Consider the following 57,671-nt stretch of genomic DNA (forward strand, 5'->3'; position numbering starts at 1 on the left):
GCCGACGGGCAGGTCATGTACGACTGGCTCAGCCCGCCGGTGGCCGGGTGCCTGGTGCTCGGTGTGGTGCTGATCGGGGTCTTCGTACTGGTCGAGCGGCGCACGCGGGTTCCCCTCCTGCCGCTTGAGCTCTTCCACAACCGGACGTTCTCGGCCGTGCTCGGGGCCAGCGGCTTCTTCTCCATGGCGATGTTCCCCGCCGTGCTGTTCATGCCGCTCTACTTCCAGCAGGTGCGGAACATCTCGGCGACCGTGTCGGCGCTGCTGCTGTTCCCCCTGCTTCTGGGAATGGTGCTGAGCAACCGGTACAGCGTCCCGATGATGTGGCGTCCCACCTGGGCGAAGCCGGTTCTCATCGCGGCGGCCGCGTTGCTCGGCGTCGGCTCGGCGCTGTCGTTCACGGTCGGCGCGGAAACGCCGCTCGTCCTGGTCGTGCTCTACCTGACGTTCATCGGGGTGGGCATCGGGCCGTCCATGGCCGGCGTCGGCCTGCTCGCGCAGAACTCGGTGCCGCCGACTGACATCGGCACCGCCACCTCCACCCTGATGCTCACCAAGACCGTCGGCCACACGCTCGGCCTGGCGATCGGGCAGACCATGTTCTCGGCACTGCTCCAGTCGACCACGGCCGGCCCACTGGCCGGGATGAGCGACGCACTCACCATGACCGTGGCCACGGTCGGGTTCGCCGGCGCCGTCCTCGCCGGTCTGTCCGCCCTGTTCATGCGTCCGGTGACGATTCGCCGTCCCGGCGGTCCTCCCAAGCCGGACCTCGCGTCTCAGCCAGCGGAAGGAACCCAGCAATGACCACCACGGAAACCCTGTCGGCACCCGGCCTCACCGCCGGCCTCTGGACGATCGACGTCGCCCACTCGGAGGTGTCGTTCTCGGTGCGGCACATGATGATCGCCACGGTCCGCGGCTCGTTCGGCGCGGTCAGCGGCACGATCGACGTCGCGCCGGAACTGACGGCCTCGTCGATCGAGGTCGAGGTCGACACCGCGTCGGTCTACACCCGCAACCCCAAGCGCGACGAGCACATCCGGTCGGCGACCTTCCTCGACGTGGAGAAATACCCGACCGCCACGTTCCGCTCGACGAGGCTGGAACCGGCCGGCCCCTCCACCGCGGTGCTGACCGGCGAGCTGACCATGCATGGCACGACTCGGGAGGTCCGCTTCGACCTGCGGTTCAACGGGGTCCGGGTGGATCCGTGGGGCAGCACGAAAGCGGGATTCAGCGCGGAGACGGTCATCGACCGGCACGACTTCGGGATGGTCACCGACATGCCCCTCGACAGCGGCGAGCTGTTCGTCGGACGCGAGGTGACCCTGACCATCGAGCTGGAAGCCACGGCACAGTAAGAGAGCACAGGTGGAACAGGCCCTTGTGGACAACTCCACAAGGGCTTGTTCTCGTTACTTCGCGCTACGGGGCCGCGACGCCCACCGAGGTCAGCGCGGCGGAGAGCCGGCCGGCAGTCAGCTCCGCACCGGCCGCGCACACGTAACCGTCGGGACGGACCAGCACCCAGCCGCCCGCGGCGATGCCGAGATGACGGCCGAGCCTGCTGTCAGGCCGCAGGACGCGAACCGTCAGCCATTCCCCCGCCTTCGCCGACAGCTCGTCGGCGAGATCGGCGGAGCCCGGCCCGGCGAGCAGCAGCCAGCGGGCAGCGGCGAGGTCCGCCTGCATCTGCGGCCACTCCGGGCCGGACGTGACATGCGCGGGCAGCTTGGTGATCCGTTCACCGGGCCGGGGGCCGCCGTCCCTGTCCGGGCCGGCGACGGTGAGCGGGCTGTCGGCGTAGGTCAGGTTGAGCCCGGAGATCCCGCCAAGGATCTCCCGTTGCAGCTTCTTGCGCACCGGCGGCACCGTACGGACCACGGTGAACACGATCGGCAGCAGCCAGCCCGCGACGGAGTTCTTCAGCTGCACCAGGAATGTGGCCTTCCTGGTCGACTTGAGCAATGCCGCACCGACCGGAACGCGCTCGGCGGCGTACGTGTCGAGCAGCCTGTCCTCGGCATGCCCGCGCAGCGCCATCGCCAGTTTCCAGGCGAGGTTGTACGCCTCCTGGATGCCCGTGTTCATTCCTTGGCCCGAGGCGGGACTGTGCACGTGCGCGGCATCGCCGGCGACGAAACAGCGGCCGACCCGCATTCTCGGGACCATCCGCTGCTGGAACGTGAACACCGAGGTCCAGGTCGGCTCGTCCACACGCACCCGTCGCCCCAGCCCCGCGCTCAGCTCGCGGCTGAAGCGCTCGGCGACGGTCGCCGGGTCGGTGCCGTGCTCGACGTTCACCGTGTCCAGCAGCCGCCACCGGCGCTCGCCGCTCATCGGCGCCATCATCATGGTGAGGCCACGGTTGCGGACCCAGTAGATGCTGTTTCTCGGCACGTCCACGTCGATCGTCGCGTCCGCGATCAACCAGGTCTCCGCGGACTCCCCGAGCAGCTCCAGCCCGAGCTTCTTGCGGACCGTGCTGTGCCCGCCGTCGCAACCGACGAGGTAGTCCACGGCGACGGCCTCGGACGCACCGGAGTCGTGCCGCAGCGCCGCGCGCACCCGGTGCTCGTCCTGCTCGAAGTCCTCCAGCCTGACACCCCACTCGATCTCGACGCCCTGAGCGCGCACCGCGTCCCTGAGCACCTCCTCGGTGAGCACCTGGTCGATGCAGAGGGTGAACGGGAACCGGGTCGGCATCTCGTCATAGTCGGCTTCCAGCCGAGTCAGCCTGCGCCCGTTCTGGAACAAGGTGAACGCCTGGACGCGTTCTCCCCGCCCGACCATCCGGCCGGCGACTCCCATCTGCTCGTAGATCTCCAAGGTGCGCGGATGGGTCGCGATCGCCCGGCTCGTCTCCGCCGGGCCCTGTTTGGCGTCCACCACCCGGACCCGTACGCCGCGGCGAGCCAGCTCATGCGCCAACGTCAGACCGGCGGGGCCCGCGCCGACGACGAGAACCTCGGTCATGGGCGCTTCACCACAGACCATGGAGGCAGGCGGTCAGGGTGCGTGCCTGCACGTTGAGATAGCGGCTGTGCTGCAACAGGTCGGTCAGCTGGCTGACGGTGAGCCAGCGGTGATCCTCGGACGCGGCCAGCGGGAAGTCACCGTCGACCTCGACGACCATGTAGCGGTTTCGCGCTCGGTAGAAGCGGCCGCCTTCCTCGGATTGAACGGCGTCGTAACGGACCCTCTCCGGCGGCGCCGTCAGCACCTCGTCCAGGAACGCCGGCCGGCTGCCGGCCGGCAGCCCCTCGTAGTTCGACGGGGTGCACTGCACGGTGGGCGCCAGCTCGACCATGTCGAGATAACCGGGCTCGATCCGGGCGTGCACGAGCACGTGCAGCACGCCCTCGATGCGCTTGGTGAGGAAGGCGATCACACCCTGATCGCGTGGCGCGAACAACGGCTGCGTCCAGTTCGCGACCTCACGCGTGTTCCCCTCGACCGACACCGCGATCGTCTCGAAGTGTTTTCCTTCGGTGTGCGCGATCGTGTCGTCGCCGCGCCGCCACCCGGTGACGTCGTTCAGCGGGATGCGCCGTACGGCCAGCCGGTAGCGGGTCTTGGTCTCGGTGACCCAGCTGAGGATCTCTCCCATCGAGTGGAGCGTTCCCTCATCCCGCGCCAGCGACCGCACCAACGCCGACCGGAACCCGGAGTCGGTGCCGGCGCCGCCGGGCGTGCCGAAGGGGATGCACGACAGGACCGTCCGCGCGTCCATGTTGACCACGTTGTCCAGCTGCAGCAGCTCCTGCAGCTGGCCCAGGGTGAGCCAGCAGAAATCCGGGTGCAGCGGAACGTCCTGGGTGGTCTCCACGACGATGTTGCGGTTGCGCTTGTGGTGGAACCAGGCGCCCTGCTCGGATTGCAACACGTCCACCAGCACACGGCCGCGCCGGTCGCCGACGAAATGCTCCAGGTAGGGCACGCTGCCGCCCCTGTGGACCCTGGTGTAGTTGCTGTGGGTGGCCTGGACGGTCGGCGACAACTGCAGCAGCGGAAGATTGCCCGGCTCCATCTTCGCCTGCATGAGGCAGTGCAGCACGCCGTCGATCTGCTTGACCAGGATCCCGAGAATTCCGATCTCGGGCTGGTTGATGATCGGCTGCGTCCACCGGGGAACCGGACCGTAGTCGGTCTGCACCTCCAGGCCCTCGACGGTGAAGAACCGCCCACTGACATGCCGCAGGTTGCCCGTGTCCGGATCGAAGTCCCATCCGTCCAACTCGGCGAACGGCACGCGGCGCACCTCCAGCACACCGGCGCGGGCTCGCTCGGCGAACCACTCGTGGAACTGGTCCGTCGGCATCAGCCGGTTGTCGCTCGTGGACCCTGACTCGGTGAAGCGGTAGTCGTGCTCCCGGTTCTCGCGCCGGAGCAAGGCGTTGGCCGGCACTTGCACCACGTGCACCTCCTGACTAGGTCTGTCCGCTGGACAGGTCGGCTCGCGCGTCAGGCGCAGCCCGCGACGAACTCACGGATGGTTGAGGTCATGTAATCGATCATTTCGGCGGTGATCACCGGATGGACGCCGATCCAGAAGGTACGTTCGGTGACGATGTCGCTGTTGGTCAGGTCGCCGGCGACCCGGTAGGTCTCCTTGCGGTAGGCCGGATGGCGGGTCAGATTGCCGGCGAACAGCTGGCGGGTGCCGATCCCGGCCCGTTCGAGTACGGCCACGATGTCCCTGCGTTCGAACGGCGCGCCCTCCTCGACGGTCAGCACGAAGCCGAACCAGCTCGGATCGCTGCCCGGAGTGGGCTCGGGCAGCCGCAGGCCCTCGACGCCGAGCAGGCCGTCACGCATTCGCCGCCAGTTGCGACGCCGGGCGGCCCCGAACTCCGGCAGCCGGCGCAGCTGGGTCTCGCCGAGCGCGGCCTGCAGGTCGGTCGCCTTCATGTTGTAGCCGACGTGGGAGAAGATGTACTTGTGGTCGTAGCCGGGCGGCAGCGTGCCGAGCGTCCACTTGAAGCGGCGAGCGCACTTGTCGTCCTCACCCGGCTCGCACCAGCAGTCGCGCCCCCAGTCCCTGACCGACTCCACGATCCTGGCCAGCTGCAGGTTGTCGGTCAGGACACTGCCGCCCTCGCCGGTGGTGATGTGGTGCGCCGGATAGAAGCTCTGCGTCGCGAGGTCGCCGAACGTCCCGGTCAACCGGCCGCCGTAGGTCGAGCCGAGCGCGTCACAGTTGTCCTCGACGAGCCACAGCCCCTTCTCCTTGGCCAGTTCCGCGATCTCGGCCACCGGGAACGGATTGCCCAGCGCGTGCGCGATCATGATCGCCTTGGTCTTCGGGCCGATGGCCTCGGCGACCCGCTCGAGGGTCGTGTTGTACGTGCTGAGCTCGATGTCGACGAACACCGGGATGAGCCGGTTCTGCACGATCGGGTTGACCGTGGTCGGGAAACCCGCCGCGACAGTGATCACCTCGTCGCCCGGCAGCAGCCGCCGGCGGCCCAGCAACGGCGACGTCAACGCGGTCAGCGCGACCAGGTTGGCCGACGAACCGGAGTTGACGAAGTGGGCCTTGCGCAGGCCGACCGTCTTGGCCAGCGCCAGCTCGAACCGCCGTGAGTAGGCGCCTGCCGCGATCCGCATGTCCAGCGCCGCCTTCACCAGCGCGACCCGGTCGTCCTCGTCGAGGTCCGCTCCGGTCGGGGTGATCGGTGTCTCTCCTGGCACGAACGGCTTGGTGCCGATCTGCTGATGGTATTTGCGGACCTGCTCGAGGATCAGCGTCCTGGTGTCGCTCGCCATCGGGCTCGTCATCGTGACTGTCTCCCACTCCCACTTTCGTGGCGCGGGTCCGGCGTACGCGGAAGATGACACACCTCCCTGCCGTCCCTGCCGTACCGGACTTCAGTGTTGCGGCAACGGTTGGAAGGCCCCTCGATGCCCGCTCGAAGGCCGCGTTCCCGCGGTCCGCCAGAGATCTCCCAGCGTCTCGTCGACCGGCCACCGCGGCGTCCAGCCGAGGATGTCCCGCGCGGCCGTGACATCCGTCTGCTCCCATGCGATCCCGGCGGACCGGGTGGCACGCGAGTGTTCGAGTTCGTGGACAGTGGCCGGCACGCCCGCGATGGCGATCAACCGCTCGACCAGATCCCGGACGCTGAGCGCCGTTCCCCGGCCGATGTTGACCACCCGGCGCGGGGCCGGCGCCATCTCGGCCGCGGCGAGGACCGCGCCGGCCACATCTCGAACGTCCACGACATCCCGCTCGTCGCGGAGCGAACCCAGGGTCAGCTCCACACCGCGGCCGTCGCGTGTGGCCAGCGCGTCGGCCACCTGGCCGAGCAGGCTCTGCGCGGGCTGCCCCGGGCCGATCACCTGGCACAGGCGCAGGACCGAACCACCGAGGCCGCTCTCCTCGAACGCGCGGAGCACGACCTCCGTGGCCTTCAGCTTGCCGCGGGCGTACTGGCTGACCGGCCGGGCCGGAGTGTCCTCCCGCAGCGGAACGCCGCGCGGTTGCGGGCCATACTCGGTGGACGATCCCAGGTGGACCAGGCTGATCGGCCGTGGATGCGCGGCCAGCGCGGCGACCAGTCGCTGGACCAGGGTCACGTTCGAGAACAGGACCTTGCGTTCGTCGTGATCCCACACCGCGCCCGCCGCGTTCACCACGAGGTCGGGACGCTCGACGCGTAACAGGCCGGTGACCGCCGCGCCGTCGGCGGCGTCGAGCGTGGCGAACCGGACGCCGGGCGCGACGCCGGCCGCGGCTCGACGCGCGACGGCGAGCACGTCGTGCCCCGCTTCGGCGAAGGCGGCGCAGACGTACGTCCCGATGAAACCGGTGCCGCCCAGGACCAGCACGCGCCGCTGGTCGGATGCTCTCACCTCGGTCTTGTCGTGCACCCTCACGACGCTAGGGAGCGGTGGTCGAGCCATGTTGGAAGCCAACTCGAACGACCGCCGACGGCCAGGCGGCACGCCGGCCGGCGCATCGGGCGCGTGGTTCACGTGCGGCCGATGAACGACGGGTCAGGCATCGGTCTTCCTCGCCTCGGGCAGCAGCACGACCTGACCCGCGTAGTTCAAGCCGGCGCCGAACCCGATCAGCAGGGCGGGGCCACCCGGCGGCGCCTTCTCCTCACGCAGCAACCTGTCCATGGCCGACGGGATGGAAGCCGCCGACGTGTTCCCCGCGGTCACCACGTCGGTGGCCACCGCCACGTGCGCGGGCAGACCGAGCAGGTCGGCCATGACTTCGATCATCCGCAGGTTCGCCTGGTGGGGGATGAACGCCGTCAGGTCGCCGACGCCGATCCCGGCCCGGTCCAGCGCGTGCCGCGCGGCGGGTACGGCGTACTCCACGACCCATCGGAACACCCTGCGCCCGTCCATCTTCATGGCGGGCCATTCCAGAGAGGGATCGTCCCTGAACTCGCCCCAGGTCGTGTTCATCCGCAACGCGCGGCGGGCCGAGCCGTCGGCCCACCGCACGACAGGGCCGATGCCGGGCTCGCCGGACGGCCCGACCACGACGGCGCCGGCGCCGTCGGCGAACATGAACGCGATGGTGCGGTCGGTGGGGTCGACGATGTCGGTCATCCGTTCCGCGGCGATCACCAGCACGTGCTTCGCACTGCCGGCCCTCACCAGGTCGCTTCCCACCGCGAGGGCGTGGCAGAAACCCGCGCAGGCGGCCGAGATGTCGAAGCCCGCGGCATTGGCCGCGCCCAGCTCGTGCGCGACGACGACGGCGGCGGGCGGGGTCTGCACCAGATTGGACATGCTCGCCAGGACGACGCAATCGATCTCGTCGGCGGTGATGCCGGCGTGCTTGAGCGCCTCCTGCCCCGCCAGCACGGCCATGTCGCACAGGGTTTCGTCGGCGGCGGCGAACCGGCGGGTGCGGATGCCGGAGCGTGTCTCGATCCACTCCTCGGTCGAGTCGATCCGGCCGCACACCTCCTCATTGGACACAACGCGGCGGGGCCGGTACGTACCGACGCCGAGGATCCGGCTGTGCGTAGGCGTTGTCGTGCGCAGGTCGGCCACGGCATCTCCTTCCTCACTGGATGTCCCGCTCACGGTCTCCGGCACGACTCGAAACCGGCCGGAGCCGGGCTCGAACCACCGGGGCTCCGAGTTGGCTTCGACCACCGTTCGAGGGCGGCTGACGAGAGTGCGTGCAGCAGCGAAGGAAGGGAACCCGCCGAATGAAGCAACTCACCGTCGCCAAGCTCAGGACCATCGTCGACGCCTGTGTGGGCACCGACGGCAGCACCACCAGGGTCGACGACTCCGTTCTCGACACCAGGTGGGACGAGCTCGGCCTGGACTCCCTCGCGGTGTACGAGGTCGTGACCCGTCTGCAGGACGAGCTCGGAGTGAAGATCTCCGACGACGACATCGACACCTTCAGCACGCCCAGGTTGATGCTCGACTCGATCAACGGCCGGCTGGTCGAGCTCGCCGGTCCCTGACCCTGCCCTTCGAGCCTGCGAGGACGGAGAAGCGCGATGCGCGTGCTGGTCAATTCGATGGCACCGAGCCATTTCCTGCCGATGGTGCCGTTCACCTGGGCCCTGCGGGCCGCCGGCCACGAGGTGCTGTTCCTGGGATACGAGGAAACCGCGCACAGCGCCCACGAGGCCGGGATCCTCACCAGGCGGCTGTCCGGTGACGCCGGTTCGGTCGGGCGCTGGCGGCCGCCGGTGAAGAAGAAGGATCCTTTCTGGGCGCCGGGGTCCAAACAGGCACCGCCGCCTCCCCAGGACGCCCGGACGACCGCGATCGCGGGCCGCTGGAAGGCCAGGATCGAAATCTTCATCGACGAGTACCTGGAGTTCGCCCAGGCGTGGTCGCCCGACGTGATCATGACGGATCCGATGGAGTTCAGCGGCCTGGTGGCCGCGGCCGCGCTCGACGTGCCGGGTGTCGTGCACAGGTGGGGCTTCGACGCGTTCACGTCGACCCTGCTGGAGCCGGCCAAGCACGCGCTGCGTGAAACGTGTGCGCGGCTCGGCGCGGAGAACGGCATGGCCGACCCCGCGCTGATCCTCGACCCGTGCCCGCCGAGCATGATGTCGTCGAACCTCGTCCCCGGCACGCCGGTCCGGTGGGTGCCGTACAACGGAACGGCCGGTGTCCCGGAGTGGGCCGTCAAGCGCGGCGCGGGCACCAGGATCTGCATGTCGTTCGGCCTGTGGTCGGGCGAGGCACTGGCCCAGGGCGGTGACCTGCACGCGGTCATCGACGGGGTCCACGAGGCCGCCCGCGGGATGGACGACGTCGAGGTTCTGCTGCTGGCCCCGGAGCAGTACCACGCCGATCTGGGGACCGTGCCGGACACGATCCGGGTCGTCGGCCAGTTGCCGGTGAGCGCCGTCATGCGGGACACCGACCTCCTGGTCCACCACGGCGGCGGTGGCGGGTCGCTGACCGCCTACGCCTACGGAGTTCCGCAGGTCGTGGTCGCGCAGGAAGGGCCGATGCTGGTCCAGGTCGGCGAAACGGTGGCGGAAAGCGGCGCGGGCCTGGGACTGGTCGAAGAGGCCGCCCGGGTCGACGTGGGCGCGATCAGAGACGCGGTCACCGAAGTGCTGACCGAGCCCCGCTACCGCAAGGCGGCCGAGCGGGTCCGCGCCGAGATCGCCGCGACGCCGTCGCCGGCGGAGATCGTCCCCGTTCTCGAATCCCTTGTGGCTTCGAGAACTGTGGACTCGAAAACCACGTAGCCGGAAGGAGGAACGCGTGGAATCCGGTAAGCGGTTGCTGCGCGAGATGGTCCGGATCCGCTGCGTCGAAGAGGTACTGGCCGACCTCTACCGCGACGAGCAGGAGATGCGGACCCCGACCCATTTCTCCATCGGGCAGGAGGCCGTGGCGGTCGGGGTGTGCGCGGCCGCCGGGCCCGATGACGTGGCCTATTGCGGCCACCGCAGCCACGGACCGTACCTGGCCAAGGGCGGCGACCTGCGGGCCATGGTCGCCGAGCTGTACGGCAAGGCCACCGGCTGCGCGGGCGGCCGGGGCGGGTCGGTGCACCTGACCTCTCCGGATACCGGGTTCATCGGCGCCACGGCGATCCTGGCCGAGTCGATCTCCCTTGCCGTCGGCGCGGGGTGGGCGTTCGCACTCGAAGGGGCGCCCCGGGTCGCCATCACGTTCTTCGGCGACGGCGCCGCCGAGGAGGGCGCCTTCCACGAGGCGCTGAACTTCGCCGCGACGCAGCGGGCTCCGGTGCTGTTCGTCTGCGAGAACAACGGATACTCCATCTCGTCGCCGCTGCGGGCGCGTCAGCCGTACGGGACGACCATCTGGGAGCGGGCCCGCGGGTACGGCATGGCGTCCCGTCAGCTCGACGGCAACGACGTCTTCGCCGTGCACGCCGCGGCGCGGGAAGCCGTCGAATGGTGCCGGGACGGCAGGGGGCCGTACTTCCTGGAGCTGCGGACCTATCGCTGGCGCGAGCACGTCGGCCCGAACTGGGACTACGACGAGGGCTATCGGACCAAGGCCGAGCTGGACTCCTGGATGGAGCGCTGCCCCATCAAGGTGGCCGCGGCCGGCCTCAGCGCGGCGCACCCGGACATCGACGAGGAAGTCGCCGGCTGGCGGCGGGAGTTCCGCCAGGAGGTGCTCGACGCGGTGACCGCGGCCAAGGCCGACCCGTTCCCCGCGGTGGCGGACCTGCTGCAGGGCGCCTACGAGAGCTGACAAGGAGAGTCTCGAGGATGCGCAAGCTCAAGTACCGGGAGGCCATCGGGGAGGCCACCGTCCAGTGCATGAAGGCCGATCCCCGGATCGTCCTGGCGGGCCAGAACGTCGACGACCACAAGGGCGGGCACGGAACCACCACCGACGCGTTCCGCGTATTCGGCCCGTCGCGGGTGCTGGACATCCCCAACTCCGAGAACGCCGTCGCCGGCATCGCGGTCGGCGCCGCGTCCATGGGGATGCGGCCGCTGGTGGTGCACGCGCGCGCCGACTTCATGTTCCTGGCCATGGACGGCCTGATCAACCTCGCGGCCAAATGGCGCTACATGTACGGCGACAAGGGCGGAGTGCCGGTCGTGATGCGCGGCATCGTCGGGCGGGGCTGGGGCCAGGGCGCGACCCACTCGCAGAACCTCCATTCCGTCTTCGGCCACTTCCCCGGCCTGTACGTCGCGACGCCCGCCAGTCCCGCGGACGCCAAGGGCCTGCTCGTGTCCGCGCTCCGCAACGAGACGCCTGTCGTGCTGCTGGAGAACCGAGGTCTGTACGAGATCGAGGGTGAGGTGCCGGAGAACCCGGAGCCGGTGCCCTTCGGCAAGGGCCGGATCGTCCGTACGGGCAGCGACGTGACCATCGTGGCGGCCTCGCTGATGGTCCAGGAGGCGGAACGCGCCGCCGGGCTGCTCGCCGAGCAGGCGATCAGCGCCGAAGTGGTGGACGTGCGCAGCATCAGGCCGCTGGACGAGGCCATCATCTGCACGTCCGTGGCCAAGACCGGGCGGCTGGTCGTCGCGGACACGAGCTGGGCGCGCTACGGCCTCGCCGCGGAGGTCGCCGCCGTGGTCGCGGAGAACGTCCACGGCGCCTTGCTGGGCCCCGTCCGGCGCGTGACGTTGCCGGACAGCCCGGCCCCCGTCTCATGGCCGCTGGAAGAGGCGTTCCACCCGAATGCCCGGACGATCGCGGCCGCCTGCCTGGACGTGCTGGGCGGCGACCCGACCCTCCCGATGCGCGAGATGACCGACATCACCGCCGGTTTCGTCGGGCCGTACTGATTCAGGACGGGAGCTTCGATGAAAGGCATCATCCTGGCCGGCGGGTCCGGCACCCGGCTGCACCCGATCACGCTCGCGGTGTCCAAACAGCTGCTGCCCGTCGGCGACAAGCCCATGGTCTACTACCCGCTCTCCGTGCTCATGCTCGCGGGAATCCGCGACATCCTTCTCATCTCCACTCCGATGGACCTGCCGCACTTCCGGCGGCTGCTGGGCGACGGCGCACACCTGGGGTTGCGGATCGACTATGCCGAGCAGGCCGAGCCCAACGGCCTGGCCGAGGCGTTCGTGATCGGCGCGGACCATGTCGGCGACGACAGCGTGACGCTGGTGCTGGGCGACAACATCTTCCACGGCCCGGCGTTCTCCGAGGTCCTGGCCAGGAACACCCGGGACGTGCGGGGCTGCGTGCTGTTCGGCTATCCGGTGCACGATCCCGAGCGATACGGGGTGGGGGAGAAGGACGCGCACGGCAACCTGGTCTCCATCGAGGAGAAGCCCGCTCGCCCCCGATCCAACATCGCGATCACCGGGCTCTACATCTACGACAACGCCGTGGTGGACATCGCGAAGAATCTCCGGCCCTCGGCGCGGGGCGAGCTGGAGATCACCGACATCAATCAGCGATACCTCGAGCACGGCCGAGCCAAGCTCGTCGACCTCGGGCGGGGCTTCGCCTGGCTGGACACCGGCACGCCGGAGTCGCTGTTGCTGGCCGGTCAGTATGTGCAGACGCTCGAGAACCGCCAAGGCGTGCGGATCGCCTGCGTCGAAGAAGTGGCGCTGCGCATGGGGTTCATCACCGCACACGAGTGCTACGCGCTGGGCGAGCGGCTCGCGAATTCCAATTACGGCCAGTACATCATGACCATCGCCAAAGAACTCGCGGCCGTGTAGGACCCTTTCGTTCCGTTCGTACGCGGAGAGGACGTCATGCGAATCCTGGTCACCGGCGCCGCCGGTTTCATCGGCTCGCACTATGTTCGAAACATTCTGGGCGGCGCGTTTCCCGGGCTGGAATCGGCCCGGGTGACCGCTGTGGACAAGCTGACGTACGCGGGCAACCGGGCCAACCTGCCGGACGAACATCCGCGGCTCACGTTCGTTCACGGCGACGTCTGTGATGCGGAACTGTTGCGCGAGTTGCTGCCCGGTCACGACGCGGTGGTCCACTTCGCCGCCGAATCCCACGTCGACCGTTCAATCGACTCCGCGTCCGCGTTCTTCCACACCAACGTCCTCGGCACGCAGACATTGCTGGAAGCCGTGCTCACCTGCGGTGTCGCGCGCGTGGTGCATGTCTCCACCGACGAGGTGTACGGGTCTATCAGCGACGGCGCCTGGACCGAGGAGGCGCCGCTGTTGCCCAACTCGCCTTACGCCGCCTCGAAGGCGAGTTCCGACCTCGTGGCCCGCGCGTATTGGCGCACTCACGGCGTGGACGTCTCCATTACCAGGTGCTCCAACAATTACGGCCCCCGGCAGCACCCCGAGAAACTCATTCCGCTGTTCGTCACGAACCTCCTGCGAGGCAGGAAGGTGCCCTTGTACGGCGACGGCGCCAACAGACGCGAGTGGATTCACGTCGAGGACCACTGCCGAGCCGTTCATCTGGTGCTGACGAAAGGCAGCGCCGGCGAGATCTACAACGTCGGCGGCGGCGCGGAGCACACCAATCTGGAAATCACCGAACGACTGCTGGACCTGTGCGGCGGCGACGCTTCCATGATCAAGCGGGTGGCGGACCGCAAGGGGCACGACAGCCGCTACGCACTGGACGACAGCAAGATCCGCCAAGCGCTCGGATATGAGCCGGCCGTCGACTTCGGCCGAGGCCTGGCCGAAACCGTCACCTGGTATCGCGCCAACCCCCACTGGTGGACGCCGCCGGCGTGACCTGGCCGCGTCTCGGGCCTGCCTCTCGACGCCGGCGTCCGACCGGGTGAACCCCCAGGTCGGACGCCGTTTTGGCGGGCCGGGCGGAGAGCGTGGGCGTCGGACCCACGAAACCGGCCACCCGTGCCGCCGCGACGTTGCGGCGATCCCGCCGGCAGGCCGCCTCTCGTGATCGTCTTCCTCCGATCGCCGAAAAGTTTCGGAAGAGCTGCCGGTTGATTTAGGGCAGCAGGGAAGCCGACTCTCACGTGCCACGCGACCGACACCGCGCTGCCCGTGACCTTACGAGCGGTTTTGACCCCTTGACGTACCACAAGCGCGTTCCTATGGTCTGCATTACTTTCGTAATGTCACAGAAACTTTCGGGCATCCTCGTCGCCTGAAGATGGAGTCATCGTGGTCAACCGAAGCCGGCGCCCACGCGGGCCACGTCTTCTCGCAGTTCCACTGGCCGCGATAGGTCTGCTGCTGGGCATGGCGCGTCCGGCCCTGGCGGACGACCCGACCCCCACGGTCGTCGACTCGACCCGCGGCGGCGGGCTGTCGGTCGGCCTCACCTTCGACGACGGCCCGAATCCGCCCGACACGCTGCGCCTGCTCGGCGTGCTGCGCGAGCACCACGTGAAGGCGGTCTTCTGCCTCTGGGGTGACCATGTACGGCAGCACCCGGAGGTCGTCCGGCGGATCGTCGCCGACGGGCACACACTGTGCAATCACGGCATGCGCCACGACGACATGGCGGCCTGGCCGGCGGAGCAGATCCGCGCCGACCTGCTGGAGACGAGCGCCGCCATCCGCGCAGCGGTGCCGGGGGCGCGCATTCCGTACTTCCGAGCCCCGTACGGCAGTTGGGGGCGGACGCCGGCCGTCGCGGCCGATCTCGGCATGCAGGCGCTGGGCTGGCGTCTGGCCATCGGCGACTGGGAGCCGCCGGGCACCGCCGAGCTGATCCGCCGCCTGCGCGAAGGGATCACGCCGGGCGCGGTGGTCCTGATGCACGACGGCGGCGGAGACCGGAGCCAGACCGTCGACGCCGTCGACGCCGTCATCCCCGCGCTTCGGTCGGAGGGATGGCACCTGTCGCTGCCCGCCCGCCGGGGCTGACCTGATCGCACCACCCATCTCCCCCCGTTTCCCCCCAACCCGAGGAGTTCCCTTGCTTCGTCCCGCACTGTCCATCGGCCTCGTGAGCGCCACGGTCCTGCTGGGCGGGGTGACTCTCGCCGGCTCTGCCTCGGCCGAGCCCGGCCCCGCCCCCGCGCAGTCCCAGGCCGTCAAGTACCCCGCGGACTCGCTGCGCGCCCTCGGCGACCGGATCGGCCTGCGCATCGGCACCGCCGTGAACACGGACGAACTCGGCAGCAACGCCGACTACACCCGGATCACGGCCGAGCAGTTCTCCACCGTCACTCCCGAGAACGTGATGAAGTGGCAGTTGGTGGAGCCCAACCGCGGCACGTACGACTGGGCCGCCGCCGACCGGCTGGTCGCCTTCGCGAAGAAGAACAAGCAGCTGGTCCGCGGCCACACCCTGGTGTGGCACAGCCAGCTGCCCACCTGGCTCTCCTCCGACGGCTACACCACCACCCTGTCGAATGACGAGCTGAAGGCCCTGCTCAAGAAGCACATCCAGGACCAGGTGAAGCACTTCAGGGGCGACATCTGGCAGTGGGACGTGGTCAACGAGGCGTTCGACGACGACGGGCAGCCCCGCCAGGACATCTGGTACAAGGCGTGGGGCGGCCTGGGCTACATCGCCGACGCCTTCCGCTGGGCGCACGAGGCCGACCCCAAGGCCCTGCTGTTCTACAACGACTACAACCTCGAGTTCACCGGGCCGAAGAGCAACGCGGTGTACGACCTCGTCAAGACCCTGAAGGCGCAGCGCGTGCCCATCGACGGCGTCGGCTTCCAGGGCCACCTGGACACCCAGTACGGCTTCCCCGACCTGCAGAACAACCTGCAGCGCTTCGCGGATCTCGGTCTGAAGGTGGCCGAGACCGAGGTGGACGTCCGCACGTTCACGCAGGCCCCGCCGAACGAGAACACCCCCACCAGTCCGCTGGCCGCGTACGCCCAGGAGAGCTACTGGTCCCGCGCCCTGCAGGCCTGCCTGGCGGTGCGCGAGTGCATCTCGTTCACCCCGTGGGGATTCGCCGACACGTACTCCTGGATTCCCGGCTGGTTCGACGACCCGCAGGAGGGTGCCGCCCTGTTCTACGACGGGAACCTGCAGCCCAAGTCTCAGTACTACGTGCTCCAGCAGGACCTGGCACTCGCCGCGGGCGCGCCGCACCGGTCCGGCCCGGGCGCGGGTCGCCACTGACCGGTACCGGCAGGCACGGGGCCGCACCCCACGAGGCGGCCCCGTTCGCCGCACTCCGCCGTATGACGCGTGGCGGCGTCCTCTCCACAGGGATGTGCCGCCGGGCGTGACGCTTGTCGGGATGACCAGACCCGCCCGCGGAACGGGCGGGTCTTCCGCGTCAGCGGCCGGAGGCGCGGAGCGAGGCGGCCTCGTACAGCTCGCCGGTCAGGTTGCTCAGCGGGCGGTGCCGCAGCAGTTCGCCCACCCGCACGTGCACGCCTAGGTCCGCCTGGATCTGGGCGCTCAGCTTGGCGGCGAGCACGGAGTCGAGACCGTGCACGGTTATCGGGGAGTCCAGGTCGAGCTCGTCGGGCGACATGCCGAGGATGCGGGCGGAGCGCATCACGACGTATCTGGTGATCGCCGCGGCGGCCACCGACCTGTCCGTGAGCGGCGGGTCCGCCATGCCGTCCCCGTCCGGACCGGCTGCGGCCGCCTCGGCGACGGGGACGGCAGGCAGGGCCGCGACGGGACCGGGCCCGACGAGGGCGGCCGGGCCGGCGATGACGTCCCCCACGGACACGGACGGCACAGAGGACACGGACGACACAGAGGCCACGGATGACAGGGACGACACGGAGGCGGAGGACACGAGCACGGGAGACACGGTCACGTCGTCCCGGCCAGGCGCGGGCTCCACGCCCGGGACCGCCTCCACGCCCGTCACGGTGTACGGCCCGGTCACGGCGGGCAGGGCAGCGGCGGCGAACGCCGGCGCGGCGGAGTCCCGCGGATCGACCCAGAACCGCCGGCGCTGCCATGGATACCCGGGAAGGGGGGTGAACCGTCCCCCCGGATACAACCGGCTCCAGTCGGGATCGCAGCCCTGCACGTACGCGACGCCCAGGGACCGCAGCATGCACTCGAGCCCGGGCTCGTCCCGGCACAGCGAGGGGATCACGGTCCCGGCGCCGGCCGCCGCCGCGATCTCGTCCTCGATCGCCGAGGCGAGCAGCGGATGCGGGCTGATCTCGATGAACAGGACCGGGCCCTCGTCCGGCAGCGCGGCGCGCACGGCGGAGGCGAAGCACACGGGCCGGCGCAGGTTCTCCATCCAGTAGCCGGCGTCGAGCTGGGAGCCGTCGACCATCTCGTCGAGCATCGTCGAGTGCATCGGCACGGCCCCGGGCCGGGGGCGCAGCTCCGCCAACGCCTCGATCAGGTCGTCCCGGATGGGATCCATCTGGGGGGCGTGCGAAGCGTAGGCGACCTGCACCTGCTTGCAGAACGCGCCGTCGCGCCGCAGCCGCTCGACCACCTCGCCGAGCGCGTCGGCGTCGCCCGCGAGCACGCAGGAGTGCACGCTGTTGACGACCGCCACGCAGACCCTGTCGGCGTTCTCGCCGATGGCCTCGCGCGCCTGGAGCTCGCCGACCTGCACCGCCCACATCTCACCGGATCCGCCGAGCCGCGTCAGCAGGCGGCTCCTGCGGCACACCACGGCGGCGCCCTGCCGTACGGTGAGGGCGCCCGAGGCGGTCGCGGCGGCGATCTCGCCCATGCTGTGGCCGATCACGAGGTCGGGGCGGATCCCCCAGGCGGCCCAGACGGAGGCGAGCGCGACCTGGATCGCCCACAGGGCTGGCTGGATCTCGTCGGTCCCGGACAGCGGGCGGCCCTCCCGCAGCAGGTCGATCAGCGACCAGCCGAGCTCGTCGTGGATCGCCCTGTCGCACTCCCGCAGCCGCCGGGCGAAGACGAGGTTGTCGTCCAGCAGGTCCCTCGCCATGCCGGGCCACTGCGCGCCCTGCCCGGGGAAGACGTAGACGACCTTGGGCGTCACGCCGGCCCTCGCCTGCCCGGTGACGACCGACTGGGGGGCCGCCCCGGCGGCGTACGACCGCAGCGCGGCCGCGATCCCCCGGCCGTTCGTGCCCACGACCGCGACCCGGTGCCCGTGGTGACTGCGGCGGTCGCCGGCGCTGAAGCACAGGTCGTGCGGGGAGGAGTTGCTCGGCTGCAGGGCGTCGGCGTACCGGAGGGCCAGGTCGGGCAGCGCGCGCTCGTCCCTGGCCGAGAGCGGCAGCAGGTATGTTCCCGACCGGCGACGGCGGGCCGCCACGACGGGCGGCGCCTCGGCGAGCACGACGTGGGCGTTGGTGGCCGACAGGCCGAAGGAGCTGACGCCGGCCATCGCCGGCCAGGACCGCTCGGGCCATTCGCGGGTGCGGCGGACGAGTTCCAGAGGCATGCCCGGCTGCTCGAACAGCGGGTGGGGCCTGCGCACGTTCAGGGTCGCGGGGACCGTCCGGTGCCGGAGCGCCAGGGCGGCCTTGAGCAGCCCGACCAGGCCCGCCGCGCCCTCCCCGTGGCCGATGTTGGACTTCGCCGAGCCGACCAGGCACCGCTGCCCGGGCTCGCGTCCCTCCCCCATGACCCGGGCGAGCGCGGTCAGCTCGGTGAGGTCGCCCGAGGGGGTGCCGGGGCCGTGCGCCTCGACGTAGTCGATCTGCCCTGGCCGCACGCCCGCGTCGCGGTAGGCCTCGCGCAGCATGGCCTCCTGGCCGCTCACTCCGGCGGCGATGAGGGTGCCGGCGCCCCTTCCGTTGCTGTTGACCGCGGTGCCGACGATGGAGGCGTAGACGCGGTCGCCGTCCGCGAGCGCGCGCCTGAGCGGCTTCAGCAGCAGGGAGACGACGGCCTCGCTGCGCACGTAGCCGTCCGCGTCGGCGTCGCCGAACCTGCAGCGGCCCTCCGGCGACAGGATGCCGGCGTCGGACAGGCCGAGGTAGATGTCGGGGGCCATCAGGAGGTTCACGCCGCCGACGACGGCCATGTCGGTCTGGCCCGCCCACAACTCCCTGCAGGCGAGGTGGACGGCCACCAGGGAGGTCGAGCAGGTGGCCTCGACGCTCATGCTCGGGCCCCGCAGGTCGAACAGGTAGGAGATGCGGCCGGGGAGGTTGCCCCAGTTGCCCCCGCCGATTGCCGCGTGCATGTCGTACATGCCGGCTCCGCGCAGCCGGTCCCAGTAGTCGGACCACAGGCAACTCGTGTAGACCGCCGTACGGCTGCCGGCGAGCTTGTGCAGAGGGATGCCGGCGTCCTCGATGGCCTCCCACGTGACCTCGATGAGCAGGCGGTGCTGGGGGTCGATGCGCAGCGCCTCGTGCGGGGAGATCGAGAAGAACGAGGCGTCGAAGCTGTCGATGTCGTCCAGGAAGCCGCCGGCTCGTGTGCCGATGCCGCCGGCGCCGGGGAACCGTCCCGGCGGAATCTCTCCGACCGCGTCGCGCTCGCCTGCGAGCACGTCCCAGAAGGCGGACGGACCGGAGGCGCCGGGTAATCGGCACCCCGCGCCGATTATCGCGATCGGGTCGCGCGGGGGGACGGACGCCATGCTCATGCGACCGTCTCCTCTGTTCGGACCACTCCGCGCCGGCGTGCCTGCGCGGCTGCGCGGGCACGTGCCGACGGGTACGTCGAGTCCGGGTACGTCAATTCCGGGTACGTGAAGTCATGGTGCACGGGGTCCCCCATTCGGTGGCGAGGTGTGCGGTGACCGGCCCTGTGGTCGGCTGTGGTCGGCTGCGGGAAAAGCCGGGGCATGGACATCCCCGCCCGGCTCCGACGTCACGCAGTGCTTCCACCATCCCGCCGGTGACGTGAGTACGTCCATGGTGAGATAACGAAATAAGCGATAAAAGCGGCTAACTGGGATTCAGGAGGAGCCGGTTCCCGTTTCCTCGGCCAGCGGCAGGTGAATCACCAGCGAGTGCCCCGGGCTGTCCAGGACGCTCGCGACGACGAGACGGAAGGTGCGTCTGCCCAATCCGGGGACGTCGAGTGTCCGCGGCCGCTGGTGCTGCCCCCGCACATGCTGCTCGCGCCACCAGCCGCGGAAGTCGGCGCTGGCGCTCTCCAGGTCGCTCACCAGCTCCTGCATCCTCTGGTCCGCCGTCCTCGTGGCGTATGCCAGCCGCAGCCTCGCGATGACGTCGAGCGTGTCGTCGGCCCAGTTCACCAGTCGCTTCTTGGCCTCCGGATCGGTGAGCATCCACCACAGGATGTTCCTGCGCGGCCGGGGCAGCCCGCCGAAGTCGGTGTACCAGTCGGCGGCGGCGCGGTTCCAGGCCACCACGTCGCCGTACCGGTTGCCGGCGTACAGCGGGAAAGGGCCGTGACCCGCCACCTCCACCACCTGGAAGACCAGCTTCTCGTCCGACTCGTCGAGCCGGTACGCGGCCTCGGCCGGCCCCTGGCCGAACGCGAGGCGGTGGACGTAGGCGCGCTCGTCCTCGCTCAGGCCGAGGACGCGGGCCAGGCTGTCGAGGACCTGCGGGGAGGGATGGATGTCGCGGGCCTGCTCCAGGTACGTGTACCAGGTGGGGCTGAGCCCCGCGAGAACGGCCACCTCCTCCCGGCGCAGGCCCTTCGTACGCCGGTGGACTCCGGTGGGAAGCCCGGCCTCCTGGGGGCTGATGCGCGCGCGACGGCTACGCAGAAACTGAGCGAGCTCCTGTCTGTTCTCGCTCCTGTCGGACAAGGCATCCCCCAACGACTGCCGCAACAAGGTCCGGGTCGTTCAGCGCAAATCGGCTTAACCCATCATTATCGTGGAGCTGTATCGCCGGGTGAAGATGCCGCACCCGCCCCCCCGGGCGAAATATCTGCAATCTTCTCACGCCTTTTTCCCGCCTGTCCCGGAAGTGTCAGGCCGAGCGGTCGGCCTCACTGCGGACCGACCCGAGCAAGTGAAACGCGTGCGCCACCGAGACCAGCGTCACGTGGTGATGCCAGCCCCGATACGACCTGCCTTCGAAGTGACGCAGCCCGCACTCCTCGCCCACGCGGGTCAGGTCGCCGCGCGCCCGCTCCCGCAGCCCGATCAGGCCGATGAGGTCGGGCAGCCGGGCCTGCGTGATGTTGGTCAGCCACAGCCGGGCGGGCGCCTGGCGGCCCGGACCCCACTCCGCCAGCACCCGGGCGCGCGGCCGGCCGATCTCGTACGGCATGCCCGGCCCATGAGGCAGGGACCCGTGCGGCGACACGGGCGTCGAACGGAAGGTGACCCGGCCGTGGCCGTGCCACCAGTTCAGGGTCTGCGCCGACGGCCCGGTGACGGCCGCCGCGATCTCGCCCGCCGTGCGGGACGGGCCCGGGCCGAGCGGAGTGTGCTCGTCAACCTGGACGAGGTAGCGCAGGCCGCGCTCCTCCAGCCCGCGGACCAGCTGTTCCACCCGCCGGTTCTGCCGGGCGTCCACGAGCACGGGCGCGGCGGCGAGCTCCCACCCGGCCATCTCGTCGAGCGCGTCCAGCAGATGCTGCCAGCGCGAGCGGGCGCGCTCGTGCGCCGGCACATGGGTCACCGCGCGCCGCCTGGCGTCGTCGTCCCACGAGCGGGGCAGCAGGAGCCTCCAGTTGACCGGGCAGGCGCCCTCCTGCCCGGCCATCAGTACGGCGAGCCCGAGCTGGCAGTTGAGGACCCGGCCGGCCGAGTGGGCGTACTGCTTGGCGACGCCGACGGAGTGCGAGCCGTTCTTGGGGAAGACGACCTCCTCGACGGTCCAGGCGCGGGGCCGCAGCACGGCGGCCATGTCGTGCGCGAGGAGCCGCCGCACCGGTTCCCAGCGCCAGGGGCTCTGGTTGAGGAACTGCTGGAGGCACTGGTCGGCGGGCCAGCCCACCACCTGTTCCGAGATGCGCCGGATCGACTTGCGGCCCGGCACGCAGTCGAGGCCGCGCACGTACACCTCGGCCCATCGGCGCTGGTCGGACCGGGCGAAGGAGGAGAACAGATGCCGGCAGAACTCGGCCAGCTCCGTGAGATCGGAGGACGCGTAGACGTCCGGAACAGACAACATTGGCGCTCCCGTGATGAGAGGGCGGATCCTTCAGCACGCCATCGGCGTGTCGCTCTCCGCTCGACCGACGCCGTTGTCGGGTGGCGGCTCGTAGCTGTCGATCTCGTAGAAGATGCGGGCGGCGATGCCCGTGGAGTACGGCGCGTAGCGCCTGCGCAGGTTCTGGAAGACCGCCTCGGCCCCCCGCTCGTCGCGGTCGGTGGGCAGGCCGGCCTTCACGGCGAGCCGCATCGTGTCGGCGAAGCTCTGCTCCTCCCTGCCCTGCAGGCTGACCAGCGCCGGATGGACCCGGACGCCCAGTTGCGCCGCCACCCGCTGCAGGCACCGGGTGCCGGTGTCGAGGACGGTGCGGGTGTTGGGCGGGGCCCAGTCGGGAGCCACCGCCTCGGTGAGCGCCGCGGCGTCCATCACGATGACGGCGGCCTTGAGCCAGCACAGCTCCCCGGCCGGGCGCTGGAAGGCGAGCGCGGGGTAGGCCACGTGGCTGGCGCCCACGTCGGCGAGCCACGCCGCCCATTCCGCGAACATGTCGTCGAGGTGGTCCCGCGATCCGGAGCGTACGCACTCCGCGAGCACCGCCTCGGCGTCCGGCGGGCGGACCGCCTGCCCGGCCAGCCGGAGGACGAACCGCTCCCGCCGGCTGAACGCGTCGATGATCCGCATCAGGTGCGCGGTGAACGCGACGAGGATCAGCGCTGACGACAACCACGCGAGGGCGGCGAGGGCGGCGCCGGGCGAGCGCATCAGGAACACCTCGGCGATGTCCTCGGGATGAGGACTCACGCCGTACGCGCCGTAGGCGACCAGCCCGAACCCGGCGAAGGACGCGACCAGCCAGGCGGCCCCCACCGCGAACACCGCCGTCGGCCCGCACATCTCCAGCACCCGCTCCCGATACCTTCCGGGCAGGTGCCTGGCCACGAGGTACGCACCGGCCGCGACCACCCGGACCGTCCGCAGGGCCATGCGCGACGACCGGCCCTGGGGGGTCATCACGGTGCGGAGCACGCTGCTCCAGACCGTGAGGACCAGGGCCACACCCAGCACTATGGGAACTGCTTCGCTCACCTCGGACGCACCCTTCGTGCGATCTTCGCGAATTGGGTCAAAAACGAGCCTCGAATACGGGGCCGCCGATGAACAGAGCCCATCGACGCTGGCATTGCGAATGCCACCACTGGGATGCGCGCCCGCCCGCCCCCGGCATTCCGTTAGTTCGGCATTGACCATGGAAGCGCCGACCGGAAATGGTCATTGCTCATATTCACCTCGACATGGGGAGGAGCCATGACGCCCTGGCCTCAAGTCGGCAGGACGGAACAAACTGCGCAACTGACGAGCGCTCTGGACAGGCCCGCGTCGGGGCCCGTCGTCATCAGCGGCGCCCCCGGCACGGGCCGGACCTCGATGCTGCGGCTGGCGGTCACGCTCGCCGAGCGCCACGGTTATCTCGTACTGCGATTACGCCCCCGGGGGACCGGCGCGATGGCCGCGCTGCGCGGCGTGCTCCCGCCGGGACCGGTTCCGGCGCCCGAGGAGGCGGCGCGGACCCTGCGGATGCTCGCCGGCGGCCGGCGGTTCATGGTCGTCCTCGACGACGCCCACCTGGCGGACCACGAGACGCTCCTGACACTCCGCGCGCTCAACCGGTCGCACACCACGGCCCTGGTGGTGAGCAGGACGGCGATCACCCGGGGCGAGGACGACCCCGCCCCCCGGCCCGATCCGACCGACTGCCTCATGTACGAGCGGGGGCTGGTGCATCTGGTGTTGCCACCGCTGGGGCCGCGTGACGTCGCGGAGCTGTTCACGCGTCTTGTGGGAGGTCCCGTACGGCAGGCCACCGCGGCGGCGCTGCACGCGCTGACCGGCGGCGTGCCGCGGCGGCTGCACGAGCTGGCCGACGCCGGACTGGTCCGGTGCCTGGCGGAGCGGCGCGGCCGATGGGAGATGACCGAGCCGGGCCCGCTCGACCCGGCGCTGCCGCGCGAGGCGGCGGACGCGGCGGCGGCCGCGCGCCGGGCCTGGGCCTGCCTCGGCCTGGATCAGGCGGAGGAGCTGTGCCGGGTGGCGCTGTGGCAGCGGGCGGCGTCCGACGTCGCCGACGTCTGGGCGGTCGTCCTCCTGCTGCGCGGCCGCGGGAAGGAGGCCGCCGCGTTCCTGGACTCGCTCCCCCCGTCCGCCGCCGCGGACGGCGACGACGCCGAACCCGCGCGGCTCACGTTCGCTCGCGCCCTGGTCACGGCCTTCGGCCTCGGCAAGCCGTCCGAGGCGGCCGATCTGCTGCTCCTGCGGGCTCTGGCGGCCCGGCCCGACCGGGACAGCCGCCGCGACCGGCACCTGGCGCAGCGGGCCTGGATCCTGGCGGTGACCGGCGCCGCGGAGCCCGAGGCCAACCTCGACCGCGGCGACCGGGAGACGGCGCTGTTCGTGCACGCGGCGCAGGCGGCGCTCGCCGCCGACCTGCCGCAGCAGGCGGTGCTCCACCTCCGCCGGGCGCTCGCCGTGTCGGAGGGGTGCCACGTCGAGTCGGCCTGGCTTCCGGCCTACCTGCGCGGCGAGCTGACGGGTGCGCTCGCCCGCGCGGGGCGTCCGGTGTCCGCGGCGGCCGCCGACCGTGCTCAGGAGCCGGTGGCCGCGGCCGTCGCCGCGATGCTGCGCGGCGCGCGGGCGACGGCCGGCCCGGACCTCCGCGAGGCCGCCGCGGCCGTGCCGAACGGCGCGGAGACGGGACGGAGCAGGACGGCGCGCACCCCCGCCCGCGACGAGGTGCCGGCGCGGTGACCATGGCCGCCGGTGGTGAGCACACCACCGGCGGCCTACGAGGTGCCCGTGCGGCGGGCGAGCACGGAAGACGAGACGAGCGGGGGCCGCGGCGGCCGCCCGCTCGTCTCGTCTCGTTTCGTTTCGTCTCACTCTCCCTCGCGCGGAGTCCTCCGCATGACGAGGATGTTGCGGTTGCGCCCGCCGACGCGGTCGTAGACGAACTCGTCGAGCCGGCCCAGCGCCAGGAGCAGGCCGTACCCGCCCTCCTCGCGGAGGGCGGGATCGGCGGCGAGCCGGGGCGCGGGGTCGTATCTCGTCGGGTCGAACGGCGGCGCGTCGTCCTCGACGCGCACCCACACCCGGTCGGTCTCCACCCCGCCCTCCAGGTCGATCACACCACCGCGGCCGCCGTAGCCGTGCTGCGCGATGTTCGTCGTGATCTCGTCGGCCGCGAGGCGCAGCCAGTACGCCTGCCGGGTGTGGAGGGTTCCGGTGCGGGCCAGCGTCAGGACGAACTCGGCCACCCTTCCGGCGAACGACGCGCCGGCGTCCAGTCGGAGTCGGCACCCGATCATCAAGCCTCCGCGGACTCCCGCTCGACGGACTCCTGCATCACGACGGTACGGTCGAAGCCGGTCATCCGGATGGTCTCCGCGACCTCCTGCCGGGTGCCGACCAGCACGATCTCCGCGCCCCTCGGCAGCTTCTGGTGGGCGAACAGCAGGCAGCGGATGCCCGCCGACGACATGTACGTCACGTCGGAGACCAGCAGCACCAACCGGCGCACCTGGGCGGCGACGGCATCGGAGATCAGCAGGTTGAGCCGGGGCGCGGACCGTCCGTCGAGCTCCCCGGAGAGCCGGATCGTCGCGGTGCCCTCGTCGATGTGCATCTTCGCGTCGAGCGTCATGCTCCTTCACTCCTCTGGTAGTCGTTCCCTCGCGACCAGGACGAGCGTGGCCCGCGGGCCGATCGAGACCCGTACCTGGTCGGCCAGCCGGGGCTCGCGTCCCGGCTCGTGGGCGTCGTGCGGCGGCGCGGCCGCCGTGTCGGCGAACAGGTGCCAGACGGTGCCCTCAGGGGGTGCGGGGAGCTCCAGGACGTGCCCCTCCCAGTAGGAGTTGGCCGCCACGTAGACGCAGTCGTATCCCCCGTCATCCCTCATGGTGGAGAACATGGCCGCGACCAGGCGGCTGTGCGGCGACCAGTCCGGCGTCCACGCGTGCACGCCGTGCCAGCTCACCTCGGGAAGCCGCCCGTCCACCGAATGGCCGAGCGCCCCCTCCCCGCGCCGCAGGGCGGGGTGGGCGCGGCGGAACGCGATCGCGTTGCGGACGAACCGGTGCAGGTCCCGGTGCTCCCGGGCGAGATCCCAGTCGATCCACGACAGCGGCCCGTCGTGGCAGTAGGCGTTGTTGTTGCCCTGCTGAGTGCGGCCCATCTCGTCGCCGGCGAGCAGCATCGGGATCCCGTGGCTGGTCAGCAGGAGCAGCAGGGCGTTGCGCACCTGCCGGGCGCGCAGCGCCAGCACGTCCGGATCGTCCGTCGGGCCTTCGTGCCCGCAGTTCCAGGAATGGTTGGCCGAGTCCCCGTCGCGGTTCTCCTCCCCGTTGAGCTCGTTGTGCTTGCGGTTGTACGACACCAGGTCGCGCAGGGTGAAGCCGTCGTGGGAGGTGACGAAGTTCACCGAGGCGACCGGCCCCCTGGGGCCGTAGATGTCGGTGGAGCCGGTCATGCGGGCGGCCAGCTCGCCCACGGTCCCGAGATCGCCCTTGACGAACCGCCGCACGGCGTCGCGGTAGCGCCCGTTCCACTCCGACCAGCGGCAGTACGACGGGAACGACCCCACCTGGTAGAGGCCGGCCGCGTCCCACGCCTCCGCGATGAGCTTGCAGTCGCGCAGCACCGGGTCGTGGGCGAGCGACTCCAGCAGCGGCGGGTTCGCGAGGACCGTACCGTCGGGGGCGCGCCCGAGCACGGCCGCCAGGTCGAACCTGAACCCGTCGACGTGGAATTCCGCCGCCCAGTGGCGCAGGCAGTCGAGAACGAATTCCCGCACGACCGGGTGATTGCAGTTCACCGTGTTGCCGGTGCCGCTGAAATTGTAGTAATGGCCGTCCGGCGTGAGCATGTAATAGGTGCTGTTGTCGAGGCCGCGGAACGAAATCGACGGCCCCCGCTCGTTTCCCTCCGCCGTGTGGTTGAAAACCACGTCGAGCACGACCTCGATGCCCGCGCGGTGGAACTGCTTCACGAGGTTCTTCATCTCGTCGACCTGCATGCCGTAGGGCCCGGAGGCCGCGTAGGAGGCCTTGGGGGCGAAGAACCCGACCGTGTTGTAGCCCCAGTAGTTGTGCGGCCCGCGCGGGTTGTCCAGCTCGTCGAACTCGAAGACGGGCATCAGCTCGACGCAGTTGACCCCGAGGTCCACGAGGTACGGCAACCGCTCGACCAGGCCGGCGAACGTGCCGGGGGCCCGCACCCCCGACGACGGGTGCCTGGTGAAGCCCCTGACGTGCAGCTCGTACACGATCAGGTCCTCCGGGCGTATCCCGGGCGGCCGGTCGTCCTCCCAGTCGAAGTCGTCCAGCGCGATCCGGCCCCGGTAGGGGTACACGGCGTCGCGGGGGGCGTCCCACACCTCCCGTCCGCCGACGAGCTTGGCGTACGGGTCGAGGAGGATCGTCCCCGGGTCGAACCGGTGGCCGTCCTGGGGGCGGGACGGGCCGTCGGCGCGGTAGCCGTACTCGAGCGTCTCGACGTCCAGCCCCAGGTCGTCGAGCCCGAACACGGTCATGGCGTACACGCCGCCCCGGCGGAACGACGGCGGGAACGGCAGTTCCACGAGGGGCGCCGCCTCCCCCCGCCGGAACAGCACGAGCGTCATGGCGGTCGCGTTGTTGGAGTAGACCGAGAAGTTGACGCCGCCCGGCACCGGGGTGGCCCCGAAGGGAAGGGTCCGCCCCGCCCGGACCGGCACGCCGCCGATCCGGTGCGTCGGGTACGCGTCGACGCGGGTCTCGAGCATCGGGTCCTGCCTAACGGTCGGCCACTGAAGAGTCGGTCACGGAGGAGCCGGCCACGCGAAAGAGGTCGAGGAGACCGGTCGCGGCCATCACGGTCTCGATCTCGGGAGGGACGCCGGTCAGCGCCACCCGCCCGTCGGCCGCGCGGTGCAGCAGGAGCAGCACCCGCAGCCCCGCGCTCGACAGATACGTCACGCCGGACATGTCCAGCAGCACCCGCCCGTCCTCCGGCAGCAGCTCCATGAGCCGCCGCTGCACGCCGGGACCCGAGCGGCCGTCAAGCTCCCCGGTCAGCCCGATGACCGTCGTCCCGTCGCGTACGGATGTGTCGACCAGCACGACCGGCTCGGTCATCGGGACTCCTTCGTCGGCTCGTTCGACGGCTTGTTCATCGGGGCTCACCGGGGGCCTATCAGGGGGCTATCGAGGAGCGAGGTGCGCGCGGACCGTGACCGGCCGTTCTGAGTCCGGCAGCTTGACCGTGAGGCCCTCGGGGTCGAACGCGGAGTAGGGCCTGCCGTCCACCTCGACCCAGTCGAGGCGCACCATGCCGGGCGGCAGGGCGTCCGGCGCGACCCGCAGCACCCGGTCGGGGAACCCGTCCGGGCAAGGCCGGAACCACAGGCTCAGCGGTTCCCGGTCGAGGAGCAGGCGCTGGTAGACCGTCGCCAGGAAGCACAGCTCGGCCGCGTGGCACATGCTCATCGAGTGGCTGCCCTTCAGCCGTTCGGTCCCCACCAGGTAGGGCGTGCCGTCCGCCAGCACGTTGAAGTAGACGCCGCCCTCGTCGTGGTCGAGGAAGAACGCGTTGTAGAACGCGGCCGCCTCGCGCGCCCGTCCCCGGAACTCCTCCTGCCCGGTCAGCGCGGCCAGGATCTGGTAGGCCAGGATCGCCTGCTCCTGCTGCCACCAGGCCTTGCGGTCGTGCCAGACGAAGCGGTGCACCCGCCGCCCCGGCTCCAGGCTCCGCTCGACCACGTCGTACCAGCCGCCGCGGCGCAGGTCGGCGCCGAGCTCCGGCATCCGGTGGCCGATCCGCTCGGCGAGCTCGCGGTAGCGGTCCTTCGGACGGATCGACATCATCCGCATGAGGTTCCACGAGATCTTGAGGTTGTGCCCGACCACCGCCCTGTCCTGCTGCCAGTCCCACGTGCGGTCCGGGGACCAGTCGCCGTGGAACCGCTCCTGCACGAACGGGCTGTCCTCGCGCGGCATGTGCCGCACGATCAGGTCGAACGTCTCCTCCAGCATGTCGGCGTGCCGCTCGTCGCCCGTCCCGAGGAACAGGTTGATCAGATACGCCGGCGCGTGGTCGCCGACGGAGTTCCAGTTCTTGCGCGACCGGTTGGGCCCGAGCGACTCGTGGTGCGGGCTGAGCAGGATCGGGTCGATGTGGGAGTAGTAGCCGCCGCGGTCGGGATCGCGGAAGAACTTGCGGAACAGCCGCAGGGTGCCGTCGATGTCGGCGGCCACCTCCGGGTCGCCGGTCACCCGGAAGAACTGCGTGGGCCCGGCGAGGGCGTAGATCTGCTCGTACATCGGGATGGCGTCGTAGTCGTCGCCGAACTCCGAGGTGAAGAGCTTGTGCTCGACCCCGTCCCGCACGTCGACGCCGTGGTACCAGTAGACGACGTCCTCGTCGGGGTCGACGAACCGCATGTGCTCGCGCAGGTAGGCGGTGCCGCGCTCGGCCACCTCGAGGAAGTCCTCGTCGCCGGTGAGCATGTACGCCGACGACATCCCGTAGACCAGCCGCGAGATGGTGTCGGTCTCCTGCACGTGGTGGTCGGCCTTGTCGCCGCCCAGCCGCAGCACCGTGCGGTAGTCGGCGAAGTCCACCGGCCCCTCGTCCCCGAACTGGGCCCGCCGGTAGAAGCGGCCCAGCTCGCGGATCTGCCGCACCCACCAGTCGGGCTGCTCGAAGACGTGCTCGTCGGGTCTGCGGCCGACGAAGACCAGCCGCTTGGCGTCGAAGGAGGCCGGCCCGCCGTCGGGGTAGAAGATCCCGTGGGCGAACAGCCGCCGCCCCGGCGTGAGCAGCTCCCGCAGGTGACCGGACGCGTCGAGGTAGGGATCGCCGAGGTTGCGCAGGAACTCGGCCGATGTGGTCGAGGTGAGCCGCGCGGTGACCGTGCGGCCCTCCGCGGTGCGCAGGTCGACGAGCCCCTGCTCGGCGTCGTACCCGGTGATCACGCCGGCCACCAGGTCGGAGTAGGTGTAGCCGCCGCGCAAGGCCGGCTCCGTGTCCCCCGACGCGGCCCGGGGGGAGGGGACGGCGGGCCGCCGGTCGCCCTCCCCCCTGTTCTCCGTCCCGCTCTCCTTCCCGACCGGCTCGTGGCGGACCGGTAGGTGGCGGGGCGCGGCGCGCCGGGGCACGACGCGCCGGGGAGCGCCGGCCGTCCTGCGCCCGCGCCGCGCCGCGATCAGCTCGATCATCATGCGGGCGAAGGCGTGGCAGTGGTCGGCCGTGCGCGCGGTCACCAGGTCTCCGTCGACCACCACGTCCTGGTCGGTGTAGACCGCGCCCATGTTGCGCACGTCGGAGACGAGGTTGTTGTGGCAGGTCACCCGGCGTCCCCGGACGACCTCCGCGATGGGCGACACCAGCCACATGCCGTGGCAGACGATCCCCTTCAGCACGTCCGGCAGCGCGAACGCGTCCCGCAGCAGGCGCACCGCGGGGGAGAGCTCCCCCGCGTTCTCGCTGTAGCGCAGCCGGTCCGACACCATGCCGGACGGGACGATGAGCGCGTCGAGCTCCCGCAGGCCCTCGGCGTCGAGAGCCTCCAGGTCGCCGTCCACGGTCAGGGGCTCGCGGAACTCGTGCCCGTGGAAGGTGAGCGACGGCTGCCCCCACAGGCGGGTGACGAACCGGGTCCGCGCCCCTTCCTCCGCGAACCTGCGCTGGTAGTAGTGCACCTCGGGCTCGACGAAGTCGCTCTCGATGAGGATGGCGACGGTGGCCCCGTCCAGCCTGTTCACCGGGTCCCTCCCGTGTCGAGGTCGACGAGGAACGGGCCGGGCGCGGACAGCATCCGCTCGACGGCGCGCTCCACCTGTGCGGGTTTGTCCACCCGGACGGCCTCGACGCCCATGCTCCGGGCGAGGGCCGGGAAGTCGATCTCCGGCCGGGCGAGGTCGAAGCCGGACGGGTGCGCGTGCGGGGGGACGTCCCGCTCGCGCCAGTACTGCTCGATGTTGTCGTCGAGCAGCTGATAACGGCGGTTGTTGCAGATGACGAACCGCGCGGCCACGTTGTGCCGGGCCGCCGTCCACAGGGCCTGGATCGTGTACATGCTGCCGCCGTCCCCGGTGAAACCGACGACCTCGGCGTCCGGCCGGGCCAGCTTCGCCCCGATCGCACCCGGGATGCCGACGCCGAGCGAGCCGCCCCTGGTGAGGAAGTACGACCCGGGGACGCGGGCGGGCAGGCGGCGGGTGAGCGCGGGCGAGGCGGTGAGCGCCTCGTCGAAGACGACCAGGCCGGCCGGCACCCGGCGGGCGATCTCGGCCGCGAAGGCGTCCATCAGCGTGTCGCCCTCCGGGGGCGGCCCCGCGAGCGCCGGGCGGACCGGCGCGGGAGGCAGGCGGTCGGCGAGGGCGGCCAGTGTGAGCTTGGGGTCGGCGCACAGCGCGACGTCCACGGGGAAGTTCTTGGCGATCTCGTAGTCGTCGAGGTCGACGTGGACGATCCGTGCGTCCTCCCTGAACGGGCTGACCAGGTGGGGGAAGACCTCGGGGAACACGTACGTCCCCACGATCAGCACGGCGTCGGCGTCGCGGACCGCCGCGGCGCTGACGTGGCCGAACATGTGCCCGAGCTGCCCCCGGTAGAGCGGATGCGCGGTGTCGATGTTGACCTCGGACGAGTCGACCCCCCAGACCGGGGCGCCGAGCCGCTCGGCCACGAGCGCCAGCTCCTCCTGGGCGCCGGAGACCGCGACGCCGTCGCCCATGAGGATCACCGGTGACCGCGCGTCCCGCAGCACCCGGGCCGCCCGGTCGAGGTCGTACGCGGCCGGCGTCACCGCGCGGCTCGGCACGGTGCTCGGCACCGCCGGCTCGGCGGTCTGCGCGTCGAGGACGTCCATCGGCAGCGCCACGAAGACGGGGCCCCGCGGCGGCGTCATCGCCGTCTTGACGGCCCGGCGCAGCACCCGCAGCACCGAACCGGGGTGCGTGACCCGGGTGGCGTACTTCGTCACCGGCCGCGCCATCGCCACGAGGTCGGCGGCCATCTGGGCGTCCATGCTCTCGTACTGGACGCCCGCCTCGCCCGCGACGACGACGAGGGGCGAGTGGCCGCGCATGGCCTGGTACAGCATGCCGACCGCGTTGCCCAGCCCCACGCCGGCGTGGAGTTGGACGAGCGCGGGCCCCGCCGTGGCGCGGGCGTAGCCGTCCGCGATGGCCACCGCGACGGTCTCCTGCAGGGCCAGGACGTACTCCATGTCCGCGCGCTGTTCGAGGACATCGAGGAAGCCCTGCTCAACGGTGCCGGGATTGCCGAAGACGAGCCTGATCCCGTCCGCCGCGAACTGCTCGAACATCGCGACCTTGCCCGGTCTCGAAGCCACGTCGGATCACCAGCCGTACCGGCGCAGCCCGGTCTCGAGGACGTCCACCAGCTTCTCCCCCGACAGGAACGAGTCGGGCGTGGACCTGGCGGTGATGAACGGGTAGTCGACGATGACGGAGGTCTCCCTGCCGACGTTGCCGTGGTAGCGGCCGTCGGGGCCGGTCGCGTCGCGCAGGATGTACTCCAGCGGGTACGGCGGCGGGCCCATGTTGAAGTCCACGCCGAGGAAGCCGGTGCCGTCCTTGTAGTCGTACTCCTTGCAGTGGCCGGTGACGTGCTTGCCCCAGATGATGCTCTCCCGGGTCTCCCAGTCGCGGGCGAAGGCCAGGCAGGCGATGCCGTAGCACTCGGCCAGGATCGGCTTGTCCGCCCGGAGGAACGCGAGGATCAGGTCGTGCACCCGGCCGCTGTTGGCGAGGTCGACGATCGGGCCGCTGCCGCCCACGATCACCAGCGCGTCGTACTGCTCGATGTCGGCGTCGACCTCGCCCAGGGCGCGGTAGTACGCCTCCAGCTTGCGGAGGTGGTCGGGCTCGCTGTCATACGGCCGCTCGGGAATCCACGCGCTCAGGCTCAGCGGGGCGTCCAGCCGGTTCGACTCGTCGAGGTCCCTGGCCGCGACGGCCACCTCCGGCGTGGTGACCGAGCGGCCGAGCGGCGGGTCGATGTAGCCGGGGTCGAGGCTCGGCGGGAGGGCGCGGGGCCGCTTCCCCGTCGGCGTGGCGAAAACGGTCTCATATCCTTCCCGGTCGAAAGCGGTGACCGGGCCGAGCAATTCCTCCCCCCAGTAGCCGTACTCGGAAAGGAGAACGAGAATTCTTTTCGACATGTTGATTGCTCTCCCATCTACGTGCGGTCGTGATGAATTCCGTCAGCCAGAAGTCAAGGCGACGCGGATGCGACGGACAAGAAAAACGGCGGGGGCCGCGCCTACTTCTTGAAGTCGGCGGCGGCACTCCGTCAGGTGCGCAGCCCGGCCAGCAGATTCGCGACGTCGTGCAGCGCGACCGTGAAAGGGTGCTCGGGAAAGGCGGCCGCGAACAGCCCGGTGTGGTCGCCCCTGGCCAGCTCCGCGGCCCAGGGCAGCGCGCCGGCCATCGGGGATTCGTACCGGCGCAGCGCGATGCCGGTGAGCGCGGTGTTCGTCATCCCGGGCGGGACCATCGTGAACAGCACGAGGGCGAAGGGCACGCTGAGCCGTCTCGAAATGGTGGCCATCAGCGGGCCGCCGGACAGGCCGCGCGTGTCGGGGCGGGCCGCCGTCAGGCAGACGTCCGCGATGGCAAGGGCGTGCACGGCCTCGTGGTTGACCCCGGAATGCGTGTCCACGAGGACGGCGTCGAGGTCGAGCGCCACGGCCATCTGCCGGATGCCCTCGTGCAGCAGTCCCGTGTCGTACTGGCCCGCGAGGGCGGGCCGGGCTATCGCCCCCATGTCCACCACCCCGGGGGCGAGGTGCAGCGCGCCGCGGCCGCCGCCGAGACCGGCGAGCGGGCCGAGGTCGTACAGGATGTCGTCGAGCCCGCACTCGCCCACCAGGTAGCCGGTGATGCCGCGGCGCAGTTGCCCGTCGGGGACGCCGCAGGCGAGATGGAGGCCGGGCGCCTGCAGGCCGGCGTCGACGAGGCCGACCCGCAGGCCCAGCCGGGCGAGCAGATAGCCCAGGTTGGCGACGGCCGTGGTCTTGCCGACCCCGCCACCCCAGGAGTGGACCGTCACGATCATCGGCATGCGCCGTCACCGGCCGGCGAGCCGGCGCAGGGCCAGCATCGTGATGTCGTCGTACTGCTCGCCGTCGCGCAGATGGGCCTGTACGTCGGCCTCCACGCGGTCCAGCAGCCCCAGTGAGGTGCCGGCCAGGCCGCGGACCAGGGCCGACAGGCGGTCCTCCCCGTAGAACTCGCCTTCGGGGTCCCGGCTGTCCGTCACCCCGTCGGTGTAGGCGAGCAGCACGTCGCCGGGGTCGAGCCGCACCTCGGCGAGGCGGAACTCCGAGTCGGGGTGCAGCCCCACGGCCGGTCCGGTCACCTGCAGCCGCTCCAGGCGGCCGCCCACCCGCCTGAGGAGCGGTGGGTTGTGGCCGCCGTTGGCGTACAGCAGGCAGCCGGACTCCGGATCGAGCACCCCGAAGAAGACGGTCGCGAAGTACCCCTGGTGGTTGCTCGTCATGTAGCGGTTGGTCCCCGTCATGGCCTGCAGCAGGGGCGCCGCCCCCGGCACGAGCGCGGGGGACTCCTGCCGGACGTCCCGGGCGAGCGCTTCGAGCGGCGGCAGGCCGTCGAAGAGGTTCCACTGCCCGGCGTGCTCGGCCGTGTGCCGCAGCAGCGTGCGGATCAGGGCCATGAACAGCGCCGCCCCGACCCCCTTGTCGCACACGTCCGCCACCACGATGGACAGGCGGCGTCCCTGCAGCAGGGGGAACGCGTCGTAGAAGTCGCCGGCCACCGCCCGGGCCGGGCGGAAGCGTACGTCGATCTCCCAGCCCGGCGCGCACGGGAGGTCGGAGGGCAGGAACCCCTCCTGGATCTCCTGGGCGATGCGCAGCTCGCGCTCGTACTGGCGGAGGGAGACGGCCAGGGCCGCCTCCTCCGCCACGCGGGCCAGCCGGTGCCGCTCCACGTCGCACATCAGCTGGGTCCTGATGAGCGAGCCGCGGTACGGCGGGACGAGGTAGTGGTAACCGTGCTTGACGCAGGCCTCCAGGTCGGCCAGCTCCCCGTCCAGGTAGACCATCACCGCCGTGTGGCGCCCCTGGTGCCGCCCGGACGGGTCGCCCTCCGGCGCCGGGGGGACGAGGAGGTCCCCGTTCCCCCGGCGCAGGAGCATTCCGTACCGGCCGACGCGGTCCGCGCCCAGTGAGGACGGGAGCAGGAGCAGGTCGGGCGGGTCGGGTCCGGTGAGGTGCTTGACGACCTCGTCCGGCAGGGCGTGGACGACCCGCATCCTCGCGGCCCGCAGCGCCTCGTCGAGGTCGTGCCCGTCCTCCTGGGACGTCTCGAGGGACGTTCTGTCGCGCAGGACGAGCACCGCCGACAGCTCGGCCATCGGACTATCCCTCCGGCGGCGGAAGGGGAAGGGCGGAGGGGGCGGGCCTGGGAGAGACGACCGTGTCCTCGGGCGCCGCCACCGCCTCGGGGGCGACGGCCCCGGCGGGCCGCCGGCGCGGTTTGCTCCAGCGCCGCATCGCCGGCACCTCGACGAAGCGGTAGAGCAGCCAGGACAGCGCGATGGTCACGGCGAGGGCGGCCAGCAGCATGCCGAGCGCGGGCAGGGTGTCCCACTGCCGCTTCGCGCCCACCGCCATGTGTCCGAAGCGGAGCACGAGCCGGTGCCACAGGTAGAAGGCGAACGAGATGTCCCCCAGCCACACCATCGCCGGAAGGCGCAGCAGCGATCTGGTGCCTCTGACGTCGGCCATGGCGGCGGCCGGGATCACCAGGGCCATCGGGATCGCGGTGACGGCCACCATCCGGTAGACGACCGGGACCACGCCGGCGGCCAGGAAGCCCACCACCAGCAGCGCGAACGCCGGGCCGAGCCGGAGCCCTATCCACTTGCCGCTGAGGACGATGCGCGCCATGACCATGCCGAGCACGAAGTCGAGCGCGCGCACCGGCGGGGCGGTGTAGGCCAGCCAGAACTCCCACTGCGACACGTTGTGCCAGGGGATGCTCGGGCCGCCGGTGGGCAGGGGCAGCCGGGCGACGACGGTGGGCACGGCCCACATCAGGGCGAGCAGCCCGCCGGCCAGCCACCACAGCCGTTCCGGCCTGATCCGGTTGATCCGCGTCAGCAGGAACGGGAACAGCAGGTAGAACGCCGCCTCGCAGGACAGCGACCAGGAGACGGAGTTCACGCTGAGCATGACCGACAGGTTCGGGGTCCACGCCTGCAGCAGGAACAGGTTGAGCAGCGCGGGCCCGGCCTGGGGCGGCGTCACGAGCCAGGTCAGCAGCAGCGCCGCGACCAGGAACGTGACGAAGTGGTTCGGGTAGACCTTGAATAACCGGCGGCGCCAGAACCGTCCCGGCGTGTCACCGGCCCTGGCGGACCAGGTGAGGACGAACCCGCTCAGGATGAAGAAGAATCCGACGCCCGTGGGCCCGCCCTGACCGAGGATGGCCGCGTACACGTCCTGCGCGGCGGGGTCGGCGAACACGTGCTCGAACTGGGCGTGAAAGAAGAAGATCATGCCGGCGGCGATGATCCGCATACCGGTCAGCGACGGCAGCCGCGTGGTCGACACGGCCGTGCCGGTGGTTTCCATTGGATCTCCTCAACTCACTCACGGAGAAGAGATGTGGGCGGCGTTGCGACGGACGTAGTCCGTCAGCCCGCGCGCCCCGAGGTTGGGAGGGGCCCACAGCACCAGGCGGTCGACGCCCAGGCGCCGGTAGGCCTCGACGATGTCCTTGTCGATCCCGCCCCTGGGCGGGGACACCGTGATCGACAGAGGACCGAGCCGGGCCGGCCGCTCCACCGTCCGCGCGATGTCGCGCAGGCGCATGAGCAGGGCCTCGAGGTGCGCGGGCGGCAGGCCGAAGGCGAACCACCCGTGGGCGTGCGTGATCGCGAGGCGCAGCGCCTTGTCGCTGTGGCCGCCCGCGACCAGCGGCAGGTCGGCCTGCACCGGCCGGGGGAAGGACTCCACGCCACTGAAGTCGACGTGGGCGCCGTGGTAGGCCACCGGCGGCTCGTCGTACCACAGGGCGCGCATGGCCTCCAGATGCTCGCGGCCGCGGTCGGCGCGGCCCCTGAAGGCCACCCCGACCGCGTCCGCCTGGGCCCTGATGTAGCCCATGCCGAAACCGAGCGTGAACCGCCCGCCCGACAGCCGGTCGAGCGTCGCCACCTGCTTGGCCGTGATCACGGGATTGCGCAGCGGCAGCAGCATGACGCCGGTGCACAGCCGGATCGTGCTGGTCAGCGCCGCCAGATGGGACAGCGTGATCAGCGGGTCGTTGAGGACGTACCCGGGGTGGAACCACCCGCCCGGAGGCGGGGGCACCGGCATCACCGGGTGCTCCCCCATCCACAGCGAGTCGTAGCCGGCGTCCTCGGCGAGCCGGGCGATGTCCCGCATGTCGGCGGGGTCCTCCACGGTCTCGCCGCCGTTGAGGGCGAACAGGCCGATGGCGGGCGGTGCGGTCTCCGCACGTGCGATTTCGGTGGTGAGCGGCATTTTCTAGTCCTGGTCGGCCCGCAGCCAGTCGGCGACACGCTCGCCGATCATGATGCAGGTGAGGTTGGTGTTGACTCGGATGGTGACGGGGATGACGGACGCGTCCGCCACGACGAGGCCCTCGACGCCCCGCACGCGGCAGCGCTCGTCCACCACCGCGCCCGGGTCCCCGTCGGGTCCCATGCGGGCCGTGCCCATCGGGTGGCAGTGGTTGTCGACGGTGGCGCGCATGAACTCGTCCAGCGCCTCGTCGGACTCGATGACCTCCGGCGACGGCACCATGTCGCCCATCGCGAACGGCCGGAAGTACGGGGTCTCGGCGATGCGCCGGGCGAGGCGGATGCCCTCCCGCATGCGGCGCAGGTCCTCGGGGTGGTCGAAGAAGTTGTAGACGATCTTCGGCGCGGCCGCGGGGTCGGTCGACTCGACCGTCACCCGGCCGACCGAGAACGGCCGTTCGACCCCCGTCGAGATCATGAAGACCTTGTCGGTGCCGATCTGCTCGCGCAGGTCGGCGGCGAACCCGTTCAGGTCGACGTGACTGAAGACGTAGATCTGCATGTCGTCGGTCTCGCCGGAGCCGGGGTAGGTCCCCTGCAGCATCATCTGCACGACCGGCAGCGACTCGTCGTACACGCCGGGCCGCGGGCGGAAGGTCACCAGGCAGGTGGGGTGGTCCTTCAGGTTCTCGCCCACGCCCGGCAGGTCGGCGACCACGGGGACGCCGAGCCGTCCGAGGGCCTGGGCGTTCCCGATCCCCGACCGCATGAGGATGGCCGGCGTGCCGATCGCGCCCGCGCTGAGCACGATGCGGTCGCCCCGGACGACCTCCTCGCCCCGCTCGCCGCGGACGACGACGCCGACGGCGCGGCCGTCCTCCACGAGGATCCTGTCGACCAGTGTCTCCGGTCTGATCTCCAGGTTGCCGCGCTCGCGCGCCGGCCCGAGGTAGGCGATGGCCGTGGAGATCCGCAGCCCGTCCACCTGGTTGGTGGCCAGCGGGCCGACCCCGGCGCCGTCCGGCGCGTTGTGGTCCTCGGTCTCCGGGAAGCCGAGCGACTTGCACGCCTCCCGCAGGGCCACCTGCAGCGGGCCGAGCTGCTCGTCCCGCCACCGCCAGACCGGGATGGGCCCGCCCTTCCCGTGGTCGGGCGGGCCGAAGTCGCGGTCGTCCTCCAGCCGGTTGAAGTAGGGCAGGACCTCCTCCCACGTCCAGCCGCCCACGCCGAGGGAGGACCACTCCTCGAAGTCGACGGGTCGCGGCCGTACGGCCAGCGAGGTGTTGATGGCCGAGCAGCCGCCTACGACCTTGCCGCGGGCCAGCGGGATCTCCCGCCCGGGCACCGCCTCGGCCCGGAAGCCCCAGTCGTGGTCGATGAACGACGGGTAGAGGCCGTTGCGGAGGTCCTCCGGCATGGTCTCGACGTCGGGGAAGTCGGGGCCGGCCTCCAGCAGCAGGACACGGCGGTCCGGGTCCTCGGAGAGCCGGGCGGCCACGACCGCCCCGGCCGACCCGGCCCCGATGATGATGTCGGTGTACATGAGGGCAACTCCTGAGTCCGGTCGCGTCACCGGGCGCGGAACCGTCCGGTCCACCACCGGTTCGGTATGGTCACCACGGAGGCCAGCGCCGCGAGCGCGATGAGGTAGACGAGACTCGCCGCGAACGCCCTGCCGTAGGCGGCGGGGGAGACGCTCGCGCCGTTGAGGGTGCCGAAGAAGATGATCCCGATGATCGCGACGCCGAGAGCGCCGGCCATCTGCTGGACCGTGGACAGCACACCCGAGGCCGACCCGGCGTACTCCGGCTCCACGCCGAGCAGCACCTGGGACAGCAGCGGGGCGCCGACCATGCCGATCCCGGCGCCGGCCACGGCCATCAGCACCTCGTACAGCGGCAGGTTCACCCCGGCGCCGGCGTCGCGGGTGATCAGCGCGAGGCAGACCTCCCCGGCGACGATCAGGATCGCGCCGACGGTGAGCGTGCGGCGGCCGAGCCTGCGGATGAACTTCGCCGCGTTCATGGAGGTGGCGAAGAACGCCACGCCCATGGGCAGGAAGACCATCCCCGCCCTGAGCGGGGAGTAGCGGAGGCCGTCCTGCACGTACAGCGCGATCACGAGCATGAACGAGGCCATGCCGCCGTACACGGCGAGCACGGTGGTCAGGCCGGTCACGAACGACCGGGAACGGAACAGGGACGGCTCGACCAGGGGCGTGCCGCCCGCCCGGGACAGGCGCACCTGCTGCCACGTGAACAGCGCGAACACCACGACGCTCGCCGCCAGGGAGACGAACGTCCAGGCGGGCCAGCCCTCCTGCCGGCCCTCCACCAAGGGCACGAGCAGCAGCAGGACGGCGGGAAACACGATGGCCACACCGACCAGGTCGAGACCGCGCGCGCTCTCGGAACGCGACTCGGGGACCAGTCGCGGCAGCAGGAGCAACGTGACCAGGCCGATGGGCAGGTTCACCAGGAAGCAGGCGCGCCAGCCCAGCCCGAGCACGTCAGAGGCGATCAGCAGGCCGCCGATCACCTGCCCGCCGACCGTGGCGAGGCCGAGGGCGGCGCCGTACCCGGCGAACGCCCGCGGCCGGTCGTCACCGGTGTACGTGACGTTGATGATGGACAGGACCTGCGGGAACATGAGCGCGGCCGCCATGCCCTGCAGGGCCCGGGAGACCACCAGCATCTCCGCGCTCACCGCCAGGCCGCACAGGGCCGAGGCGACGGTGAACGCCGTGAGGCCGATGGCGAACACCCTGCGCCTGCCGTACAGGTCGCCGAGGCGTCCGCCGGTGATCAGGCCCGAGGCGTACGCGACGCCGTAGCCGGCGACGACGAACTGGATCTGCGCGTCGCTGGCGCTCAGTTCCGCCTGGGCCGACGGAATGGCGACGTTCACGATGAAGAAATCCAGAATTGTCATGAACGTGCCGACGAGAATGACGGGGAGCGCGAACCACCGAGTGCGGTCGTGCGTTTCTCCGATGCTCGCGGGGACCGATCCGGTGACGCTGCTCATGCCGTCACCTCGCAGCGGTCCTCGGCGTTTGCCGGAGGCACGCTTTCGATCGCCTTGCGAAACGCGCAGCGCCCGGTCATTCGCTCGCTTCGCTTGCTCATCTTCCTCTCCTAGGGCGTTGCGAACGGGGGGATTCCGATAAAGCTTTTCCGGCGGCGGCCGCGAGCTCCAGAATCGACCTGTGCTGGTATCGCGAGTACCACCGTCAGGCGCGGTCCCGATATCCCTCGCTCACTTCGACGATCACGCCGTCGGGGTCGCGCAGCCACACGCTGCGCCAGCCGTGGATGTGGGCGGAGAAATCGAGTGGGCCCAGGGTGATCTCGGCCTGCCCCTCGATGCGGCGCAGGAAGCCGTCGAGGTCGTCGGTCTGGAAGGCGATGTGCCTGACCGTGCCGGCGACCGGATGGCCGTCACCTCCGGGGGTCTCCCCCGCGGGCGGGCGGGCCTGCCCGAACAGCTCCAGGTAGGCGTCGCCCAGCCGCAGGAAGACGATGCGCAGGTCGCCGAGGTCGAACTCGTTCACCCTGCGGGCGCCGAACCAGGTCGTGTAGAACTTCTCGGTGGTGTCGAGGTCGCCGCAGTTCAGGGCGGCGTGTGACCAGCGCACGCCGACCTCTCAGACCACGGTGCGGGTGCCGTCGGGGTTCACCGGCGACCACCACATGTTGAACGCCGTGGTGCCGTCGCCGAAGATGGCGCCGCGCCCCTCGACGACCCGGCCGTTCTCCCACTTCAGCAGGTGCAGGCCCTCGATCTCCAGACGGTCGAACGGAGACGTGCTGTCGGAGGAGGCGTGGCCGCGGGTGGCGTAGGTGCGGTTGACGTCGACCGAGTAGCCGTCGACGTCGTTGACCAGCACGGTGACGGGGTCCATGGCGAAGGTGCCGCCGGAGACCTCGTGCACCTTGTTGATGAAGGCGACGAATGCCTCCAGGCCCTCGTGCCAGCCCGCGTACGGGTGGTGGCCGGGGGTCAGGAACCGGACCGCCGGGTCCCAGTACTGCTCGGCCTTGGCCAGGTCGCCCGACATGAGGGCGTCGTAGGCCTCGTACACGCGTGCGGCGGTGAGCTCGCTCATGCTTGCGCTCCTTACTGCTCTGCTTGCTGGGTTGTGGACGGATGTCGCCGGAGGGCTAGAGGGAGGCCGACCCTGGCATCGGGGCGAGGTCCTCGACCACGTAGGTGAGGATCCTGGGAGCGCCGTCCTCGGCCGTGACGGACCACGTCTGCGTGGCGTCGAAGCCGAGCCAGGTGCTCTTGGGCGCGGGCGCGTCCCAGATCGTGGCCTGCCAGTTGACGACGACCCGCACGTCCGCCCGGCCCGGCCCGGTCGGGGTCACGTCGACGGACTTCAGCTCGTGGATCTCGTCGAAGAACCGGTGCGTCACGGTGTCGTACCACTTGCGGAAGTCCTCGATGCCGTTCAGCGTGCCCTCGGGGAATTCCATGACCAGGCCCTCGGTGGCGAGAAAAGGAATCACCTTTTCCACGGGGTCGTGCCGGTCCAGCGCGTCGTACCATTCCTGTACGAGCCGGCGCACTTCTGCCTCGGTCACCGCGCACTCCTTTCTCGGAATCCGTTTCACGCGGTTGTTCCGAGTTAACGAAGGCAGCGCCCGGCGGGGCAAGGAAACGCAGAGAGAAGAGAACTACTCCGCCAACTGCACGCAATGTCAGCCGTTTCACACCGGCCGCGTGCGGGATCGTGACGGGCGGCCCGCGGGCGGTCCCACCGGCACACCGACCGGAGCGGAGCCATGCGCGGGAACAGCGGCGGCGCGCACAGGGAACGGAGCGGACGGGAACAGCGGCGGCGCGCACGGGGAACGGAGCGGCGGCGTGCGCGGGCCGGCGGTCCGGGTGGAGGCAGGACTGCCCGTGCCGATGCCGAAGAGTGGACGAGCAGCGGGGAAGCTCATGACGATCGAGGGCTCGGCATTGCCCCAAACTCTCTGGGGCGATGCCGAGCCCTCGATGCGGCGGAACGGGCAACGCTTGGAGTGGACGTCCCGCTTGAGGTCAACGCCAGGCGTTCCGCTCCACCGGCGTCACGCCGGTTTCATCGGCCGGATTCCTCGACCTCGACGCCGCTGCCGGCTCGGGCCGGCAGGAGCACGGCGGTGACGACCACAGCCAAGGACAGCACCGCGCCGATGACGAAGGCCAGCCGCATGCCGTCGAGGTTGGCGAGCGCCTCTGCGACTCCCGCCGACTTCAGGGCATCGGCTCGCGCGCTCATCACGGTGATCACGAGCGCGGTGCCGAAGGCCGCGGCGACCTGCTGCAGAGTGCTCAGGATCGAGCTGCCGTGGGAGTAGAGCTGCGGGGGAACCGCTCCGAGCCCGAGGGTGAACACCGGGGTGAAGGTCGCGGCCAGACTCACCATCAACAGCGCGTGCAGACCCAGGAGCTGCCAGTACGGCATGGTCATGGTGACCTGGGTGAGGCCGGCGAGCGCGAGCGCGATTCCGATCGCGCCGGGAATGACCAGAACCCGGCCGCCGAACCGGTCGAACAGACGGCCCACGGCCGGACCGAGCAGCCCCATCGCGAGACCGCCCGGCATCACGAGGAGTCCGGTCTCCAGAGGGCTGAGCTCGCGGACGTTCTGCAGGTACAGCGGCAGCAGGATCATCGAACCGAGCATCGCCATGAAGGCGACCGACATCAGGACCAGCGCGACCGTATAGGTGCGGTGGCGCAGGGTGCGCAGGTCCATCAGCGGCACGCCACGCTTCTGCAACGACAGCTGGCGGACGACGAAGACGACGATGGCGGCCAGGCCCACTGCCACGATCGCGGCGGCCACGCGGACGTCACCGCCCTCGAACCGGCTGAGCCCGTAGACCAGGCCGCCGAAGCCGGCGGCGGCGGTCACCACGCTCAACCAGTCGATCGCACCGACCTGGGTCTCTCCGACGTTCTTGAGCTGCTTCAGGCCGCGCCACGTGATCAGCGCGGCGATGGGGAGCACCACGGCGAACAGCAGCCGCCAGGACCCGAATTGAAGGATCAAGCCCGAGACCGTCGGACCCATCGCGGGCGCGACCGAGATGGCCAGGCTGACGTTGCCCATCACGCGGCCCCGTTCCGACTCCGGCACCACCTGCATCAACGTGGTCATCAGCAGCGGCATCATCACGGCCGTCCCTGACGCCTGGATGATGCGGGCGCCCAGCAGCACCTCGAACGACGGCGCGACGGCGGCCAGCGCCGTGCCGAACAGGAACAAACCCATCGCCGTGGCGTACGCGTGACGGGTGGACACCCTCTGCAGGAACCATCCGGTGATCGGGATGACGGCGGCCATGGTCAGCATGAAGGCGGTCGAGAGCCACTGCGCGGTCTGCTCGGTGATGTGCAGAGCGCCCATCAGCCGCGGGATCGCGTTGATCATGATCGTCTCGTTGAGGATGACCACGAACGTGGCGAGCACCAGCAGCCGGATCACGGCCGGGGTGCGCCTTGAGACGGCGGTAGCGGGTTCGGCAGGCGAATCAAGCTGTGCGATGGACACGGCACCTCGATCAGGGGTTGTCGGGTAACGACCTGGTCCTGGCTGGCGTCCCAACCCGGGGTCCCACAAGGATCTGTGGTTCATGGCAAGCCTGACAGGCACCACCGACAAAACTCATCGCCCATGCCGGATTCCGGCAGGCGACGCGGAACGGTCACCCGGTTTTCACCGCCGTCGGACGGCGATCTCCGGCCGCGATCTCCACTGTCCAGGTGGCGACGCCGCCGCTTACAAGTGGTGCTGCTCGAACGGTCTTCGGCAGCCGGGTGGTCTACTCGGGCGAGACGTTCTTCTGGGCCCTGAGCGCGGAAAGGCTTGCCCTGGTGGCCGCGGTGTACGGGTGGGTTTCGCCAAGAACGCGAATGCGGCTGTGCAGGACCGCCTCGTACTCGGTCGCAGCCTCGGCGTACCGCTTCTGATCACGTAGCGTGGCGGCCAGGTTGTCCCGGCTGACCAGGGTGTCGGGGTGATCGAGACCGAGGAGGCGGGTGCGAATCCGCACCACGGATCGGTGCTCCGCCTCGGCCTCCTGCAAGCGCCCGAGCAGGCGCAGGGTGGTAGCCCTGTTGTCCCGGCTGAACAATGTGAACGAATGCTCCGGACCGAGAACGTCGGTGAGTGCTGCCAACGCCTGCCCGTGCTCGGCCTCGGCCTCGGGCAGACGGCCGAGATCACGTATGACGTTGGCGAGGTTGTCGCGGCTGATCAGCGTGTCCGCATGTCGTGGCCCGAGGAGACGAGTGCGCTGAGCGATCACGGCGCGGTGCTCAGCCTCCGCCTCGTGCAGCCGCCCTAGTTTGCGTAGCGCGCGGGCGAGGTTGTTGCGCCTGGTGAGGGTCTCCGCAGCCGTCTCCTGGGGAAGGACGCCTGCGGCTTGCCAACCGGCAACCGCGACCTCGAAGTGGCCGTGGTCGTAGGCAGTGGTGGCGATCGCGTCCGCGTCAGAAGGAGAGCAGTCGGGCAGCGCGGCGAGCAGAACCTTCGCGGCGATCTCGTGGCCCGGACCGGCAGTGCGCTGAGCGACGTCGACCAGGTAGTCGAACACCTCGACCCGCTCATGGTCCACAGGTTGGAGAAGCGCGGTGGTGGCACGCCGCGGCTTGGTCGCCCACTCCCAAGCCGCCGGCAGGGGCTCCGGTCGTAACCTCGATCCGCCGTGGGCCGAGAGATAGTGCTCGTGAAGCTGCTCAAGCAGGGTGCGAGGAATGGCGGCGGAATGCCCCGCACGCCGCAGTTCGACCGCCACGCTGATCAGCGCTGCCGCCCGTGGGTGGGTGGGCGCGCCGTGTTCTGTGTTCGGGCTCCAGGCGTTTTGCCAGTCGCGAAGGAGCTCGGGTCCCGCTGCTATGTATTCCGCGATCCCATAGTCATCGGCGTGATCGAGTGCTTGAGCGATACGCGGATCCCAGTCCCTCGCACGGGCGCGCTCCCGTTCTGAGGCACTGAACATCCTGGGCAGGTAGATGCGGTGGGCCTGCGACAGGGTCTCCTCCACGTCCTTGCCGGCCTGCCGTCCTTCCTCCGTCGAATGCGCTGTCAGCCGTTCCTCCTCGGCCGCTCGCAGCGTGGCCACAATGACGCGGTGATGGTCCTTGCCGCTGATGAGGCGCTGCACGTCGTTGCGGCGCAGTCCGCCCTTGCCCAGGTAACCTTCTACGTCGTCGAGCCACAGGACGCAGCGACGCCGCTCGGCGACGACGGAGAGTGCGGCGCGAACCGCGTCTCGGTCCACAGGCGCGATGATCGTGTGCTCCGGGAGAGTCGCGCGCACTGCCTCCCAGGAAGCACGGGTCTTTCCGGCGGTTGAGTCTCCGACGACGAGAACGAATCCTCCTCGTGCCAGCAGCTCCCGCAGGCCGTCGTCGACGTCTCGTGGGATGTAGACGGGCACTGTTCGCGGCTGCTCCCGAGCGTCGCCGCGAGTCACGTTCGACCTGGTGCTCTGTTCACGATGCCCGGCTGGATGAACACCCAGGGTTACGGGGTCTTCCATGGAACTCGCCCGGGGGAGCGATCCGTCCGCCAGAACAAGGCAGCCGTCCTGAACTTTCAGAACCTGCTCATCGCTGTACTGAGCGAGCCTCTTGGCCCGTTCCCACCACAGGGCCGAGCCAGAAACGATCATCGCTGAGCCGATCGCCGCGAGCGCGACCGCCCAGGGCTGGGTGAGATCGAACGCCAGCAGTACGGCTGGAGCCGCAGCCAGGCCGCTCAATGCCGTCAACGCCAGGGCCAGCCGCCGCCACCGGGAACCTCTGCCGAAGCCCATAGAACCCGCTACCCGCCGTCGAAGTCGTCCTGCGCCGCCGCTTCAGTCATAACCTTCGGCTACGTAGAACGCCACAGCCACGTCCTTCTTGGGCGATCACGCTGTTACCAGCGGCAGCGCCGGGGCTTGTCCAGCTTGTCCGGTCCCCATCGAAACGATCTCCACGTCCGGGTGGTCGCCGCCACCGGAGAACTCATCCGCGAGCTGATCACCGATCCCACCCGCGACAACCAACCCCCGTACACAAGGAAACCCCCGAACCCGTAGGTTCGAGGGTTTCCGATGTCTTGAGCGGAGAGCGTGGGATTCGAACCCACGAGACCGGTCACCCGGCCTAGCGGTTTTCAAGAGCACTACGATTCGTGCGCCTGCACCGCCTCCGACCTGCTACTGGTCCTCTGAGTCGGCTAGGTTCGGCGGAGATCATCCCGCGCATATCCCGCGCACTCAGGCGTCAGGCCAGGTGCCTGTTTCGCCCCTCTGCGATGGGGGTCTCTTGGCTGGCGCACGACTTGCTCTGGTAGGTCGCTTCTCCTCTGGAGCATGATGACGGTCATGGACCTGGCGCCAGACCAACAAGCCGTACTGGAGTGTGTGCCGCAAGACGGGTCGGCGATTAGCAATCTGGCCGTCCGAAAGCGACTCGGGTGGGATCCGGATCGATACTGGGGGGCGCGTGATGCTCTGGTGGATGCCGGCGTGGTCATCCGCGGACGGGGCAGAGGGGGCACGATCCGACGGTATGTGGAAACCGGGCCACTGGCCGATGTGGTTTCGGTGGCGGTTGATGCGACGGACCCAGCTCGCGAGGTCGAGGCGGTCATCCAGAGTGAACTCGCGCTGTATGAACCGATGCGCAGTGTGATTGCGGGTGATTGGGCCAAGGATCACCGAGCGGATCCGCTAGCGGTGGAAGTCACTGCCCTACAGGGGCGCCGAGTCACGGGAGGTACCTGGTCCCGACCGGACGTCGTGAGCGTGGAGATCCGTACCTTCGCCTACGTGCCGGGCAAACACTTGGAGCTAATTACCTTTGAGATCAAGCTCGCTGCCGCCTTGAACGTGCAGGCGGTATTCGAGGCGCTGGCCCATCGTCGATCTGCCACACGTTCTTACGTTCTGGCGCATGTGCCCACGACTGAAGCGGTCGCCATGGAGGACATCGTCAGCGACATCGCAGAGGTAGCCCGCTCCCACGGCATCGGCCTGGTCACCGCTGGAGATCCGGCGGACTATGAGACTTGGGAGGAACGAGTGGAGGCCCGGCGGGTCGAACCAGATCCCGAACGGCTGGACACGTTCATCGCTACGCAACTGTCCGAGCGAACCAAAAACCTGATCTCGCGGCGACTACGATAGGTTAGCTAATCCGAAAGATCGTCCTACGCGTACCCCCACAACTCAGGAGGCGTAGCACTATCGCAGGAGCAATAGCTGGGAGGGGCGACTAGATGCGCCCGCTTGCGAGTGCCTCTCAACGCCCTTTCAGACGGATTGAGATGTGCGGTCCAACGCGGTCACGAAACCGCGGCAGGTCTCAACGCAGCCAGCGAGAGCTTCGGAGGTAACCACAACCGCGCCGTCGCGCACTGGCACGTCGATGAGGCGCACCTTACGGGGCTTTTCCTGTTTCAACTGATTTGGCGTGAAGCGTCCAAGCCCGTGAGCGACCGCGTTACGTACGATGATGCACGACTCCAACTTTGCCCAACCTTCGGCATCGCTGGCGTCGATAGCATGGCGTGTTTTCAAGGCTTTTACGACGTCATCCCAACCGCGAGGTGCCTTGCCTGCTTCTTTCCCATCCAGACGCCGAAGGAGAGTCTCTACATAGATCTCCACGATACTGACTAGGCGCAGCCAGCACGCGGCCCGGTCAGCCGCTGCGGTGTCGCCGACGGTGTCGTCTCGGAAACGACGCAGGGGCCGGCCTGGCCTGCGGCCGGCCGTCGTGGTGATGTGCCTGGCGTACGTTGCGATCAGCTCTTCCAGAGCATTTTCTGTGATGTCGAGCATCACGGGTTCCAGGGTCATAGGCCGACCAGGATCGTCGCATGTAGGCCGCCCTCTTCGCGGACCGCGTCGTAGGTCTCCTGAGAGATGGTTCCGCGGTCGTGCAGTCGCCGTAGGGCCGCCAGGTACCAGGAGAGCAATGCCGACGGTTCCTCGTCGAGGGCGCGAGTGACTTCATGCACGTCAATGCGACCGACGGCCGCAAGGGTGAATGCGGCCTCGGCGCGCACTGCGGGCTCAAAACGTTGTGCGCGATGACTCTCGACCCACTGGGATAAGGACTCAGTGTCGACCAACTCCAAGTTGCCGATGGCGCGAAGCAAGCAGAGCCGTTGCCAGTCGCTGAGGCTGACGTTCGTGGTGATGACCGCAATCGTACGGGTCACTGCAGGCCGGTCGAACGCGGCCATGGCCCGCAGGTATTGCAGCACGTATGGGGTCACAGATGGGACAAAACCGATGATGCTCTCTACCTTGGCCAGCACTGAGAGCGCACGTGATTCCGTTGGATCAGCCAGTCTGATCAATGCACGCCGGATAGACCGTATGTCGGAGCGGTCCGCGTCACGCAGGTTCGTCTTCTCGGAGGCCTGAGCGCCGGTTTCCTCATCTCGGGGTGTGATGGTCGATTCGAGGAAGCTGATGGCCCACTCGGGGTCGCTGTCACGAGCCCCCTCGGTGTAATCGGCAACGAAGTCGGCCGGATCGTGCTGGGCACCTGTGCGTGGTAGATGTACATCAACCTGGCTGATCACGGTCTCGTACCAGTAGCTGGTGATCGACGGCGTACGGGTTTTGGACTCGTTCAGCACTAGGCCGTTGTCACGAGCGGCCGTCGTCAGATCGTCCAATGCACGCTTGGCCTCCTCGAACGTCTCGACCGCGATCCGGAAGTCATCGTTGAAGCGCCAGGCTGGCCACTGCTTGCGGCGCACGGCACGCAACACTCGACTCCCATAGACGTCGGAGAGTCGATCTGAAGGCTCTAGCAGTTGGGGAAGCCCATAACGCCGACCCTGCACCTCGCCGAGAAGATCCATAAGGCATTCGATAGCGGCGTGGTCAGCGGTACGGATCAGAAGTTCCCGGCCGAGGATGTCGTGGTCAATGTAGTCGTAAAACGAGGCAAGGTCGGCCTTCACGACATACCGAACGATCGCTTCGTAGGGCCAGGGGGCAACGAACGGAGAGCCATCGTTTTCATCACCTGGTGGGGTGCCGCGCTCCTCGGCGTATCTCATAGGCGCGTCTATGAACTCCCGGTACCGCTCGGGCGAGCGGTCCACCTCGTGTTCTGCCGCGGTCATGAGCAGGTCAGTCAGCGCCCTATAGGTGACCCGCTCGGGGAATCCCCAGATCGCGACCGGCCGACTGCCGGTCACTGGCTTGGCTACGGAGATGACCAGGCCGCGGCCGGTCGGCAGCCCCGCCCGGAGTTGCCCGCCCAGCCAAGCGGCAAAAAGAGCGCTGTCCTCCTTCAGCTCCGCCGTACCCGGCGACGATGGGATCAGCGGCTCGACGGTATCGGCCTCCCGGCGCACGGCCCCTTCAAGATCCAGACGAGAGAGGACACCGAGTGGGACAGATTGCATACCTGGCATGAAAGCATCTGCCGCATCAACAGCCAACCGCCTCGGTGGTCGAACAGAAGCGGCCGTTTTCGGGTTGCCCCCCGAGGAGCAGCTTGGTTGAGCTGGACCTGCGACAGCTCATGCCCGCACCTCAACAGGGATAGGCCCGCAGCTCATCGGTCAGGCCGGTCTCCTACTGTGGCGTAGATCGGTGCCGAGCCGCCGGCCCGCGCCAATAGCAGGTGCGCCGACAAGAGGTCTTCAAGGGCGATCCGGGAGGGACCTCTAAGCCAGTGCTGACCCGCAAAAAGGCCGTCGCGAACCTTGCCTGGTGCTACAAGGGATGGTCTACTAAGTCCGGGTTGTCTTTTAAGTATCGAGTTCGTGGAACGGTCCAATAGCTGAGGTATCGACTGTATGTTCGACTTTCATGTCCATTCAGGGGAGTGAATGACTGCATCGCCAGCAGATGGAGGTCGTAGGAGTCGTCGCGGATTCGCATATCAAGACGCTGTCACCCTATTAGACTGCCTAGACATGCTCGAAGGTAGCTGGACAGAAGTTTCATGGGAAGATTTAGAGGACATACTTTGCCGGAGGGACAGTGTCCCGGTATATAGGCAAGTAAAGACACTAGAGGGGGCGGGAACGAGACATAGCGTCGCCATTGTCTGCTCCCCAGAAAAAGTTGGAAAGCCTGAATCAAGCTACCTAGGAAAGCTCTTCGTCGGCAAGCCACTTCCTGACAGTACGCGGTTTACCCTTATTCTGAATGAAGTACCCTTAGCGGATCTTCACCAATTCTCGGTTCCACGAGGCGGGACAAGAGGACAGGTCGACGAGGGCGTTCTCACTGCAATCGTAAAAAGGTTAGAAGGACTCACCGTCCCCGACGGCCGCGATGTTGCCTGGTGTGTAGAGCGTCTGGAAGTTCTAGTCGAAGCACGCACAGTAGAACAGGTCGAGCAATCTGCCATCGCGCGGCTCGAACCAATCGTCCAAAAATTTCTAGGTCAGCCCGCGCTGTACAAGGAGATCGAGGACGTATTAATAGGCTTAGTGACTTTTATAAGTCGCGATGCTTTGAATCCCACCCCCACACAGATTACAGCCGAGGATTTTCGGCTCAAGATCGAAAACATCATTCAGAAGGTTACCGGACGTCGGGCCGATGGCACGCTTGAGCCACTGACCACGTTGCAAGAAAAGCTGCACGCAGCGGAGGTCTCAGCGGCAGAAGCCGAGAGGCAGCACGAAAGCATGCTTGCGTACCGTCGCCGATATCGATCAAGCATTGGCAAGACACGAGCAGCTCTAGATGACCTAGCGGACGAGATATTTGCGATCTGTAGTTTAGTGATGGCGCAGCGTCGGGCCGGGCTGATACCCCCTGGTTCGGAATCCTACGCACGAACTATCTTGCAAGTTAGCCAACTGCCAAGGGTACTCAGCGGCGAAACAACCTTGGCAAATGCCTACGCTATTCTCTCAGACATTACAGCGCGCTGCCAGAACAGGTATGCTGATGCCTCGTAAGCTAGGGGAATTAGTAGCCCCTCCTCTTCATAGGCCATGGGATCCTGATGACTGTCCCGACTTTCATGCTGCGCGGCTTCTAATCCTCATACTTGTATGCGGAGACGAACCAGGTCCCTACATCGCCGGCAGAACCAAGTTTGCTAAACTCGACTTCTTTGTACGCTATCCCGCCTTTCTTGAGACGGCACACGTTTCACTACTTGGCCAAAAATCCCAACAACCAATATTTAGGGCGGCAATGCGAGGGGAAGTGGAGGCGCCTATGATTCGGTATCGGTACGGACCTTGGGATACTCGCTATCGTCAGTTCCTAGCTTTTCTCGCCTCGCGCGAGCTGATCACTATTACCGCAAGCCACACTCCTGAGCGCGTCAAGCTGAAGGCTGCCGGAGTAAGGCTTGCACGTCGCCTAGCGCACATGGATCAGTTCACACCTCTGGTTGAACGATGCGAAGCGATGCGCGGAAATCTTGCCACGATGTCAGGGAGTGACTTGAAAGATCTTATCTACAACATATTCCCGACGGAGGTAGGAGCCCTTCCCTATCGTCAGGAGATTCAGCCGTGAGTGGTGTCCTTGTCAACCGGGCAACTTCCGGCCTCCGAATACATTCCCTTACTATGGTCCACGAGTCAGGGGAATTCGAGGAATATTCTTTTCGTCCCGTCGGCCTAAATGTTTTGACCGGTGTGCGAAACAGTTCAAAAACAACCACACTAAAGGCTATCGACTACGTTTTTGGAGACCGCGGCGGAGTGATCGACGCTCTAGGCAGCGCTGTGGCCGACGAGTATGTGGAGATCTCTCTAGTAGTCGCTCTCAACGGCACAATCAGAAGAATTCGTCGAAATCTTCGACGTCCTAATATCGGTAAGGTATTTGTCGATGACATAGAACTGTCTGCGGCGGCGTTCTCTGGGTTCATAATGAACGAGCTTGGATGGCCGAGTATCAACATACCCAAAGGAATCAGCGCCCTCACCGCTTCCGAAGTCATTCCACTCACCTTTCGCAGTGTTCTTCGTCATATTTACCGAAATGAGGATTCTTGGACAAGCTTTGCTAATCAAGAACATGAATATTTGCGCCGAGCTGTAATCAGTCTGCTGCTCGGGTTTGCACGAGAGAGGTATGAAACCAATGAGTTCGAGCTAAATCAGGCACGAAAGCGACTTACCGAAGCACAGGCTGTGCAGCGTGATGTGAACAGTAGTACCGACCGTGCCGTAGAGGCTATATCGACGCAACTTGGGATCCCCGTAGTCCATGACGTCGGTGAGCTTTCTCGGGCTCAAAATGAGCTGGGCGCCGAGCTGGATAGGGCCTATGCGCGTCGCACGCAATTAGCATCGGAAATTGACTCTCTAATAGGCAACACGAGTTCTGCCAATTCCGACACTCCCGGATACGACCGCACTCTAGCTAGTCAATACGAAGAAGCCTCCAAGTTGCTTCGACTAGCGGCAGAAGACGTCGTCAATTTAGAGCAATTGCATGCCGAATATACTAGTTCGCATGCGATGGTGACAGCCGAACTTGCGCGGATGGATAGGCTCATAGCTTCTGTAGAGGCTTTCGACGCTTTACCTGTTCGCGTTTGTCCTGCTTGTGAGCAGGCCGTCGATCCAAGAAGGCCTCACGCCCTAGATGCTTGTTACTTATGCACCCAACCGGTAACAGAAGATCTACGGCAGCGGAGGGCGGAGCTAGAGAAACGAACGCTTTCAGCAGAGGCTAGTGAGCTAGCTGAGGCTATCGCTCGAACCTCAAGGGATCTCCAGGTCGCGAGAGATCGGGAAAGTCATTTACGTCGAGAGCATGAGCGTCTAGCTAAGCTACTTAACGAGGAACGTGCAATTCTTCTGGCCCCGTTCCTGGGGTCCTTGGAAGATCTTGCGTCGCAAATAGCTCGCCTTGAACAAAGACTCACAACTTTCCCTGCCATTAGGCAAATCCTCTCACGGAAAGTCGAAGCTGCAAGCGCTGTCGATACCATAGCCGACGAAATCGCGATCCTCACAAGAAACGCGGAGAAGTCTCCTCATTCTCGCATAAGTCCTGTTGACCGGTGTGCTCTACTCGCCGATCGCATGAACGAGTTCCTCGAACCGTTCCGGGATCGTGGCTGGGTTGACGGTGCTGTTACCGTAAGTGCGGACGATCTTACTTTCTTCGTAGGTACCCGTCCATGGGATCAGCAACTCGGAGCAGAGGCAAGGGTCCTATTCTTCCTTGCCTATAGTAGAGCGCTTCTTTTTCTCGACTCAGACATTGGTGCCGATTGTTGCCACCCGGGATTTCTGATGCTTGACAATCCTTTCCAGCAAGGCATCCAGGCGACTGTTATCCGCGATGCGCTGATCAACATCCATGGAGTCGCAGAGACAACGGGATCGCAAGTCATTAGTACCCAGGCGGTGCCACTGAGGCCACACGAAGGTATCAATGAAATCCCAATGCCGAATGTCTACAAGTGAGTTGAGCATTACCGTCTCATACCGGAGATCCGGTCATCTCCTCGTCGGGCAGGCGTAGCCATGCCGGGCCGGACGCCTGGGGTCAAGCCGTCGTTCGCGTGTACATGCCTCTCGGTGACCTTCCGCGCTCGCTGGTTGTCCTGCTCGCAGTCGACGGCTTGACCTTGGGCGGCCGGTCTGGCCTCCCTCCGGGGTGACCGACGAGGAGATGACCGGCCCCACCTGCACAGTCTCCAGCTCATCTCCGAGGAGGGCCGGGGGTGCAGGGGGCGGAGCCCCTTGCAGCTCTTCCCTCTGACCGCCTCGGCGAGGTGGGCCGCATTGGCCTGGTCGTCGTCCTGGCCGCGGTGGTCTTCGATGGTTCGGCGTTCCGTCTCGGCGGCTGGGAGCGCGCGGGCGGCGTCGGCCGGGACCGGCCGAAGAGCCGCAGCCCGGCCGGCTGGCCGATCGGCGCGCGACGCGGGCCGCCGTAGGCGGACCGCTTTAATAGCGAGAAGAAAATTAGCTTCTGGCAGCAGGGCGGGTCGTCAGCGGAGCGGTTCGGCCGTGGCCCAGACGCGTTCGAGGCTGGTGAGGTAGACGGCTGTGCTGTCTTCGTCCTTGGTGGCCGTCAGGTACAGCACGGGAGCTTGAGCTGCCGATGTGCCGTACGCGTGGATGTTCACGAGAAGCTCGCTGTCGGCCCGGTAAATGGAGTTGTAGAGCGTCGTGCGGTGGAGGCGGATCTCCACCCCGTCGACCTTCCGCAGCGGCCGGTACAGCATGAGGGCGTTGCGTACTCGGGCGGCCATGACGTCGGCCCCGATGCCTTCCTCGACTCCTCGGGCGGCCACCTCGGGACTGTCCGGGTCGCCGAGAAGGATGCGGATCTTCACGCCTGCGCGGGCTTGGCTGGCGAGCAGGCGGATCATGCCGGTGTCCTCGGCGAGGAACAGGCTGCTGTAGGTCAGGATGTCGATCTCGCGACTTGCGCCCTGGAAGAGCCGCCGCCAGATGGCCTGCGGTACGGCCCAGCGGTGGGGATAGACGGCTTTCACTTCGTGGGAAATGGTTCGCCGCGGTTGGGCGACGTCGGGCCACAGGTCTCCCTCGTCGAGTTGCAGCATGTCGGCGAGCGCCCAGCGGTGGCGCGGGTAGGGGATGCGGCCCTTGAGCCAGCGGTCGACTGTCTTGGGGTCCACTTCGAGGGCGGCGGCGACGTCGACGGTTCCGAGCCTGGCCCGGGCAAGGGCATGGCGCAGGGTGTCGCTCACGGGGGTGTACCTCCTGGGGCAGCAGCTCTGCCTGCGACGTTAACACGAGACGTCCCTAGACGTCCCTTAGTCGCGGTGTAGAGGCTCCCCCGCCTCGACGGAAGCTCGTTCGGCACGGGCGCGATGCGCGCGCCCACCATCAGGCCGAAAGGAGCGTGTCAGGGCATGGAGCAACTGCGGCCGGTCCAGAAGCGGCAGCGCGAGTATCAGGAACAGCTCTTGACGGAGCTGCGGGATGAGCTGGAACAGCGCGGGATCACGGCGGTCCTCATCGTGGATGAGAAGAACCGGCCCGCCCTCGATGTGACCGACAGCCGGCTACGGCCCCGCCGGGTCTACGTCCATCTCGCGTTCTTGTGGTTCTACTGGGGTGACCAGCACGACGAGCGGGTCTCGTGCCTACGCCTGCTTCCGGCGGCCGACCGGATCGAGAAGGCGGCGCGGGACGGCTGGCGCGAGGGCGAACAGGGCGAACTCGGTATCGACCTGACGAAGATTCTCGATGCACACCGCTCCTGAACGGCGCAAGGCGTGGCTGACCGGGCAACGCGTCTCCGGCAAGCTGGCTGAGCGGCTGCGCGAGCGGATCACGACGGGTGTCTATCCGGCGGGGCAGGCGCTGCCCTCTGAGATCGCTCTGACGGCGGAGTTCCGCGTTGCCCGTAACACGGTGCGTCGCGCGTTGCGGGCCTTGGAGGCGGAGGGGTTGATCGTGACGGTTCCCTCGAAGGGGCGGCTCGTGCAAGGCGCTGACGCCCCGGTCGATGCCTCCTACCGGTATCAGCTCATCGCTCGCGAGCTGCGGCGGCGAATCGAGCGGGGCGACCTCGGTGCCGGAGACCTGCTGCCCAGCGAAGCGGAACTTCGCTGGCTGTACGAGGCATCGCGCAACACGGTACGGCAGGCCTTCGCGGAGCTGGAGCGCGAAGGGCTGATCGTGTCCCGGCAAGGCAAGGGCCGGTTCGTCCGCTCCGACGAGTAGGACGTCCTAGGACGTCTGGGTTGGCGCCCTAGGTCGCACAGGGGCGGGTGCGCCTATCGTCTGTCTCGTGGAGCAAGCTGCCTGGGCGCGTGATCTGGCCGAACGACTCCTAGCCAAGCCGCTGCCTCGGCGCTGGGCGCATACCCAGGGGGTGGCGGTGCAGGCCGTGTCGCTGGCCCCGATCCTCGGCGACGAGGCCGACACGCTGACCGCCGCCGCCTACCTGCATGACATCGGCTACTCCCCGGAGTTGGTCGACACCGGGTTTCACCCCCTCGACGGCGCCCGCTACCTGCGTGATGTGGCGGGCGCCGACGAGCGACTGTGCCGCCTCGTCGCCCATCACTCCTGCGCGGTCAACGAGGCCACGGAACGCGACCTGTACGACGCCTTGACCAAGGAGTTCGCCCCCGAGCGGCGAGAGCTGACCGATGCGCTGACCTTCTGCGATATGACCACCGGCCCCGACGGCCGGCACCTGGACGTACATGAGCGACTGGCTGAAATACACTCCCGCTACGGTCCGGACCACTTGGTGAGCCGCTCTATCAAGACATCTACGCCGTGCATCCTGGCCGCTGTTGACGCGGTTGAGACGAAGCTGCGCGAGCTGTCGGACCGCTGACCGAGAGGCTCAATCATCAGCCATGTATGCCTTACGGATCTTGGCTGCGCCATACCCTCCGCGAGGGTTGCAGATCGGGCATCCGCAGGGCGGCATGCCGTGTGCGTTGGGCATATAGCGCCACCCGGTCACCTGCTTCACGCCCCTGATGCGGTGAATCTCGCTGGCCAGGATCGGGCGCGGGACCAGGAGTTCGTATCCGCGAGCGTCCTGTTGCTCGGCGATCAGGGCCGCGGCTGCGGCACTGCCGAGTTCGACCGGCGGGGCGTTGTAGTGGCCCACCAACACCGGCTCGTCGTCGGGGATGCGGAAGTGGACGGCAACGAGAGTGCGCTGACCACTACGCCGCAGCTCACGGCCCCACTGATAAGTGATCTGGTAGGAGGGCAACACCGGCAGGCAATAGACGCCTGTCGCATCGCTCCGCCCCACGCTGACGGCGCGGATGCCCGCCCTCCGGATCGAGCGGATGTTCTTGGCCGGGGTGAGGTGCACGAGCAAGGTCATGGCTCATCCGATGTGTGGCAGGGCGGTGCCGGCGAGGTAGTGGCCGATCCGCAGTGCCATTGAGCGGTCCATCGGCAGCATCTCGACCTGGTCCCGTAGCACCCAGCGGACCTCGGTGGATTCGCTGCTGGGGGTCGGCTCCCCGCTGACGGCACGGGCGGTGAGGACGATGGAGAACTCTTGCCGGGCCTCGCCATTAGAGGTGTAGAGGATGACGTGGCGGGGGTCGGTGTAGGTGCCGACGAGGCCGGTGATCTCGCACAACACCCCGGTCTCTTCGAGGGTCTCGCGTACGGCGGCTTGTGAAAGGGATTCGCCGAGGTCGATTGCGCCGCCGGGGACGGCCCAGTTGTCGTTGTCGCTGCGGCGGATCATGAGGATGTCCCCGGCGTCGTTGGTGACGACGACGTTGACGGACGGGACGAGGCTGTTCGGCTTGGGTGCGTTGGGGTCGTCGTAGTAGTCGATCCGGCGCGGCATGACTCAGGACTCTACTGGCGTGGCCTGCTCCCACACCCGTTCGAAA

51 protein-coding genes and 1 tRNA gene (2 of these 52 cut by a window edge) are annotated in these 57,671 nt (G+C 68.7%); 18 read left to right on the forward strand and 34 right to left on the reverse strand.

The features are described 5' to 3' along the window. Nucleotides 1–807, forward strand: the 3' portion of a protein-coding gene (locus FH610_RS36640) for an MFS transporter (protein ID WP_139579821.1). Its footprint begins 735 nt before the window's first position; only the last 807 of its 1,542 coding nucleotides appear in the window; its start codon lies off the left edge, out of view; its stop codon occupies nucleotides 805–807. Then, nucleotides 804–1,364, forward strand: a complete 561-nt coding sequence (locus FH610_RS36645) for a YceI family protein (RefSeq protein WP_139579822.1) — start codon at nucleotides 804–806, stop codon at nucleotides 1,362–1,364. Before FH610_RS36640 ends, FH610_RS36645 begins: the two co-directional genes overlap by 4 nt. Before the next feature lie 64 nt (nucleotides 1,365–1,428). Here the strand turns inward: FH610_RS36645 and FH610_RS36650 are convergent, their stop codons facing one another. The 5 genes from FH610_RS36650 to FH610_RS36670 all read right to left on the reverse strand — a co-directional run bounded on the left by FH610_RS36650 (nucleotide 1,429) and on the right by FH610_RS36670 (nucleotide 8,022). Further along, complete coding sequence (locus FH610_RS36650; protein WP_205826336.1) at nucleotides 1,429–2,979, reverse strand: FAD-dependent oxidoreductase; 1,551 nt, start codon at nucleotides 2,977–2,979, stop codon at nucleotides 1,429–1,431. 7 nt (nucleotides 2,980–2,986) lie between these two features. Further along, complete coding sequence (locus tag FH610_RS36655; protein WP_240809411.1) at nucleotides 2,987–4,420, reverse strand: NDP-hexose 2,3-dehydratase family protein; 1,434 nt, start codon at nucleotides 4,418–4,420, stop codon at nucleotides 2,987–2,989. A gap of 47 nt (nucleotides 4,421–4,467) precedes the next feature. Next, complete coding sequence (rfbH, locus tag FH610_RS36660; RefSeq protein WP_240809412.1) at nucleotides 4,468–5,784, reverse strand: lipopolysaccharide biosynthesis protein RfbH; 1,317 nt, start codon at nucleotides 5,782–5,784, stop codon at nucleotides 4,468–4,470. A gap of 90 nt (nucleotides 5,785–5,874) precedes the next feature. Further along, nucleotides 5,875–6,876: an NAD-dependent epimerase/dehydratase family protein gene (locus tag FH610_RS36665; RefSeq protein ID WP_161628175.1), complete on the reverse strand. Its 1,002-nt coding sequence runs from the start codon at nucleotides 6,874–6,876 to the stop codon at nucleotides 5,875–5,877. 126 nt (nucleotides 6,877–7,002) lie between these two features. Next, nucleotides 7,003–8,022, reverse strand: coding sequence for a beta-ketoacyl-ACP synthase III (locus FH610_RS36670; protein WP_139579825.1), 1,020 nt, complete (start codon nucleotides 8,020–8,022; stop codon nucleotides 7,003–7,005). A 161-nt stretch (nucleotides 8,023–8,183) separates the two neighbouring features. Between FH610_RS36670 and FH610_RS36675 the strand changes: the two genes are divergently transcribed. The 8 genes from FH610_RS36675 to FH610_RS36710 all read left to right on the forward strand — a co-directional run bounded on the left by FH610_RS36675 (nucleotide 8,184) and on the right by FH610_RS36710 (nucleotide 15,963). Then, a complete protein-coding gene (locus FH610_RS36675; RefSeq protein WP_041952854.1) occupies nucleotides 8,184–8,450 on the forward strand; it encodes an acyl carrier protein in 267 nt (88 codons plus the stop codon). Between the two features lie 36 nt (nucleotides 8,451–8,486). After that, a complete protein-coding gene (locus FH610_RS36680; RefSeq protein ID WP_139579826.1) occupies nucleotides 8,487–9,704 on the forward strand; it encodes a nucleotide disphospho-sugar-binding domain-containing protein in 1,218 nt (405 codons plus the stop codon). Between the two features lie 16 nt (nucleotides 9,705–9,720). Further along, nucleotides 9,721–10,686 carry a thiamine pyrophosphate-dependent dehydrogenase E1 component subunit alpha gene (locus FH610_RS36685; protein WP_240809413.1) on the forward strand — a complete coding sequence of 322 codons (966 nt, stop codon included), beginning with the start codon at nucleotides 9,721–9,723 and terminating at the stop codon, nucleotides 10,684–10,686. Nucleotides 10,687–10,703: 17 nt separating this feature from the next. Further along, nucleotides 10,704–11,741, forward strand: coding sequence for an alpha-ketoacid dehydrogenase subunit beta (locus FH610_RS36690; RefSeq protein ID WP_139579827.1), 1,038 nt, complete (start codon nucleotides 10,704–10,706; stop codon nucleotides 11,739–11,741). Nucleotides 11,742–11,759: 18 nt separating this feature from the next. Next, on the forward strand, nucleotides 11,760–12,638 hold the full coding sequence (gene rfbA / locus FH610_RS36695; RefSeq protein WP_139579828.1) for a glucose-1-phosphate thymidylyltransferase RfbA: 879 nt from the start codon (nucleotides 11,760–11,762) through the stop codon (nucleotides 12,636–12,638). Between the two features lie 36 nt (nucleotides 12,639–12,674). Beyond that, nucleotides 12,675–13,637: a dTDP-glucose 4,6-dehydratase gene (gene rfbB / locus FH610_RS36700; RefSeq protein ID WP_139579829.1), complete on the forward strand. Its 963-nt coding sequence runs from the start codon at nucleotides 12,675–12,677 to the stop codon at nucleotides 13,635–13,637. A 474-nt stretch (nucleotides 13,638–14,111) separates the two neighbouring features. Beyond that, nucleotides 14,112–14,741, forward strand: a complete 630-nt coding sequence (locus FH610_RS36705; RefSeq protein ID WP_139579830.1) for a polysaccharide deacetylase family protein — start codon at nucleotides 14,112–14,114, stop codon at nucleotides 14,739–14,741. 52 nt (nucleotides 14,742–14,793) lie between these two features. After that, entirely contained in the window at nucleotides 14,794–15,963 is a 1,170-nt protein-coding gene (locus tag FH610_RS36710) for an endo-1,4-beta-xylanase (protein ID WP_139579831.1), read from the forward strand. Between the two features lie 160 nt (nucleotides 15,964–16,123). Here FH610_RS36710 and FH610_RS36715 read toward each other — a convergent pair whose 3' ends face one another. The 4 genes from FH610_RS36715 to FH610_RS36730 form a co-directional block, all read right to left on the reverse strand. Further along, nucleotides 16,124–19,351 carry a type I polyketide synthase gene (locus tag FH610_RS36715; protein WP_139579832.1) on the reverse strand — a complete coding sequence of 1,076 codons (3,228 nt, stop codon included), beginning with the start codon at nucleotides 19,349–19,351 and terminating at the stop codon, nucleotides 16,124–16,126. 315 nt (nucleotides 19,352–19,666) lie between these two features. Continuing rightward, nucleotides 19,667–20,491, reverse strand: coding sequence for a helix-turn-helix transcriptional regulator (locus FH610_RS36720; RefSeq protein WP_161628176.1), 825 nt, complete (start codon nucleotides 20,489–20,491; stop codon nucleotides 19,667–19,669). 166 nt (nucleotides 20,492–20,657) lie between these two features. Next, on the reverse strand, nucleotides 20,658–21,809 hold the full coding sequence (locus FH610_RS36725; RefSeq protein WP_139579834.1) for an IS701 family transposase: 1,152 nt from the start codon (nucleotides 21,807–21,809) through the stop codon (nucleotides 20,658–20,660). 30 nt (nucleotides 21,810–21,839) lie between these two features. Beyond that, on the reverse strand, nucleotides 21,840–22,877 hold the full coding sequence (locus tag FH610_RS36730; RefSeq protein WP_139579835.1) for a hypothetical protein: 1,038 nt from the start codon (nucleotides 22,875–22,877) through the stop codon (nucleotides 21,840–21,842). Nucleotides 22,878–23,096: 219 nt separating this feature from the next. Here FH610_RS36730 and FH610_RS36735 point away from each other — a divergent pair, with 219 nt between their 5' ends. Then, complete coding sequence (locus tag FH610_RS36735) at nucleotides 23,097–24,593, forward strand: ATP-binding protein (protein ID WP_139579836.1); 1,497 nt, start codon at nucleotides 23,097–23,099, stop codon at nucleotides 24,591–24,593. A gap of 128 nt (nucleotides 24,594–24,721) precedes the next feature. On the opposite strand, the gene FH610_RS36740 is transcribed toward FH610_RS36735, so the two are convergent. The 19 genes from FH610_RS36740 to FH610_RS36830 form a co-directional block, all read right to left on the reverse strand. Further along, nucleotides 24,722–25,150 carry an ATP-binding protein gene (locus FH610_RS36740; protein WP_041952862.1) on the reverse strand — a complete coding sequence of 143 codons (429 nt, stop codon included), beginning with the start codon at nucleotides 25,148–25,150 and terminating at the stop codon, nucleotides 24,722–24,724. Then, nucleotides 25,150–25,485, reverse strand: coding sequence for an anti-sigma factor antagonist (locus FH610_RS36745; protein WP_139579837.1), 336 nt, complete (start codon nucleotides 25,483–25,485; stop codon nucleotides 25,150–25,152). The genes FH610_RS36740 and FH610_RS36745 overlap by 1 nt, the downstream gene beginning before the upstream one ends. A 6-nt stretch (nucleotides 25,486–25,491) precedes the next feature. Continuing rightward, the gene (gene glgX / locus FH610_RS36750; RefSeq protein ID WP_139579838.1) at nucleotides 25,492–27,603 is read right to left on the reverse strand and encodes a glycogen debranching protein GlgX; all 2,112 of its coding nucleotides are present in this window, start codon (nucleotides 27,601–27,603) and stop codon (nucleotides 25,492–25,494) included. A gap of 10 nt (nucleotides 27,604–27,613) precedes the next feature. Next, a complete protein-coding gene (locus FH610_RS36755; protein ID WP_139579839.1) occupies nucleotides 27,614–27,955 on the reverse strand; it encodes an STAS domain-containing protein in 342 nt (113 codons plus the stop codon). A gap of 66 nt (nucleotides 27,956–28,021) precedes the next feature. Further along, nucleotides 28,022–30,583: a DJ-1/PfpI family protein gene (locus tag FH610_RS36760; protein ID WP_205826337.1), complete on the reverse strand. Its 2,562-nt coding sequence runs from the start codon at nucleotides 30,581–30,583 to the stop codon at nucleotides 28,022–28,024. After that, nucleotides 30,580–32,178 carry a thiamine pyrophosphate-binding protein gene (locus tag FH610_RS36765; protein ID WP_139579840.1) on the reverse strand — a complete coding sequence of 533 codons (1,599 nt, stop codon included), beginning with the start codon at nucleotides 32,176–32,178 and terminating at the stop codon, nucleotides 30,580–30,582. The genes FH610_RS36760 and FH610_RS36765 overlap by 4 nt, the downstream gene beginning before the upstream one ends. Before the next feature lie 6 nt (nucleotides 32,179–32,184). Then, on the reverse strand, nucleotides 32,185–33,009 hold the full coding sequence (locus FH610_RS36770) for a type 1 glutamine amidotransferase domain-containing protein (RefSeq protein WP_041952867.1): 825 nt from the start codon (nucleotides 33,007–33,009) through the stop codon (nucleotides 32,185–32,187). Between the two features lie 131 nt (nucleotides 33,010–33,140). Next, nucleotides 33,141–33,911: a MinD/ParA family ATP-binding protein gene (locus FH610_RS36775; RefSeq protein ID WP_081964603.1), complete on the reverse strand. Its 771-nt coding sequence runs from the start codon at nucleotides 33,909–33,911 to the stop codon at nucleotides 33,141–33,143. A 6-nt stretch (nucleotides 33,912–33,917) separates the two neighbouring features. Next, nucleotides 33,918–35,225: a PP2C family protein-serine/threonine phosphatase gene (locus tag FH610_RS36780; protein ID WP_139579841.1), complete on the reverse strand. Its 1,308-nt coding sequence runs from the start codon at nucleotides 35,223–35,225 to the stop codon at nucleotides 33,918–33,920. A 4-nt stretch (nucleotides 35,226–35,229) separates the two neighbouring features. Continuing rightward, on the reverse strand, nucleotides 35,230–36,447 hold the full coding sequence (locus FH610_RS36785; protein WP_139579842.1) for an acyltransferase family protein: 1,218 nt from the start codon (nucleotides 36,445–36,447) through the stop codon (nucleotides 35,230–35,232). Nucleotides 36,448–36,465: 18 nt separating this feature from the next. Further along, nucleotides 36,466–37,362: a TIGR03619 family F420-dependent LLM class oxidoreductase gene (locus tag FH610_RS36790; protein ID WP_139579843.1), complete on the reverse strand. Its 897-nt coding sequence runs from the start codon at nucleotides 37,360–37,362 to the stop codon at nucleotides 36,466–36,468. A gap of 3 nt (nucleotides 37,363–37,365) precedes the next feature. Further along, a complete protein-coding gene (gene mftG, locus FH610_RS36795; protein WP_139579844.1) occupies nucleotides 37,366–38,904 on the reverse strand; it encodes a mycofactocin dehydrogenase MftG in 1,539 nt (512 codons plus the stop codon). 26 nt (nucleotides 38,905–38,930) lie between these two features. Next, entirely contained in the window at nucleotides 38,931–40,388 is a 1,458-nt protein-coding gene (locus FH610_RS36800; RefSeq protein WP_067284637.1) for an MFS transporter, read from the reverse strand. Nucleotides 40,389–40,593: 205 nt separating this feature from the next. Next, nucleotides 40,594–40,998 carry a VOC family protein gene (locus FH610_RS36805; RefSeq protein ID WP_139579845.1) on the reverse strand — a complete coding sequence of 135 codons (405 nt, stop codon included), beginning with the start codon at nucleotides 40,996–40,998 and terminating at the stop codon, nucleotides 40,594–40,596. Between the two features lie 9 nt (nucleotides 40,999–41,007). Further along, nucleotides 41,008–41,469 (reverse strand): nuclear transport factor 2 family protein, encoded by a 462-nt coding sequence (locus FH610_RS36810; protein WP_041952873.1) that lies wholly within the window; start codon nucleotides 41,467–41,469, stop codon nucleotides 41,008–41,010. Nucleotides 41,470–41,524: 55 nt separating this feature from the next. Then, on the reverse strand, nucleotides 41,525–41,947 hold the full coding sequence (locus tag FH610_RS36815; protein WP_205826339.1) for a nuclear transport factor 2 family protein: 423 nt from the start codon (nucleotides 41,945–41,947) through the stop codon (nucleotides 41,525–41,527). Between the two features lie 503 nt (nucleotides 41,948–42,450). Then, nucleotides 42,451–43,842, reverse strand: coding sequence for an MDR family MFS transporter (locus FH610_RS36820; RefSeq protein WP_205826340.1), 1,392 nt, complete (start codon nucleotides 43,840–43,842; stop codon nucleotides 42,451–42,453). A 337-nt stretch (nucleotides 43,843–44,179) separates the two neighbouring features. Continuing rightward, nucleotides 44,180–46,177 (reverse strand): tetratricopeptide repeat protein, encoded by a 1,998-nt coding sequence (locus FH610_RS36825; RefSeq protein WP_139579847.1) that lies wholly within the window; start codon nucleotides 46,175–46,177, stop codon nucleotides 44,180–44,182. 292 nt (nucleotides 46,178–46,469) lie between these two features. Next, nucleotides 46,470–46,558 (reverse strand) — tRNA-Ser (locus FH610_RS36830). A gap of 162 nt (nucleotides 46,559–46,720) precedes the next feature. On the opposite strand from FH610_RS36830, the gene FH610_RS36835 reads away from it, so the two are divergent. Next, complete coding sequence (locus FH610_RS36835) at nucleotides 46,721–47,536, forward strand: hypothetical protein (RefSeq protein WP_139579848.1); 816 nt, start codon at nucleotides 46,721–46,723, stop codon at nucleotides 47,534–47,536. 126 nt (nucleotides 47,537–47,662) lie between these two features. Here FH610_RS36835 and FH610_RS36840 read toward each other — a convergent pair whose 3' ends face one another. Together FH610_RS36840 and FH610_RS36845 are read right to left on the reverse strand one after the other, a co-directional pair. Next, on the reverse strand, nucleotides 47,663–48,196 hold the full coding sequence (locus FH610_RS36840) for a hypothetical protein (protein ID WP_139579849.1): 534 nt from the start codon (nucleotides 48,194–48,196) through the stop codon (nucleotides 47,663–47,665). An 11-nt stretch (nucleotides 48,197–48,207) separates the two neighbouring features. Next, nucleotides 48,208–49,818: an RNA-directed DNA polymerase gene (locus FH610_RS36845; RefSeq protein ID WP_139579850.1), complete on the reverse strand. Its 1,611-nt coding sequence runs from the start codon at nucleotides 49,816–49,818 to the stop codon at nucleotides 48,208–48,210. A 393-nt stretch (nucleotides 49,819–50,211) separates the two neighbouring features. Here FH610_RS36845 and FH610_RS36850 point away from each other — a divergent pair, with 393 nt between their 5' ends. The 3 genes from FH610_RS36850 (at nucleotide 50,212) to FH610_RS43105 (ending at nucleotide 54,251) form a co-directional block, all read left to right on the forward strand. Beyond that, nucleotides 50,212–51,297, forward strand: coding sequence for a dsDNA nuclease domain-containing protein (locus tag FH610_RS36850; protein ID WP_139579851.1), 1,086 nt, complete (start codon nucleotides 50,212–50,214; stop codon nucleotides 51,295–51,297). Between the two features lie 624 nt (nucleotides 51,298–51,921). After that, nucleotides 51,922–53,778: a hypothetical protein gene (locus FH610_RS36855; protein WP_139579852.1), complete on the forward strand. Its 1,857-nt coding sequence runs from the start codon at nucleotides 51,922–51,924 to the stop codon at nucleotides 53,776–53,778. 311 nt (nucleotides 53,779–54,089) lie between these two features. Then, entirely contained in the window at nucleotides 54,090–54,251 is a 162-nt protein-coding gene (locus FH610_RS43105; RefSeq protein ID WP_161628177.1) for a hypothetical protein, read from the forward strand. A gap of 54 nt (nucleotides 54,252–54,305) precedes the next feature. Here FH610_RS43105 and FH610_RS36860 read toward each other — a convergent pair whose 3' ends face one another. After that, complete coding sequence (locus FH610_RS36860; RefSeq protein WP_139579853.1) at nucleotides 54,306–55,031, reverse strand: phospholipase D-like domain-containing protein; 726 nt, start codon at nucleotides 55,029–55,031, stop codon at nucleotides 54,306–54,308. 165 nt (nucleotides 55,032–55,196) lie between these two features. On the opposite strand from FH610_RS36860, the gene FH610_RS36865 reads away from it, so the two are divergent. The 3 genes from FH610_RS36865 (at nucleotide 55,197) to FH610_RS36875 (ending at nucleotide 56,638) form a co-directional block, all read left to right on the forward strand. Continuing rightward, nucleotides 55,197–55,550: a hypothetical protein gene (locus FH610_RS36865; RefSeq protein ID WP_139579854.1), complete on the forward strand. Its 354-nt coding sequence runs from the start codon at nucleotides 55,197–55,199 to the stop codon at nucleotides 55,548–55,550. Next, a complete protein-coding gene (locus tag FH610_RS36870; protein WP_139579855.1) occupies nucleotides 55,534–56,013 on the forward strand; it encodes a GntR family transcriptional regulator in 480 nt (159 codons plus the stop codon). Before FH610_RS36865 ends, FH610_RS36870 begins: the two co-directional genes overlap by 17 nt. A gap of 67 nt (nucleotides 56,014–56,080) precedes the next feature. After that, a complete protein-coding gene (locus FH610_RS36875; protein WP_240809414.1) occupies nucleotides 56,081–56,638 on the forward strand; it encodes an HD domain-containing protein in 558 nt (185 codons plus the stop codon). Between the two features lie 9 nt (nucleotides 56,639–56,647). Here FH610_RS36875 and FH610_RS36880 read toward each other — a convergent pair whose 3' ends face one another. The 3 genes in view from FH610_RS36880 to FH610_RS36890 are tightly spaced (at most 3 nt apart) and all read right to left on the reverse strand, a layout consistent with a single transcriptional unit that may run on beyond the window. Next, nucleotides 56,648–57,145, reverse strand: coding sequence for a hypothetical protein (locus FH610_RS36880; RefSeq protein WP_139579857.1), 498 nt, complete (start codon nucleotides 57,143–57,145; stop codon nucleotides 56,648–56,650). A gap of 3 nt (nucleotides 57,146–57,148) precedes the next feature. Beyond that, nucleotides 57,149–57,625 carry an NUDIX hydrolase gene (locus tag FH610_RS36885; RefSeq protein WP_139579858.1) on the reverse strand — a complete coding sequence of 159 codons (477 nt, stop codon included), beginning with the start codon at nucleotides 57,623–57,625 and terminating at the stop codon, nucleotides 57,149–57,151. A 3-nt stretch (nucleotides 57,626–57,628) separates the two neighbouring features. Next, nucleotides 57,629–57,671, reverse strand: the 3' portion of a protein-coding gene (locus FH610_RS36890; protein WP_139579859.1) for an XRE family transcriptional regulator. Its footprint extends 698 nt past the window's final position; 43 of the gene's 741 nt are visible here — the last part of the coding sequence; its start codon lies beyond the right edge, outside the window; its stop codon occupies nucleotides 57,629–57,631.

The organism is Microbispora catharanthi (assembly GCF_006334915.2).
Taxonomy (GTDB): domain Bacteria; phylum Actinomycetota; class Actinomycetes; order Streptosporangiales; family Streptosporangiaceae; genus Microbispora; species Microbispora catharanthi.

Bases quoted from the DNA above. Each gene is read 5' to 3' on its own strand.
- FH610_RS36645 (WP_139579822.1), top strand. From the start codon at position 804: ATGACCACCACGGAAACCCTGTCGGCACCCGGCCTCACCGCCGGCCTC.
- FH610_RS36650 (WP_205826336.1), bottom strand. From the start codon at position 2,979: ATGACCGAGGTTCTCGTCGTCGGCGCGGGCCCCGCCGGTCTGACGTTG.
- rfbH (WP_240809412.1), bottom strand. From the start codon at position 5,784: ATGACGAGCCCGATGGCGAGCGACACCAGGACGCTGATCCTCGAGCAG.
- FH610_RS36675 (WP_041952854.1), top strand. From the start codon at position 8,184: ATGAAGCAACTCACCGTCGCCAAGCTCAGGACCATCGTCGACGCCTGT.
- FH610_RS36680 (WP_139579826.1), top strand. From the start codon at position 8,487: ATGCGCGTGCTGGTCAATTCGATGGCACCGAGCCATTTCCTGCCGATG.
- FH610_RS36690 (WP_139579827.1), top strand. From the start codon at position 10,704: ATGCGCAAGCTCAAGTACCGGGAGGCCATCGGGGAGGCCACCGTCCAG.
- rfbA (WP_139579828.1), top strand. From the start codon at position 11,760: ATGAAAGGCATCATCCTGGCCGGCGGGTCCGGCACCCGGCTGCACCCG.
- rfbB (WP_139579829.1), top strand. From the start codon at position 12,675: ATGCGAATCCTGGTCACCGGCGCCGCCGGTTTCATCGGCTCGCACTAT.
- FH610_RS36705 (WP_139579830.1), top strand. From the start codon at position 14,112: ATGGCGCGTCCGGCCCTGGCGGACGACCCGACCCCCACGGTCGTCGAC.
- FH610_RS36715 (WP_139579832.1), bottom strand. From the start codon at position 19,351: ATGAGCATGGCGTCCGTCCCCCCGCGCGACCCGATCGCGATAATCGGC.
- FH610_RS36725 (WP_139579834.1), bottom strand. From the start codon at position 21,809: ATGTTGTCTGTTCCGGACGTCTACGCGTCCTCCGATCTCACGGAGCTG.
- FH610_RS36735 (WP_139579836.1), top strand. From the start codon at position 23,097: ATGACGCCCTGGCCTCAAGTCGGCAGGACGGAACAAACTGCGCAACTG.
- FH610_RS36740 (WP_041952862.1), bottom strand. From the start codon at position 25,150: ATGATCGGGTGCCGACTCCGACTGGACGCCGGCGCGTCGTTCGCCGGA.
- FH610_RS36745 (WP_139579837.1), bottom strand. From the start codon at position 25,485: ATGACGCTCGACGCGAAGATGCACATCGACGAGGGCACCGCGACGATC.
- glgX (WP_139579838.1), bottom strand. From the start codon at position 27,603: ATGCTCGAGACCCGCGTCGACGCGTACCCGACGCACCGGATCGGCGGC.
- FH610_RS36755 (WP_139579839.1), bottom strand. From the start codon at position 27,955: ATGACCGAGCCGGTCGTGCTGGTCGACACATCCGTACGCGACGGGACG.
- FH610_RS36770 (WP_041952867.1), bottom strand. From the start codon at position 33,009: ATGTCGAAAAGAATTCTCGTTCTCCTTTCCGAGTACGGCTACTGGGGG.
- FH610_RS36775 (WP_081964603.1), bottom strand. From the start codon at position 33,911: ATGCCGATGATCGTGACGGTCCACTCCTGGGGTGGCGGGGTCGGCAAG.
- FH610_RS36780 (WP_139579841.1), bottom strand. From the start codon at position 35,225: ATGGCCGAGCTGTCGGCGGTGCTCGTCCTGCGCGACAGAACGTCCCTC.
- FH610_RS36785 (WP_139579842.1), bottom strand. From the start codon at position 36,447: ATGGAAACCACCGGCACGGCCGTGTCGACCACGCGGCTGCCGTCGCTG.
- FH610_RS36790 (WP_139579843.1), bottom strand. From the start codon at position 37,362: ATGCCGCTCACCACCGAAATCGCACGTGCGGAGACCGCACCGCCCGCC.
- mftG (WP_139579844.1), bottom strand. From the start codon at position 38,904: ATGTACACCGACATCATCATCGGGGCCGGGTCGGCCGGGGCGGTCGTG.
- FH610_RS36800 (WP_067284637.1), bottom strand. From the start codon at position 40,388: ATGAGCAGCGTCACCGGATCGGTCCCCGCGAGCATCGGAGAAACGCAC.
- FH610_RS36810 (WP_041952873.1), bottom strand. From the start codon at position 41,469: ATGAGCGAGCTCACCGCCGCACGCGTGTACGAGGCCTACGACGCCCTC.
- FH610_RS36825 (WP_139579847.1), bottom strand. From the start codon at position 46,177: ATGGGCTTCGGCAGAGGTTCCCGGTGGCGGCGGCTGGCCCTGGCGTTG.
- FH610_RS36835 (WP_139579848.1), top strand. From the start codon at position 46,721: ATGATGACGGTCATGGACCTGGCGCCAGACCAACAAGCCGTACTGGAG.
- FH610_RS36850 (WP_139579851.1), top strand. From the start codon at position 50,212: ATGACTGCATCGCCAGCAGATGGAGGTCGTAGGAGTCGTCGCGGATTC.
- FH610_RS36855 (WP_139579852.1), top strand. From the start codon at position 51,922: ATGGTCCACGAGTCAGGGGAATTCGAGGAATATTCTTTTCGTCCCGTC.
- FH610_RS36865 (WP_139579854.1), top strand. From the start codon at position 55,197: ATGGAGCAACTGCGGCCGGTCCAGAAGCGGCAGCGCGAGTATCAGGAA.
- FH610_RS36870 (WP_139579855.1), top strand. From the start codon at position 55,534: ATGCACACCGCTCCTGAACGGCGCAAGGCGTGGCTGACCGGGCAACGC.
- FH610_RS36880 (WP_139579857.1), bottom strand. From the start codon at position 57,145: ATGACCTTGCTCGTGCACCTCACCCCGGCCAAGAACATCCGCTCGATC.
- FH610_RS36885 (WP_139579858.1), bottom strand. From the start codon at position 57,625: ATGCCGCGCCGGATCGACTACTACGACGACCCCAACGCACCCAAGCCG.